The organism is Shewanella sp. T24-MNA-CIBAN-0130 (assembly GCF_040310185.1).
Classification (GTDB): domain Bacteria; phylum Pseudomonadota; class Gammaproteobacteria; order Enterobacterales; family Shewanellaceae; genus Shewanella; species Shewanella psychromarinicola.
This window is the reverse complement of sequence record NZ_JBEOPP010000027.1, coordinates 1-57,671: the sequence shown is the minus strand read 5'-3', so window position 1 is coordinate 57,671 and position 57,671 is coordinate 1. Positions and strand designations below refer to the sequence as shown.

58 protein-coding genes, 1 pseudogene and 1 riboswitch (1 of these 60 running past the window's edge) are annotated in these 57,671 nt (G+C 42.9%); of the genes and pseudogenes, 13 read left to right on the top strand and 46 right to left on the bottom strand.

Annotated elements, in window-relative coordinates:
• On the bottom strand, positions 1-249 hold the 5' end (the start) of the coding sequence (gene nudE / locus AAEZ02_RS12315; protein ID WP_101033658.1) for an ADP compounds hydrolase NudE. The gene continues 339 nt to the left of window position 1, outside the view; the window shows 249 of its 588 coding nt (coding positions 1-249); the start codon lies at positions 247-249; the stop codon falls past the left edge of the window.
• Positions 250-326: 77 nt separating this feature from the next.
• Here nudE and yrfG point away from each other — a divergent pair, with 77 nt between their 5' ends.
• Positions 327-992 (top strand): GMP/IMP nucleotidase, encoded by a 666-nt coding sequence (gene yrfG, locus AAEZ02_RS12310; RefSeq protein WP_124012995.1) that lies wholly within the window; start codon positions 327-329, stop codon positions 990-992.
• Between the two features lie 179 nt (positions 993-1,171).
• On the opposite strand, the gene AAEZ02_RS12305 is transcribed toward yrfG, so the two are convergent.
• From AAEZ02_RS12305 to gspC, 12 genes are all read right to left on the bottom strand, one after another.
• A complete protein-coding gene (locus AAEZ02_RS12305; protein WP_124012994.1) occupies positions 1,172-1,933 on the bottom strand; it encodes a type II secretion system protein N in 762 nt (253 codons plus the stop codon).
• Between the two features lie 9 nt (positions 1,934-1,942).
• Entirely contained in the window at positions 1,943-2,419 is a 477-nt protein-coding gene (locus AAEZ02_RS12300) for a type II secretion system protein M (protein WP_101033652.1), read from the bottom strand.
• Position 2,420: 1 nt separating this feature from the next.
• A complete protein-coding gene (gene gspL / locus AAEZ02_RS12295; RefSeq protein ID WP_101033650.1) occupies positions 2,421-3,626 on the bottom strand; it encodes a type II secretion system protein GspL in 1,206 nt (401 codons plus the stop codon).
• Positions 3,627-3,676: 50 nt separating this feature from the next.
• Positions 3,677-4,663 (bottom strand): type II secretion system minor pseudopilin GspK, encoded by a 987-nt coding sequence (gene gspK, locus AAEZ02_RS12290; RefSeq protein WP_101033648.1) that lies wholly within the window; start codon positions 4,661-4,663, stop codon positions 3,677-3,679.
• Positions 4,663-5,337, bottom strand: coding sequence for a type II secretion system minor pseudopilin GspJ (gene gspJ, locus AAEZ02_RS12285; RefSeq protein ID WP_101033646.1), 675 nt, complete (start codon positions 5,335-5,337; stop codon positions 4,663-4,665). Before gspJ ends, gspK begins: the two co-directional genes overlap by 1 nt.
• A complete protein-coding gene (gspI, locus tag AAEZ02_RS12280) occupies positions 5,318-5,725 on the bottom strand; it encodes a type II secretion system minor pseudopilin GspI (RefSeq protein ID WP_232772114.1) in 408 nt (135 codons plus the stop codon). Before gspI ends, gspJ begins: the two co-directional genes overlap by 20 nt.
• Positions 5,718-6,290: a type II secretion system minor pseudopilin GspH gene (gene gspH, locus AAEZ02_RS12275; protein ID WP_101033644.1), complete on the bottom strand. Its 573-nt coding sequence runs from the start codon at positions 6,288-6,290 to the stop codon at positions 5,718-5,720. Before gspH ends, gspI begins: the two co-directional genes overlap by 8 nt.
• 1 nt (position 6,291) lies before the next feature.
• Positions 6,292-6,726, bottom strand: coding sequence for a type II secretion system major pseudopilin GspG (gspG, locus tag AAEZ02_RS12270; protein WP_101033643.1), 435 nt, complete (start codon positions 6,724-6,726; stop codon positions 6,292-6,294).
• 100 nt (positions 6,727-6,826) lie between these two features.
• Complete coding sequence (gene gspF / locus AAEZ02_RS12265) at positions 6,827-8,059, bottom strand: type II secretion system inner membrane protein GspF (RefSeq protein ID WP_101033641.1); 1,233 nt, start codon at positions 8,057-8,059, stop codon at positions 6,827-6,829.
• 3 nt (positions 8,060-8,062) lie between these two features.
• Positions 8,063-9,607, bottom strand: coding sequence for a type II secretion system ATPase GspE (gene gspE / locus AAEZ02_RS12260; RefSeq protein ID WP_372491462.1), 1,545 nt, complete (start codon positions 9,605-9,607; stop codon positions 8,063-8,065).
• A gap of 7 nt (positions 9,608-9,614) precedes the next feature.
• A complete protein-coding gene (gene gspD, locus AAEZ02_RS12255) occupies positions 9,615-11,747 on the bottom strand; it encodes a type II secretion system secretin GspD (RefSeq protein WP_351077773.1) in 2,133 nt (710 codons plus the stop codon).
• A 24-nt stretch (positions 11,748-11,771) separates the two neighbouring features.
• Positions 11,772-12,686, bottom strand: a complete 915-nt coding sequence (gene gspC / locus AAEZ02_RS12250; RefSeq protein WP_124012991.1) for a type II secretion system protein GspC — start codon at positions 12,684-12,686, stop codon at positions 11,772-11,774.
• A gap of 263 nt (positions 12,687-12,949) precedes the next feature.
• Here gspC and hslR point away from each other — a divergent pair, with 263 nt between their 5' ends.
• From hslR to AAEZ02_RS12230, 4 genes are all read left to right on the top strand, one after another.
• Positions 12,950-13,363 carry a ribosome-associated heat shock protein Hsp15 gene (gene hslR / locus AAEZ02_RS12245; RefSeq protein WP_124012990.1) on the top strand — a complete coding sequence of 138 codons (414 nt, stop codon included), beginning with the start codon at positions 12,950-12,952 and terminating at the stop codon, positions 13,361-13,363.
• 10 nt (positions 13,364-13,373) lie between these two features.
• A complete protein-coding gene (gene hslO / locus AAEZ02_RS12240) occupies positions 13,374-14,234 on the top strand; it encodes an Hsp33 family molecular chaperone HslO (protein ID WP_124012989.1) in 861 nt (286 codons plus the stop codon).
• A 252-nt stretch (positions 14,235-14,486) separates the two neighbouring features.
• The gene (locus tag AAEZ02_RS12235) at positions 14,487-16,043 is read left to right on the top strand and encodes a phosphoenolpyruvate carboxykinase (protein ID WP_351077779.1); all 1,557 of its coding nucleotides are present in this window, start codon (positions 14,487-14,489) and stop codon (positions 16,041-16,043) included.
• A 190-nt stretch (positions 16,044-16,233) separates the two neighbouring features.
• A complete protein-coding gene (locus tag AAEZ02_RS12230; RefSeq protein ID WP_351077834.1) occupies positions 16,234-18,093 on the top strand; it encodes a M14 family metallopeptidase in 1,860 nt (619 codons plus the stop codon).
• Between the two features lie 8 nt (positions 18,094-18,101).
• Here AAEZ02_RS12230 and AAEZ02_RS12225 read toward each other — a convergent pair whose 3' ends face one another.
• Complete coding sequence (locus tag AAEZ02_RS12225) at positions 18,102-18,416, bottom strand: GIY-YIG nuclease family protein (RefSeq protein ID WP_351077782.1); 315 nt, start codon at positions 18,414-18,416, stop codon at positions 18,102-18,104.
• 134 nt (positions 18,417-18,550) lie between these two features.
• Between AAEZ02_RS12225 and moeA the strand changes: the two genes are divergently transcribed.
• Positions 18,551-19,804 carry a molybdopterin molybdotransferase MoeA gene (gene moeA, locus AAEZ02_RS12220; protein ID WP_351077785.1) on the top strand — a complete coding sequence of 418 codons (1,254 nt, stop codon included), beginning with the start codon at positions 18,551-18,553 and terminating at the stop codon, positions 19,802-19,804.
• An 8-nt stretch (positions 19,805-19,812) separates the two neighbouring features.
• Entirely contained in the window at positions 19,813-20,583 is a 771-nt protein-coding gene (moeB, locus tag AAEZ02_RS12215) for a molybdopterin-synthase adenylyltransferase MoeB (protein WP_101033623.1), read from the top strand.
• Positions 20,584-20,674: 91 nt separating this feature from the next.
• Here the strand turns inward: moeB and AAEZ02_RS12210 are convergent, their stop codons facing one another.
• Together AAEZ02_RS12210 and AAEZ02_RS12205 are read right to left on the bottom strand one after the other, a co-directional pair.
• Positions 20,675-20,806, bottom strand: a complete 132-nt coding sequence (locus tag AAEZ02_RS12210) for a DUF2986 domain-containing protein (protein WP_101033621.1) — start codon at positions 20,804-20,806, stop codon at positions 20,675-20,677.
• A gap of 188 nt (positions 20,807-20,994) precedes the next feature.
• Positions 20,995-21,162: a YqaE/Pmp3 family membrane protein gene (locus tag AAEZ02_RS12205; RefSeq protein WP_101033619.1), complete on the bottom strand. Its 168-nt coding sequence runs from the start codon at positions 21,160-21,162 to the stop codon at positions 20,995-20,997.
• Between the two features lie 153 nt (positions 21,163-21,315).
• On the opposite strand from AAEZ02_RS12205, the gene AAEZ02_RS12200 reads away from it, so the two are divergent.
• Complete coding sequence (locus AAEZ02_RS12200) at positions 21,316-22,524, top strand: GGDEF domain-containing protein (RefSeq protein ID WP_351077789.1); 1,209 nt, start codon at positions 21,316-21,318, stop codon at positions 22,522-22,524.
• Between the two features lie 133 nt (positions 22,525-22,657).
• Here the strand turns inward: AAEZ02_RS12200 and AAEZ02_RS12195 are convergent, their stop codons facing one another.
• The 11 genes from AAEZ02_RS12195 to moaA all read right to left on the bottom strand — a co-directional run bounded on the left by AAEZ02_RS12195 (position 22,658) and on the right by moaA (position 31,200).
• Positions 22,658-23,335 (bottom strand): TIGR01621 family pseudouridine synthase, encoded by a 678-nt coding sequence (locus tag AAEZ02_RS12195; RefSeq protein ID WP_101033615.1) that lies wholly within the window; start codon positions 23,333-23,335, stop codon positions 22,658-22,660.
• Between the two features lie 40 nt (positions 23,336-23,375).
• Complete coding sequence (locus AAEZ02_RS12190; protein ID WP_101033613.1) at positions 23,376-24,617, bottom strand: sensor histidine kinase; 1,242 nt, start codon at positions 24,615-24,617, stop codon at positions 23,376-23,378.
• Positions 24,618-24,684: 67 nt separating this feature from the next.
• Positions 24,685-25,362 (bottom strand): response regulator transcription factor, encoded by a 678-nt coding sequence (locus tag AAEZ02_RS12185; protein ID WP_101034784.1) that lies wholly within the window; start codon positions 25,360-25,362, stop codon positions 24,685-24,687.
• A 13-nt stretch (positions 25,363-25,375) separates the two neighbouring features.
• A complete protein-coding gene (locus AAEZ02_RS12180) occupies positions 25,376-25,837 on the bottom strand; it encodes a hypothetical protein (RefSeq protein ID WP_232772112.1) in 462 nt (153 codons plus the stop codon).
• A 375-nt stretch (positions 25,838-26,212) separates the two neighbouring features.
• Entirely contained in the window at positions 26,213-27,325 is a 1,113-nt protein-coding gene (locus tag AAEZ02_RS12175; protein WP_124012984.1) for an ABC transporter ATP-binding protein, read from the bottom strand.
• Positions 27,306-27,986 (bottom strand): molybdate ABC transporter permease subunit, encoded by a 681-nt coding sequence (modB, locus tag AAEZ02_RS12170; RefSeq protein WP_101033608.1) that lies wholly within the window; start codon positions 27,984-27,986, stop codon positions 27,306-27,308. The genes AAEZ02_RS12175 and modB overlap by 20 nt, the downstream gene beginning before the upstream one ends.
• Positions 27,986-28,831, bottom strand: a complete 846-nt coding sequence (modA, locus tag AAEZ02_RS12165) for a molybdate ABC transporter substrate-binding protein (protein ID WP_351077796.1) — start codon at positions 28,829-28,831, stop codon at positions 27,986-27,988. The genes modB and modA overlap by 1 nt, the downstream gene beginning before the upstream one ends.
• A gap of 40 nt (positions 28,832-28,871) precedes the next feature.
• Positions 28,872-29,342: a molybdopterin synthase catalytic subunit MoaE gene (moaE, locus tag AAEZ02_RS12160; protein ID WP_124012982.1), complete on the bottom strand. Its 471-nt coding sequence runs from the start codon at positions 29,340-29,342 to the stop codon at positions 28,872-28,874.
• A 1-nt stretch (position 29,343) separates the two neighbouring features.
• Complete coding sequence (gene moaD / locus AAEZ02_RS12155; RefSeq protein WP_101033602.1) at positions 29,344-29,592, bottom strand: molybdopterin synthase sulfur carrier subunit; 249 nt, start codon at positions 29,590-29,592, stop codon at positions 29,344-29,346.
• 64 nt (positions 29,593-29,656) lie between these two features.
• Positions 29,657-30,133, bottom strand: a complete 477-nt coding sequence (gene moaC, locus AAEZ02_RS12150) for a cyclic pyranopterin monophosphate synthase MoaC (protein ID WP_124012981.1) — start codon at positions 30,131-30,133, stop codon at positions 29,657-29,659.
• An 86-nt stretch (positions 30,134-30,219) separates the two neighbouring features.
• Positions 30,220-31,200 (bottom strand): GTP 3',8-cyclase MoaA, encoded by a 981-nt coding sequence (gene moaA, locus AAEZ02_RS12145; protein ID WP_101033598.1) that lies wholly within the window; start codon positions 31,198-31,200, stop codon positions 30,220-30,222.
• A riboswitch (molybdenum cofactor riboswitch) is annotated at positions 31,188-31,320 on the bottom strand. It overlaps the preceding gene by 13 nt.
• 231 nt (positions 31,321-31,551) lie before the next feature.
• Here moaA and AAEZ02_RS12140 point away from each other — a divergent pair.
• Positions 31,552-33,201 carry an electron transfer flavoprotein-ubiquinone oxidoreductase gene (locus AAEZ02_RS12140; protein ID WP_124012980.1) on the top strand — a complete coding sequence of 550 codons (1,650 nt, stop codon included), beginning with the start codon at positions 31,552-31,554 and terminating at the stop codon, positions 33,199-33,201.
• A gap of 412 nt (positions 33,202-33,613) precedes the next feature.
• Positions 33,614-35,533 (top strand): methyl-accepting chemotaxis protein, encoded by a 1,920-nt coding sequence (locus tag AAEZ02_RS12135; protein WP_124012979.1) that lies wholly within the window; start codon positions 33,614-33,616, stop codon positions 35,531-35,533.
• A gap of 95 nt (positions 35,534-35,628) precedes the next feature.
• Here AAEZ02_RS12135 and AAEZ02_RS12130 read toward each other — a convergent pair whose 3' ends face one another.
• The 6 genes from AAEZ02_RS12130 to AAEZ02_RS12105 all read right to left on the bottom strand — a co-directional run bounded on the left by AAEZ02_RS12130 (position 35,629) and on the right by AAEZ02_RS12105 (position 41,084).
• Positions 35,629-35,988, bottom strand: coding sequence for a DUF4870 domain-containing protein (locus AAEZ02_RS12130; RefSeq protein WP_124012978.1), 360 nt, complete (start codon positions 35,986-35,988; stop codon positions 35,629-35,631).
• Between the two features lie 39 nt (positions 35,989-36,027).
• Entirely contained in the window at positions 36,028-36,720 is a 693-nt protein-coding gene (locus tag AAEZ02_RS12125) for an MOSC domain-containing protein (protein WP_101033590.1), read from the bottom strand.
• 292 nt (positions 36,721-37,012) lie between these two features.
• Positions 37,013-37,858, bottom strand: coding sequence for a PfkB family carbohydrate kinase (locus AAEZ02_RS12120; RefSeq protein WP_124012977.1), 846 nt, complete (start codon positions 37,856-37,858; stop codon positions 37,013-37,015).
• A gap of 291 nt (positions 37,859-38,149) precedes the next feature.
• Positions 38,150-39,487, bottom strand: a complete 1,338-nt coding sequence (locus AAEZ02_RS12115; RefSeq protein ID WP_124012976.1) for a coproporphyrinogen III oxidase family protein — start codon at positions 39,485-39,487, stop codon at positions 38,150-38,152.
• Between the two features lie 333 nt (positions 39,488-39,820).
• A complete protein-coding gene (yqfB, locus tag AAEZ02_RS12110; protein ID WP_124012975.1) occupies positions 39,821-40,144 on the bottom strand; it encodes a N(4)-acetylcytidine aminohydrolase in 324 nt (107 codons plus the stop codon).
• A 70-nt stretch (positions 40,145-40,214) separates the two neighbouring features.
• Positions 40,215-41,084 carry an AraC family transcriptional regulator gene (locus AAEZ02_RS12105; protein WP_124012974.1) on the bottom strand — a complete coding sequence of 290 codons (870 nt, stop codon included), beginning with the start codon at positions 41,082-41,084 and terminating at the stop codon, positions 40,215-40,217.
• A 268-nt stretch (positions 41,085-41,352) separates the two neighbouring features.
• Between AAEZ02_RS12105 and AAEZ02_RS12100 the strand changes: the two genes are divergently transcribed.
• Positions 41,353-42,516: an iron-containing alcohol dehydrogenase gene (locus AAEZ02_RS12100; protein ID WP_124012973.1), complete on the top strand. Its 1,164-nt coding sequence runs from the start codon at positions 41,353-41,355 to the stop codon at positions 42,514-42,516.
• A gap of 255 nt (positions 42,517-42,771) precedes the next feature.
• On the opposite strand, the gene AAEZ02_RS12095 is transcribed toward AAEZ02_RS12100, so the two are convergent.
• The 4 genes from AAEZ02_RS12095 to AAEZ02_RS12080 all read right to left on the bottom strand — a co-directional run bounded on the left by AAEZ02_RS12095 (position 42,772) and on the right by AAEZ02_RS12080 (position 46,894).
• Complete coding sequence (locus tag AAEZ02_RS12095; protein WP_101033577.1) at positions 42,772-43,104, bottom strand: DMT family transporter; 333 nt, start codon at positions 43,102-43,104, stop codon at positions 42,772-42,774.
• A gap of 582 nt (positions 43,105-43,686) precedes the next feature.
• A complete protein-coding gene (locus AAEZ02_RS12090) occupies positions 43,687-44,694 on the bottom strand; it encodes a zinc-dependent alcohol dehydrogenase family protein (RefSeq protein WP_101033575.1) in 1,008 nt (335 codons plus the stop codon).
• A gap of 85 nt (positions 44,695-44,779) precedes the next feature.
• Complete coding sequence (locus tag AAEZ02_RS12085; RefSeq protein WP_124012972.1) at positions 44,780-45,904, bottom strand: alkene reductase; 1,125 nt, start codon at positions 45,902-45,904, stop codon at positions 44,780-44,782.
• 159 nt (positions 45,905-46,063) lie between these two features.
• The gene (locus AAEZ02_RS12080) at positions 46,064-46,894 is read right to left on the bottom strand and encodes a CmcJ/NvfI family oxidoreductase (protein ID WP_124012971.1); all 831 of its coding nucleotides are present in this window, start codon (positions 46,892-46,894) and stop codon (positions 46,064-46,066) included.
• A 49-nt stretch (positions 46,895-46,943) separates the two neighbouring features.
• Between AAEZ02_RS12080 and AAEZ02_RS12075 the strand changes: the two genes are divergently transcribed.
• On the top strand, positions 46,944-47,894 hold the full coding sequence (locus tag AAEZ02_RS12075) for a LysR family transcriptional regulator (RefSeq protein ID WP_332871111.1): 951 nt from the start codon (positions 46,944-46,946) through the stop codon (positions 47,892-47,894).
• A 230-nt stretch (positions 47,895-48,124) separates the two neighbouring features.
• Here AAEZ02_RS12075 and AAEZ02_RS12070 read toward each other — a convergent pair whose 3' ends face one another.
• The 7 genes from AAEZ02_RS12070 to AAEZ02_RS12040 form a co-directional block, all read right to left on the bottom strand.
• Entirely contained in the window at positions 48,125-48,994 is an 870-nt protein-coding gene (locus AAEZ02_RS12070) for an EamA family transporter (RefSeq protein ID WP_351123248.1), read from the bottom strand.
• Between the two features lie 245 nt (positions 48,995-49,239).
• Complete coding sequence (locus AAEZ02_RS12065) at positions 49,240-49,956, bottom strand: ZIP family metal transporter (RefSeq protein WP_124012968.1); 717 nt, start codon at positions 49,954-49,956, stop codon at positions 49,240-49,242.
• 299 nt (positions 49,957-50,255) lie between these two features.
• Positions 50,256-51,245, bottom strand: a complete 990-nt coding sequence (locus AAEZ02_RS12060; protein ID WP_124012967.1) for an alpha/beta hydrolase — start codon at positions 51,243-51,245, stop codon at positions 50,256-50,258.
• A 149-nt stretch (positions 51,246-51,394) separates the two neighbouring features.
• The gene (locus tag AAEZ02_RS12055) at positions 51,395-51,862 is read right to left on the bottom strand and encodes a hypothetical protein (protein ID WP_351088623.1); all 468 of its coding nucleotides are present in this window, start codon (positions 51,860-51,862) and stop codon (positions 51,395-51,397) included.
• Positions 51,863-52,129: 267 nt separating this feature from the next.
• Entirely contained in the window at positions 52,130-52,921 is a 792-nt protein-coding gene (locus AAEZ02_RS12050; protein ID WP_124013017.1) for an EcsC family protein, read from the bottom strand.
• A gap of 389 nt (positions 52,922-53,310) precedes the next feature.
• A complete protein-coding gene (locus AAEZ02_RS12045; protein WP_351123245.1) occupies positions 53,311-53,727 on the bottom strand; it encodes a GFA family protein in 417 nt (138 codons plus the stop codon).
• An 895-nt stretch (positions 53,728-54,622) separates the two neighbouring features.
• Positions 54,623-55,165, bottom strand: a complete 543-nt coding sequence (locus tag AAEZ02_RS12040) for a carboxymuconolactone decarboxylase family protein (RefSeq protein ID WP_101033557.1) — start codon at positions 55,163-55,165, stop codon at positions 54,623-54,625.
• Positions 55,166-55,295: 130 nt separating this feature from the next.
• Here AAEZ02_RS12040 and AAEZ02_RS12035 point away from each other — a divergent pair, with 130 nt between their 5' ends.
• Entirely contained in the window at positions 55,296-55,910 is a 615-nt protein-coding gene (locus tag AAEZ02_RS12035; protein WP_351123242.1) for a TetR/AcrR family transcriptional regulator, read from the top strand.
• Positions 55,911-56,489: 579 nt separating this feature from the next.
• Here the strand turns inward: AAEZ02_RS12035 and AAEZ02_RS12030 are convergent.
• Both AAEZ02_RS12030 and AAEZ02_RS12025 read right to left on the bottom strand, forming a co-directional pair.
• Positions 56,490-57,014 carry an antibiotic biosynthesis monooxygenase gene (locus AAEZ02_RS12030; RefSeq protein WP_351123255.1) on the bottom strand — a complete coding sequence of 175 codons (525 nt, stop codon included), beginning with the start codon at positions 57,012-57,014 and terminating at the stop codon, positions 56,490-56,492.
• Between the two features lie 340 nt (positions 57,015-57,354).
• Positions 57,355-57,456: pseudogene (locus tag AAEZ02_RS12025) on the bottom strand (DUF1643 domain-containing protein); the annotation flags it as partial.
• Between the last annotated feature and the right edge of the window lie 215 nt (positions 57,457-57,671).

Genomic DNA, 57,671 nt, shown 5'->3' with positions numbered 1-57,671 from the left:
ATCAATCAATCCTTTAGGAAAACCCAGTTCGTAATTATCGGTGCCAGCGGCATATTCACTGGCTAATAACAAATTACCTTGATGAATAGGCACCATCATCACAGCCCCCCTGCTACCGCCTTTCATTCTTTCATATTGACGTTCTACGCCATTAGAAAACTTAAGGTGTACCTGCTCGATTTGAAACAGTCGGCTTTTAGCAACAATTTCGGTATGCAGGATCTCCGGCTTTTTATGCCGCTGTGTCATTGAAGCCCCATGTGACGAATTAATATAGACAAGGTACAATCTTACTATTCTAGGTATATTCTACAACCGGAATTTACATGTTTCCTTGGTATAAAATAGATACAGTCCTACTCGACATGGATGGCACCTTGCTTGATCTTCATTTTGATAACCACTTTTGGTTGCATATAGTGCCTGAACAATTAAGCATACAGAGGCAAATAAGCTTGGATGAAGCCAATAAATTAGCTAAACAAGCTTGCTATGATGTGGTCGGCACCTTAGATTGGTATTGTCTTGATTACTGGCAACGCCATTTAAAACTCGATATTTTGGCATTACACCATGCATCGGCGGACAGGATTAAGCTTCGCCAAGACAGCATGCCTTTTTTACAGGCATTAGCTGGGGCAAATAAGCAACGCATCTTGTTTACTAATGCTCACCCACAAAGTTTAGCCCTTAAGTTAACCCATACCAACTTAGCCGATGGTTTAGACGACATGCTATCGAGCCATGAAAGCGGCTATCCCAAAGAGCATCCACAATTTTGGCAATATGCATTTAATAAATTTAACGTAGATCCGTCGAGGTGTTTATTTATTGATGACAGCGAAGTCATTTTAGCGGCATCAAAAAAAGCGGGGGTAGGTTATCAACTCGGAATAAAGAATCCAGATAGCCAAAAACCTCAGCTTGAATTTGCCAATTTCCCAGCGATTACCGATTACCACCTACTATTACAGACACTTCAAGCCATTTAGCAATATTGTCGCCATAGAAACAACGAAGGGATTGAAGTTAAGTTGAATGACCGCCGAGTAGCGATTGATTTTTAAGCGTGGCCATTATAGTTAAGCTAGCATTGCTGAATCAAATGTGAATGATATAAAAACGCCTTGATATTGGTATCAAGGCGTTTTTATTAATCTCTTTATAGGTATTACAAACCAGGCACAACACCTTGATAGTTAATTGGATAATACCCTTGAGTATCTTGTCGACCTAAAAATGGTAACGCCTCACGTAAATCCTTAGGTTGAGCATCTGTCGGTTTAATTTTAGCACTGACCTTAACCAAGTTTGATTCGCCTAAAATAGCTGTCCCCGTTAAGCCCAATACGTTTTGCGTTTCATCAGTGGCCAGTTGTAATTGCCCGTCAAGACAACTCAATCCCAATGTGATATTGCCCAAAGGGTATACCCCAAATTGATTTTTGACATTAGTGTGATTTACAAATAATTTACCGTGTAATTGTTCGCACCATGGTTTACCTTGCTTTAAGACTTCAACCATTATGCTCACATCACCGTCAATTTGGGTTTTAAAAGGTAAGCGAGCACCCGCTAGTATAAAGCTATCTTGTAGATCAAGACGAATATTTTTCGCGCTCATCCCAGATAATGACCAGCTAAGACTGCCTTTACCGCTGACTGGCGTGGCACGATTACCGACATTAAAATCGATATTGGCTTGACCAACAAATAATCCCCACGGGCTTAACGTCCAACTAACCCGTTCTATCTGTCGTTGATCAATCGTGATTAAGGCCGCTTTCCCCTGCCAAAGTGTACCTTCAGCACCACTTATCACCATATTATTTGGCAATGGGGCAATACTGACTAACCAATTTGCAGGTAAATATACCAATAAAAACATCATATAGATAATGACGCCAATGACTATTTTTGAAAATAAACTCACAAAAAACCCTTACTGTGAAAGCTGAATACGTCTTACTTTTACAAAGCCAGCAACGTCTGATTCCGTTAAATCAACACTGTCCAGTGTTAATCCTTTCTGCGTCACTAAGTCATGTAAATAACCCAGGAGTGCGTCGAATGGCACATCATCCATCCAGAGTTGGATCTTATCGCCTTGCGGCTGCATACGGGTGATTTCTAATTGATATTGTCCCGCGGTTTGGTTGACGATAGAGCTTAAACTTCCAGGTACTTTCGCTTGCGCACCAGCTTGTTTTAGACCCGTTATTTTATTCGCGCTTTGTTTAACATAATTTAACGTTTTCTGTGCGGCGATGTTATCGCGCTCGGCGGCTTCTTGAGCATTAGATATAGGTGCCCAAATACCCCAATAAACAATACCAATGACAAGTACCACGGCACAAAAACCAACCAGCTGTTGCTCTCTAATAGCTAAACTTTGCCACCAAATACGCATATTTTCCATGTTATTTAATCCTTAACGTCAGCGTACTGGTGACGCTGTCTTCGCTACTGTTCATGGCACCACCATCTAGTTGGTAGTCTTTGGCGACAAACGCTTTAAACTCTTCAATTTGGCCATAGGTTTTTGCCGTCACTTGCATGCGTAATTCATTACGATTGGCTTCAAAACGCAATGTATTGGGTTTTAACTCTGGCACCTTGCTAAATGCAGGTTTAAGGTTGTCTAACATTTCAAAAAATACTGCACCACCACCTTGACCTTGCATACTGCGTAACTGACTGTCCATTTGTGAGCGCATATTGACAATGCGATTAACCGCGGGCAACGACAGCTTAAAAATGACTTCACTTTGGGCTTGTAATTCTGCAGTGCGGTTGTTGAGTTGATGTATTGCCAAACCTTTATTGACTAACGCTAATACTATGGCAAGCATGATCACTATCGCAGCATTTTTCCAAATGAATAACTGTTTGCTGTATTCACTCTTGGGCTTATATACACCGCTTAATAAATTAATCGGCGCATTTAAAATGCCCTTTGCTAATACCATCATAGGTAAATCTAACGGCTTAGATTCAACTTGTACCCCAGAAAAATCGATATCGTCGCTATAACTGGCCATGCTAATAGGGTCATCATTGGTCTGCACCACTTGAGACAATAGCCGTGGTAATGCAATTGCAGACCATGCTTTAGGTAAACTGACACCGCCCCCTTCCGAGGTTCTGATTAAATATTCGCTGCCGACACTCATTGCTGCCCAGCGACATTGATCTAACGGTAATGCCAAACAATCTGGCACAATTCGTTTCACTTTCAAGCCTGCGTGATGCAGCCATTCAAGCCATAGTTGCATTTGCTCATGCGCTACAGCAGCCACATTAAGTTGCTCACCTTCGCGAGGACCAACCACAAAATGCATATTGTCTACATTCGTCGCTAATGATTCCTCCAGCATGTATGGCAACGCCTTTAATGCTTGGCGTTGGCCTTTTTCGGGTAACATAATTTGTGTCAATGTCATATTGGCCGCAGGCACAAGTACATCAACAGGACGATTACCCGCACGCTCAGCTAAACTGCTGAGGCTAGCGGCATCAGCTAACTCACCAGAAGCGATAATTTCTTGCGCTTGTTCAGACCATACCAGCCATGAACATGGGTGTTCTGATGTTTTTCCTAACCGGATAAATAGCCGTTCAGACACTGTTATTCTCCACCGATCTCAATACGCATTGTTACGCAATGAATTTGTTATTATTGTTGGCCACCATACTGACGGGTGAGCACATCTAAATTGTTACCATTGCGCTTAAGTACGCTTTCCATTCGAAATAATGCGTTATCTACTTTAGCACCAGATTTCAATAAAAAGTACTGACTATCAACGACAAAACTCGACTTTGCATTCGCTTCGGAATTGATGCCACTCAGTGACGAACTTTCCCAAAACTCTTCAATTTTTTCATACCCATCCGCGGGACGATTATTGATAATGTTTTCAGCTTCACTCACTGAAATTTTATTTTCAAGCATCCCAGCAAGTAAAGCGGCCTGCTCAACCTTAATGGTATTCACATTCAATAACTGGCTATCTTCACCGGGTATTGCACACACATAAGGTGAAAGATTCAGATAAACATCTTGGCTAAACCCTAATACTGCGCGTAACTCACTGCGATGCTGCATCAAGGTATTGGCGGCACGATATGGCACATTACGCGACTCATATTCAGCATCTTCAGCCCCATATGGTGCAGATAACGTGTCTTGGTCGATATAATCTTTAAGGGTATAAGTGAGTTTCTCTGCACCAAAATCACCTACCCCTAAACTGATCAGTAGCGCTTGGAACTGTCTTGCTGCTACCGTCATTTTGGGCTGACCATTATCGGTCTGGGTTGAAGCTTGCCCAACGGCATTAACATTAAAGCAAGCCCGCATATCTTGTACTTCACCAACAATTTCACCATATTCGGCCGGAAAAGCGACATTGGCTAAGGCCCAGTACTGCTGTAAATGTACCGTCCCTTCTGAGTCTTCAAAATCTTGCTTGAGTACTTTCATCGCCAATTCTTCCGCAGAAAGAGCATACCAGTAAGCCTGGTCATATTGGGCTAAATTAAGCGTTCGGCGCATTGAAAGCTGATTACGGCTGCTAATGTTGGTAGCAATAATCACTACCATAGCGACAATCAACATCACCACAATTAACGCAACACCTCGTTGCTTTTGGCCGCCCATTATACTGACCCGCCGTTGTTGTTATTGCCTTGCTTATCATCGTCCGCTGTAGACTTGGTCGCTGGAGCACCTTTAGGTAATAAAAATCGACGTTGGATTTTACCCAAACCCTCTAACTCTATTTCCATCGCGATCCCTTTTGGCATCACAGTTCCATCAACATTCTTCTGCCATTTATCATCCATATAAAACGAATATTCAATCGATAAGACATGGTCAATCACGACACTTTTTAATGGTTCGGCTCCTGATATTGGCTCTGGATAAGGATAATACCAGCGTTCTAATCGGCCATTTTGGACCACATAGGCCACCGACTGCAAACTGCCTCTGGGTAACATACCATCAGGGTTTAACCAACCTAAACGGTAAAACATCAATGCTTCGGTCTCTGAGTCGAGAATATTGCCACCCACTTGAAAAAATTGACTGCCGCGGCCGTCAATTAACCTGGGTGTACGCGCGACCATTTGGCCCAAATCGCGTTCTAACGCACCAAAACCCTGTTGTAATGACTTAAGCCGATCAGCGAACTCTTTGGTGACTTCATCATTTTTCATCACCGTCGATAATATTGAGTTAGCCGCAATACCCAACATGGCAAAAATTGCAATCGCGATAAGCATTTCGAGTAAGGTAAAACCGCTTAAATGCTTAACCTTTGTTATGCACATAACTATTTACCTGAGCAGCCACACGGTTAAATTTATCATCGTCACTGACGCTAATACGGATCATCCTAAATTTATCATCTGTCGTCTTAATCACTTCTTGGCGCCAATACCATTCACGGCCTGCGAGTTCTGACTGACCTGTTTTTTGGCCTATATCAGGAAAGGTACCAGGCAATCGCACGTCGACCATTTGGTTACTGGCCACCCATTGCGCTAAAGTTCGTTCTTCTAAAATGGGCATATTAGCCATGATCTCACTCAAGCTTTTTGTCACCGATACCGCAGCAATTGAAAATACCGCTAAAGCAACTATCACCTCAAGTAAGGTCATGCCACGGCTTTTACCGCGCATGTGAATAGGGTGTCGATTGAAGGCTACTTTATTCATCTACACGCCCTAATGTTAAGCGGCCTAACGCGTCACCAACAACCAGTACATTGACCGGCTGACTGTCGTCATTTATCATATTAAAACCCAGCTCAAATGGTGTCATCTCACCGCTGGGAAACAATAATATTTGCGGTTCAGGGTGTTTCTTTTTTTCTTCTTCGCTCTTTTCGTCGATAAAAGGCTCATCAAACCAAGACTCATTTTGCTCGTCTTCTTGAACTAATGGCATACCATCGATCACAATATCTAAGGTAATACCGGCATCCATTTTTTCGGCCGATAATAGCCGATCTTGCTCAACAGGCATCCATTTACCTTCTTGATAAAACACAAACTCATATTGATCTTCGTCAATCACAATACCAATAAACTGGCCGCTTAACACACTTTCATCAAGCACCATCTCAGTCGCGGCGATAAAACGTCGCGCTGGTTTTTTGAGCATCTGTTCCGGCCCAGCAACATTCATAGATAAGGTTACCGCTGAGGCCACCAACCCCATGAGCAATGCCACGATCAACACCTCAAGTAAGGTGAAGCCGGCTTGACGATGTTGAATCATTTTATTGAAAATCTTGTAAATTCCAGCTTCCGATATCATCTTCAGAACCTGGTTGTCCGTCTGGGCCTGCACTGAAAATATCAATCTTTCCATATTCACCAGGGCTTAAGAGTAAATAGTCACTGCGCCATGGGTCTTGAGGTAGACGCTTAACATAACCACCTTCACGGAAATTACGCGGCTCTGGTGACGAGTTAGGCTTTTGCACTAACGCATCAAGACCTTGTTCCGTCGTTGGATAAATACTGTTATCTAACTTATACATGTCCAATGCATTTTCTAGCGCAACAATATCTGATATGGCTTTTTGTTGGTCGGCTTTGTCTTTATTACCCATGAGATTGGGCACAACCATTGACGCTAAAATACCTAAAATAACAATTACTACCATTACTTCGAGTAAGGTGAAACCTCGTTGCATATTATTATGTTGCATTGCTTACTTCCTCTAAAAATTGTCTCTATATTCAAGCGTAAAAATCAGCTCTTACGCTTGGTTACATGTTTAGTCTACCAAGATATACACAGTCTAAAACCTAGCCGGTAACCAAATTATTTAACTCTAAAATAGGCTGTAAAATTGCCATTACAATAAATAATACAACCGATGCCATACTGACGACTAGCATGGGCTCAAAAACCCCCAAAGCTATATTCACGTTCGACTCAAAATCTCGGTCTTGGTTATCTGCGGCGCGTTCAAGCATATTCTCTAATTGACCGCTTTTTTCTCCAGATGCAATCATATACAACATCATTGCAGGGAATAACTTAGTATTAGTCAACGCATTGCCCAAACTAGTTCCTTCTCTGACTCGGGCCGTTGCATCATCGACAGCGGCACGCACTTTGACATTCTGTAACACTTCACTGGCGATACGCATTCCATCAAGTAACGGTACCGAACTCGCTGACAAAATACTTAATGTGCGCGCGAATCTGGCGGTATTTAATCCTTTACTGACTTTACCAATCACTGGCATTTGCAATAGTGCAGTGTCAAATTTCATCCGCATTACTGGATTGGTCAGCATACGCTGAAAAACAATCATGCAACCAAAGATGAGCAGTACAACCAACACCCCCCAATGTTGCACAAAATCAGATGCAAGAATTAAAAACTGGGTCGTTCCAGGTAATTCTTGCCCCATGTGCTCAAACTGCCCAACCACCTTCGGCACCACAGCAGCAAGTAACACGGCGATGACACCAATAGCGACCACGGTTAATACGATAGGATAAATCATTGCCTGAGTTAGCTTTGTTTTGAGTTGTTGACGACGCTCGGTGTAATCAGCTAATCGGTTAAGCACCACTTCTAAATGGCCTGATTTCTCACCCGAGGCCACCATCGCACGGAATAAATCATCAAAAACGTGCGGAAACTCGGCCATTGAGTCCGCTAAACTGTAACCTTCAACCACCCGAGAACGCACAGCCATAATCATGCTGCCTAAACGATCTTTTTCTGATTGTTGTCCCACCGCTTTTAGCGCTTCTTCAATCGGTAAACCCGCTGCCACCAGTGTCGCGATTTGGCGAGTGATCAACGCAAGTTCGGCAACTGAAATCCGTCTCTTAAACAAATTCGCTAGGTTAAAGCCACCACGCTGTGAGCGGGCTTCTTTCTCATTGACCGGCTGGAGTTCCAGTGGCATAAGGTGCTGCTCACGCAGCTGGCCTCTAGCATGGCGTGCGGTATCAGCTTCGATCACACCTTTTTGCTGTTTGCCTTTACTATCGAGGGCTTTGTATTCAAACGCCGCCATTGATTACTCCTCGCGTGTAACGCGTAATACTTCTTCTAGCGTCGTCACACCGGCGAGTACTTTACTCATGCCGTCATGACGAATACTTGGAATCGATTTTCGCACGTGTTTTTCAATGGCTAACTCACCCCTGCCGCCATGAATTAATTCACGGACATTATCATCAACAATGAGCAATTCATGGATACCAGTTCGACCGCGATAACCATTTTGACTACAGGCTTTGCAGCCTTTAGCGCGATAAATGACCCGAGTGTCGTTTGCGGTAATACCCAGTAATTCACGTTCACGCTCATCGGGCTCGTGTGCTTCTTTACAAATGGGGCATAATGTACGGATTAGTCGCTGAGCGAGCACGCCAAGTAAACTTGATGAGACTAAAAAGGGCTCTACCCCCATGTCTTGCAAACGGGTAATCGCCCCTGATGCCGTATTCGTGTGTAAGGTTGAAATAACCAAGTGGCCGGTTAATGAAGCTTGCACTGAAATCTGCGCAGTTTCTAAATCGCGGATCTCACCAATCATCACTACGTCGGGGTCCTGACGTAAAATCGCGCGTAACCCACGAGCAAAGGTCATATCAACCTTAGTGTTAACCTGAGTTTGACCAATGCCTTCTAACTCATATTCAATCGGATCTTCAACCGTTAAAATATTAGTGTCTTTAGAATTGATTTCCGTTAACCCAGCATACAAGGTGGTACTTTTACCTGACCCGGTTGGGCCTGTCACTAGAATGATCCCGTGTGGCTTACGAATTAACTCATCGAATTTTTCGCGAATGCCGAGCGTCATTCCCAGTTGTTCTAAGTCTAAGTTACCGGTATTTTTATCCAGCAAACGCATTACCACGCGTTCACCATGACTTGATGGCATGGTCGATACCCGAACATCAACGGCACGACCGGCAATACGTAACGAAATACGACCATCTTGAGGCAGGCGTTTTTCGGCGATATCTAAACGTGCCATCACTTTAATGCGCGACACCAACAAGGACGATAATTTACGATTCGGCTTTAACACTTCTTTTAATACGCCATCAATACGGAAACGAACAATTAATTGTTTCTCATAAGTTTCGACGTGAATATCTGATGCTTCTTCTTTAATCGCTTCCGACAATAATGCATTAATTAATTTAATAATCGGCGCGTCGTCATCACCTTCGAGCAAGTCTTCAGTTTGTGGCAGTTCTTCAGCCAGGGTAAACAAGTCCATTTCGTTACCAATATCTTCCATTAACTGTTGGGCTTCTGAAGAATTAGATTGATACGCTTGAGTGAGTTTAGCCTCAAAATGAGTCACCTCTAGCTTGACTAAAGGTAACTCGACATCGGCATAGCGCCGCACTTCTAACATGGCACTGAGTGGTGTGTTATCGGTATAGAAAAGACAAAGTTGCTCGTTCTCTTTCGCTAACACCAATTGAAAACGGTGTGAAAAGGCGAACGGCAAACGCTCTTTGCTATTGGAGTGAAAAACCCCGTCGCCTTCGACAACTTCCATGGCGACGTCACTTGATACTTGAGCTAATGGCTCGGTCATCACGCTATCAGTCATTATTTTGAGCCTTGTCCTTTTGCATGCTTTCATCAATTGAACGCAATGCTGGATCGGTTTCACGCATTTTTGTTCCTAAACCTTGGCCGCTTTTATAACGCTCTAGCACTTCATTAACGTCATCAGGTAAGTATGCCTCTTGATCCCATTCTTCCAGTACAGGAACATCAGTATTTGGCATTAGATTAATACCACGAGCTTGTTGTTCAAGCTGTAATGCTCTGAAGTAATTGTATTTACGACCTGCAATACCTTCCATTGTAATGCCGTCACGGATTATGGTGGGTTTAATGAAAATCATTAGATTTTTCTTGATCTTTTTACTCGATGAAGACCTGAATAAATGACCTAGAAAAGGAATATCGCCAAGGAAAGGTACTTTTTGAACACTTTCTTGTACTTCTTCGTTAATTAATCCACCTAAAACCACAATTTGCCCAGAATCAGCCATAACAGTGGTCGTTAAACGACGCGTAGAGAAGCTGATATCCACACCGGTATTACCATTCACACCCGAGACTTCTTGCTCTATGGTTAATTTAACCGATGAGCCTTCGTTAATCTGCGGCACAACCTTTAACTTAACACCGACTTCTTTACGCTCAACGGTTTGGAAAGGATTGTCATTGCTTGAACTTGAGGTTGAGCCAGTAAGGATCGGCACTTCATCACCGACAATAAAAGAGGCTTCTTGGTTGTCTAATGTGGTGATAGATGGGGTTGCTAATACGTTTGAATTGGTATCGCTTGAAACAGCTTGGATAAGTGCTGCAAAGTTACCTGTGGTCAAGCCCCATGCCATACCATTCACTTTCCCCAACGCTTGCGCGATCAAGGTATAGTCACCGTCTGAAGTTGGATTAGTTGTGGTTGTTGGATTACCATTACCGTCAATGGTCGTCACGCTAGTACCATCTTCTTCACGAGCAGCCCAGACTCCGGCACCGACTTCTCCAATGGTTGCACCAATGTTGTTAAACTGAGTTAAGCCACCGGCTTCACTGCCCCATTGCACCCCAAACCCCACGTTATCGCCTTGAGCGATTTCAACAATAATGGCTTCAACGAGTACTTGAGGACGGCGAATGTCGAGCTGATTAATGACGCTTTCAATCGTCCGCAGTTGATCAGGTTCGGCGCTAATAACCAGCGCGTTGGTATCACTGTGAGCCATAATGTTAATATCACTACGACGTTTACTTGAATTGCCTTGTTGGCTGCCAGCCCCGTCTTTATTATCTTGTAAATTTTGTGCAAACCCAGTTAATACTTCAACCAAGTCTTCCGCCTTGGCGTAATGCAAATAACGGACTTTGGTATTGCCGGTAGTCGCTTGATCTGCATCTAGTCGTCTAATTAGCTCGATCACACGTTGACGGCTTTTTTCATCGCCACTGACAATAACGGCATTCATGCGCTCGTCAGCCACCACTTTAGGTGCTTGACCAGGCAGTTGTGATTGGTTAGCTGTCGTGCGATATAGGGTGTCTATAATGCGGACAATCTCCCCCGCAGAGGCATAGTCTAATGCCACCACTTGCACGTCTGTATCACCTTGTTTATCCACTCGACGGACGATTTCTACCAGCTTATTCACTACCGCTGCACGGCCAGAAATCATTAATACATTCGATTGGTCATAATTAACAACATTACCACCACCAGCATTATCATTTAACTGACGCAGTAACGGTGCAAGTTGCTTAGCTTCAGAATTGTATAACGGAACAATACGGGTGACCATTTCATCACCAACGCCAGGCGCATTGTCATCGGCGACACGGATAGAGGCCATTTTGGCATCTTTATCTTTAATCACTTTAATGATGTGGTTATCCATTTCAACCACTGCATAGCCATACACTTGAAGGACGTTAAGGAAGAATTGGTAATATTGATCATCATTCAACAAGTCGTAACTGCGGACATTAATTTTGCCACGTACCGTTGGATCTACAATTATCGTTTTATTGAGGTTTTTACCAACAATATTAATAAACTCTTGAATATCAGTGCCTTTAAAATTGGCGGCATATTGTTCCGACCAAGCACTCGGTGCCGCTATCATCGCAGCGCCCACCAGCATTCCAGCAATAATCTTATGTCGGATCCCTTTTTTATTCATTTTATTCAATCCTCTAACGCCAAATTATTCTGGCAAACTAAACATGATTTCGACCAACTGCCCTTCACGCTCAACCATGACAGCCATTTCGGTGAGCTCAGGCAGTTGTGCCATCACTTCTAATGCCTGACCCATATCGGTCAGATCAAATCCATTTATTGATTTGGCTAAATCATTAGCCTGAAAACCCGCTTGCTTAAACAACGCAACATCTTTACCAGGATTTAAACGGTAACCAGCTAATTCATCACCATTACGTACAGGTGAGATAGCTAAAAAATCAGTTATTTTACTGGGGTCGGCTAATAACTCTTCACGAGAATTAGACAGTTCTTCAGAAAAGCGTTGATTATCGCGACGATCAACTCGGGTCACTTGTTGATCGACTTTCGCTTGTTGTAAATGAGTATTTGCGTCACTTTGCGCGGAATATTTAAGGCCATCAAGCATCAAGGTTTCATAACGACCGCCGTTACTAATAATGATGCGATCAGCATAAACTTCTTTTAAAGCAGCTGAAGTTCCCTTAATTTTATCACCTAAGCTATAGGTTTCTTGTTGCCCGCTTGACTCAATAACGGCTAACCCCTGATCTTCCGCAGTCGACGCAACAACCCCCCTCAACTGAATTGACAAGTTTGTTTTAGGCGCGTCAGTGATTTGTTCTACGACTTCAGCTTTGGGTTTATTACTATTATTATCTAAGCGGCCAAAAAGAAATAGGTTACGTACACCAGCAAGCTCAATACGCTTAGCAGTGCCTGCTGAAATGGGGGATGGTTGCCACATCGCAGATTGCGATGATGCTGGCATCAACTTCCATGTTATCTGTGCGGCTAAAAGCAACAGTGTGATCATTCCAAGCCAAAATACAACAATACTCAATGGCTTATGTGGTATTTTTGCGGCGTTAGCGATCAGTTTATCTAATACATCCATATGCTATTGGACTCTCTATACATGTTGGTACAGGTCTTTGTTCTAGTTGTTAATAATATGCGTTAAATAGATGTTTAGCCGTTATGCTAACTCACACAGGATAAAGCAACAACCCTAGCGCATATCGATTGGCGGATCACCATCAAATATGCTAACTTTGCGCCCATAAAAAGGCCATAATATTGCCCTTATTACGATAATATACACATTGTATGGCAATTAGGTTACTCAGTCTGTGAAATCATCCCAGTTTTGGAGGTCATTTGACTAACGCTCAGCCCGAAAGAAGCTTTATCCGGCTCGATAAATGGCTATGGACAGCACGATTTTATAAAACCCGCGCCATCGCCAAAGACATGATAAATGGCGGTAAAGTACATTACAACGGCCAACGGACTAAATCCAGTAAGAATGCTGAAGTCGGTGCAAAAATCCGCCTTCGTCAAGGTCATGATGATCGAGAGATTATTGTGCTCCAATTATCTGGACATAGACAAAGCGCGAGTGTGGCGCAAACGCTATACGAAGAAACACCTGAAAGCATTAGCAAACGTATTATCAATGCAGAAGCTCGACGGCTCAACATTTTAAATAATCCGGCCCCAGATCATAAGCCGGATAAAAAACAACGACGACAGATTATGCGCTTTAAAGAGTACTCAGCGCCCAAAGAGTAAGAGAATACAGATGAACAATGATATTTTACAGCGCTACATTTTTGATAATGCCGATGTGCGAGGCGAGATAGTCCAATTAGAACGCTGCTACCAAGAAGTGCTTTCTGCACATAGCTATCCGGTCGCATTACAGTGTCTAATCGGTGAGTTAATGGCCGCGACATCGTTACTCACGGCAACCATCAAGTTTACCGGTGACATTAGCGTACAATTACAGGGCGATGGCCCAGTCTCTTTGGCGGTAATTAATGGTAATAATAAGCAAGTCTTACGTGGTGTAGCACGTTGGAACGGCGATATTGCTACAGATACAAGTTTGCAACAAATGTTTGGTAAAGGCTATATGGTCATTACCCTAACTCCTGATGACGGTGAGCGTTATCAAGGGATTGTGTCGCTAGATCATGTCAACCTAGCTGCATGCTTAGAAGAATATTTTAACCAATCAGAACAATTACCCACTCAAATTCAGTTATTTGCTAACGGTAAACAAGCCGCAGGTATGCTTCTGCAAGTGTTGCCAACAAAGTCGGAGCAAAATGATGACTTTGAACATATATCAACATTGACGTCTACCATCAAAGCAGAAGAGTTATTCACTCTTGATGCAGAAGAAGTATTACATCGCTTGTATCATCAAGAAGAAGTGCGCTTATTTGATCCTGTTGATGTGACGTTTAAATGTAGCTGTTCTTATGAACGCAGTGGCGCGGCCATTAAAACCTTGCCGCAAGCTGAAGTTGAAGCGATTTTGGCCGAGGAAGGCAAAATTGATATGGATTGTGAGTACTGCACAGCAAAATACTCTTTTGATGCCATCGATATAGCGGCATTATATTCCGGTAGCCACAGCAGCCAATCAAAACAGTAACCAATGACGTAATAGATACGTAACAAATTACAAAAAAAGCGCGCTTTGCGCTTTTTTTATCCCTAAAACACCGATAAAAATGCCTGCAACCAAAAACCCATCAAAAAAATAACCAAACTGTTCGTTACCAGAGCGTTAACTTGCGTTACAATCTCCTACATTAGTTTATAGCCATTGCGCAAGCAAAATATCAAACTAAGTTTCAACACCTAACCCCAATAGCGATTCATTGCGAAACACGACCTAAAAGACATGGAGATCAACACTATGGCGGATGTATCAAACCGCGTTCACCTCAATCCTACGACAGCACAGCTTGTAGAAATCGCGCTTCTTCGTGGAGAGGGTCAACTCACCGCAAATGGTGCCTTAGTGGCCAAAACAGGGGAAAGAACAGGTCGTTCACCCAATGACCGATTTATCGTCAAAGAGGCAAACACCAAAGCTGATATTGAATGGGGCAAAGTAAACCGTCCATTTGATGCCAGTAAATTTGATGCATTATGGGGTCGTGTAGAAGCTTACCTTGCAGACAAAGAGTTATTTATGTCTGAACTCGAAGTGGGCGCTGATGACGAGCATTATATTCCAGTACATGTAACCACTGAGTATGCGTGGCATCAACTCTTTGCGCGTAATTTATTTATCACTCCAACAACATTTAATCGTGGCAACAAAGATGTCTGGCAAATTATCAATGCGCCTGGATTTGTTTGCGAACCAGAACGCGATGGTACCCATTCTGAAGCGGCCGTTATTCTTAACTTTGCCGAACGAAAAGTACTTCTTGTGGGCTTGAAGTACGCTGGAGAAATGAAAAAGTCGATGTTCTCGGTACAGAACTTCTTATTACCAGCAAAAGGTGTGTTACCAATGCATTGTTCGGCTAACGTCGGCCACGATGGTGATACTACTTTGTTTTTCGGTTTATCTGGTACCGGTAAAACCACTCTTTCTGCCGATCCAAAACGGTTTTTAATTGGTGATGACGAGCACGGCTGGGCACCCGGTGGCGTATTTAATATCGAAGGCGGCTGCTATGCAAAATGTATCGACTTAAGCCAAAAAAATGAACCTGTTATTTGGGACGCTATCCGTTTTGGTACTGTATTAGAAAACGTCGTACTTGATGAACAGCGAGTGCCTGACTATAAAGATACCAGCCTGACTGAAAACAGTCGCGCGGCCTACCCTTTAGAACATATAGCTCAGCGTAAAGAAAGTAATCGCGGCGCAGAACCTCATGCGGTCGTCTTTTTAACCTGTGATGTATCGGGCGTATTACCGCCAGTATCGGTGTTAAGTAAAGAGCAAGCGGCGTATCACTTCTTGTCTGGTTATACCGCGAAAGTAGGCTCAACCGAAATGGGTTCTACTTCTGCAATCCAGTCAACCTTCTCGACGTGTTTTGGTGCACCATTCTTCCCACGCCCTGCAGGCGTATATGCCGAGTTATTAATGGCACGCATTGAGTCGTTTGGCAGCCAAGTTTACCTGGTCAACACTGGCTGGACCGGTGGTCCACATGGTGTAGGTAAGCGTTTTGATATTCCAACAACGCGAGCCATTGTTGATGCCATTGTTAGCGGTGAGCTCAAAGATGTTGAAACGCTTTATATTGATAAGCTCAATCTACATGTACCGGTTAGTGTTTCAGGCGTCACCACCGCATTGTTGAACCCTGTTAACACATGGGCAGACAAAGCTGAGTACAACAAATATGCTCAGCAACTCGCGCAAGAGTTCAGTGATAATTTTGCAAAATATCACGTGTCTGATGCCATTAAAAATGCCGGCCCTAACGTATAAGCAATACATCGACTCTTCGCCGTCCACTTAATGTAATATGACGCCTAAAATCCCGACTCCGGTTGGGATTTTTTATCGCTATAAATTCAGTTCACTTATCACCATAAAAGCCTCTGAAACTGATGATGTGCAATGCTATGATGTCGTTAACGTAATTGTTTCAACACTATCATTACTCACAGGGGTATTCATGCGCCGTATTTTTCTTACCAGTTTACTGGTCAGTTTATTATTCATCAGTTCCACATCCGCTCATGCTAACGATACTGCGCAGTCGACGCCCCTGGTACCGACAGAGAAAATGGCGCATTTAGAAAACGACAGCATACTGCCTCCAATGCGTCCTTGGTCAGGCGCGAGTGAGTCGTTACTGTTAAGCGCAAATCAGCCTTGGGTAACCCCCTTTGAGCAGCAAGGCTATATTTCTAGCCCAAACTATCACGACACCATGGAATGGTTAGATAAACTCGTCGACAGCAGTGACATGTTGCAAAAAGTCAGTATTGGTAAAAGCCCCCAAGGACGAGATATATGGATGATTGTTGCATCGCAAGACGGGGGATCAACGGCAACAGCATTAATCGATAATGGTAAAGCAACCGTCTTAGTGCAAGCGGGGATTCACTCGGGAGAGATTGACGGTAAAGATGCTGGCATGATGCTACTGCGTGATATCAGCCATGGCAATAAACGCGGATTACTTAAAAACGTCAATTTACTGTTTATTCCCATTTTTAGTGTCGATGCTCACGAGCGCAGCAGTCAATTTAGCCGGGTTAATCAGCGTGGACCGGTGAATATGGGGTGGCGCACCACGGCTAAGAATCTTAATTTAAACCGCGACTATGCCAAAGCAGATGCGCTAGAAATGCAGCACCTTATCCGTGCCATTACTATTTGGCAGCCAGATTTATACATTGATATCCATGTGACCGATGGCATTGACTACCAATATGATGTCACCTTTGGCTACAACGTTGAGCAGGGACATAGCCCAAGCATTTTTGCATGGCTGGAGTCCATTTACCGTCCTGCCGTTGAACAAGCCTTAACCGAACAAGGTCATATTCCGGGGTCATTGGTGTTTGCCAACGATAACACCGACATGAGCAAAGGTCTGTCATTGTGGAATCCTAGCCCGCGATTTTCTAATGGCTATGGTGATGCGCGCCATTTACCAACTATTTTAATTGAAAACCATAGCCTTAAACCCTATAAGCAACGAGTCCTTGGCACCTATGTCATGCTTGAACAAACACTTAAAACGGTGGCGCAAAATAGCACTAAACTAAAAACTGCCATTAATAAAGACAAATATCGAAACCCAAGCAAGCTAACGATCAGTTGGCAAAAAGAAACCTTGGCACAAGGTAGAGACTTTAAAGGTATGGATTACCGTATCGAGCAAAGCCCGATCAGTGGCGATAAGGTCGTTCGTTGGACTGAAGAACCTAAGCTATACCGTAACCTACCTGTTATTGCGAACACCCAGCCAGTGATCACTGTCACTCGTCCTGTGGCTTATTACATTCCGCCACAGTGGGCTGAGGTTATTAATCGTTTATCTTTACATGGCATCAGAATGACACGACTGAATAAACCAACATCGATTACTGCGCAGCAATATCAATTCAGCAAGCCCATATTCTCAAGTGCTGATTATGAAGGCCATCAAACCGTGTCGGCGCAAACAAGCATTCACAAAATCACCACCCATCTTCCTGCTGGGAGTGTGCGTATCCCAACCGACCAGCCTTTAGGTGATTTAGCCATGCTATTACTTGAACCTCAAGCTGAGGATTCTTTGTTTTACTGGGGATTTTTTAATACCATTTTTACCCGTACAGAATACATTGAAGACTATGCAGTTGAGCCTTTAGCAGCAAAAATGCTTAGCGACAATCCGGCACTAAAAGCCGAATTTGATCAAGCATTACAGGATCCGGATTTTGCTCAAGATAGCAAAGCGAGATTACGCTGGTTTTATGAACGCAGCCCTTACTACGATAAGGAATACATGAAGTACCCAGTATTACGAGCCTCTAAATAATATCGCTATCACTCTACAAGTGCGTTGGTGCTTGTAGAGTGACGGCTTAGCTTATACTGTTCAATCAATGATAATTTTTGCGAACGCGAATATTTCTTGATGGCAATTTCACGTTTTGAAGCCTCACTTCGGTCAGTCAATTGCTCTTGGTAAGCCAAGGTTAACGGCCCTTTACCTTTTAGGTATTTAGCCGCTTTAGGGCCGCTTGTTTGATGCTCGGCAAGGCGACGCGCAATATCCGTGGTAATGCCAGTGTATAAATGTGAATTGGCACAGCGAATAATGTATAAATACCAAGCCGTATTGGCGTTATTTTGCGACATAAAATATAAAACCTTAAGTGTGATCATAAAATTCTTGTGTCATCATGGCATACTAAACACCATTAAAAAGCCAACACCTATTTCAGCCCATAACGCTGCTCATGGTATTTTAGCTATTCATTAAGGAAATGCTGATGTCCAATAATCAAGACCCTTGCGCTCAACCAGCATTGCTTCATCCCGATCAAGCGATTGAGCAACTTTTAGCTCAAGTTGAAGCAACCCAAGATACCGAGCTCGTTTCATTAACCCAAGCAATCGACAGAGTACTTGGCGAAGATCTCGCCTCAAGTATTGATTTACCTCCATTTGATAACTCAGCAATGGACGGTTACGCATTTCGGTTTGCTGACTTAACCCCATCACAGGATAAAACAACCCTCACCCTAATGGGTAGTTCTTTTGCGGGTCACCCCTTCAACGGCCAAGTACCACCCAATAGCTGTATTCGTATTATGACCGGTGCACCTGTGCCTGTGGGTTTTGATAGCGTGCAAATGCAAGAAAAAGCCCAAGCAGACCAAAACCTAATTACCATTGAGCATCCGCATCGATTAGGCGCAAATGTGCGCTGTCGCGGTGAAGAACTGCTTGCGGGTACCAAAGTCTTACACCGTGGTGTCATTATCCGTGCTGCAGAAATGGGCGTACTCGCCACCATCGGTATTAGCCACGTTAGAGTGACACGTAAATTGAAAGTCGCTTTCTTTTCCACTGGTGATGAATTACGCCCAGTGGGAAGTGAACTGGCACCAGGACAAATTTATGACTCTAACCGCTATTCAATCCAAGGTTTATTAAGTAAAAGCCATGTTGAATGGATTGATTTAGGCGTCATAGCCGACAATAAAGAAGCTATTCGTGGCGCATTTAGAGAAGCAGCAAGCCAAGCTGATATGGTATTAACATCAGGCGGAGTCTCGGTTGGTGAAGCCGATTTTATTAAGCAAATTTTATCAGAAGAAGGTCACATCACCTTTTGGAAACTGGCTATTAAGCCAGGAAAGCCGTTTGCATTTGGTAAAGTAGGTAATGCTGTTTTTTGCGGTTTACCCGGTAATCCAGTCTCATCGATGGTGACGTTTTATAAATTGGTGTTGCCTATTTTACATAAAATGCAGGGACTAAAACCGGTTACGCCTTTATTTTGCCAAGCACGGTTACTGACTGACATACGCAAACATCCTGGCAGAGTCGAATACCAACGCGCCATACTCAGTCGTAATGAGTTGGGTGAGCTTGAGGTAGCCATTACCGGCGGCCAAGGCTCTGGCATGCTCACGTCAATGAGTTTAGCGAATTGCTTTGTGATATTAGATCAAGACCAAGGTGACACCGCCCAAGGAACCCAAGTTACTATAGAACCATTTAATCATGTGTTGTGTTAGGAATAAATATGGACTCACTTGATCAAGAGATACTCACCGACACGGAAATGCTGCGTTATAGCCGTCAGATCTCCATTAAAGCTATCGATATTGATGGCCAAGAAAAGTTGAAACTTGCTAAGGTATTAATTATTGGTGCTGGCGGTTTAGGCTGTGCAGCAAGCCAATATCTTGCCGTGGCTGGGGTGGGTGAAATCACCTTAGTTGATTTTGATACGGTAGAACTTTCTAATTTACAGCGTCAAGTATTACACCATGATACCAATATTGGGCAGCCAAAAGTTGAATCGGCTAAACAGGCGTTAATGCAACTAAATCCGCTAATTAAGATTAATACGATTAATGCCCTGTTAGATGATGATGAGATTAACGCGCAAGTAAGTCAGCATAGCTTAATTCTTGATTGCACCGACAATATGTTAGTACGAGAACAGCTTAATAAAAGCTGTTTTGAGCACCAGGTGCCTTTAGTATCGGCCGCAGCGATTCGGATGGAAGGCACTGTAACGGTATTTGACTATCAACAACACAGTCCTTGTTATCAATGTTTTAGTGCCTTATTTGGCGAGCAACAGTTAACTTGTGTCGAAGCGGGTATTCTTGCACCTGTGGTCGGTATGATTGGTTGTATCCAAGCAACAGAAGCCATTAAAGTCATCACAGGTATCGGACTGCCTTTAACGGGGAAGTTGTTAATGATTGATGCGATGACCATGGAGTTTAGGCAGATGCGCTTGCCTAAACAACCCCACTGTAACGTCTGTGGTGTGAACGTCTAAAGTGATACTAGACTCAGACGTTGGTAATAGCACAGACGTGAGTATTCTCTCAGTCAGCGCTATCAACAAAATCTGTTAATGGCGCTGCAACTCATTCAACCTGCGTAAGCCTTTCGCGGTCAGCTTTAGCAACATAAGAGGGTTTATTGGTTGCATGGAGCTTCGCATTGGCTTTTTTTGCTTTGGCTTTCAGGGTTTGATTGATTTTCTTTTTACGGTTCATATGGGTCTCTTGATAGCATTTGTTGACGGTGTTTTTTTATATCATCTACGGTTTATATCATCTGAGTTTGATACAAAAAAATCATTATACAAAACAACCTGTCTACGAGACAATGATCGCCTCAAACCTGCCCAACCTCTAATGATTGCAGCACATCAAAAACCAAATAGCATCGCTCAGAACCACGATTATTCTTGTAATACCACCCACAGCGCATGGATAAGCCCAGGTACAAAAAAGAAAAGGCATAATAGGATATTAATTAATAAGTCCTTACCCATACCATTTTTGAGCAGTACCGCTACTGGTGGGAGCAAAATCGCAAGGATGACCAGTAATAATTTATTAGAATCCATGTTAGTTACCTTATTTAAGTTGATTAATTTAGCGACAAAAATTATAAAAATAGTATACGATACAACTTGTTAACTAGAATCATTATTCTATTTTTGTGCACTTATTTTGTTATTGCATCATGAGTCATCTTCTTCACGATACTAATGAGTCATATGGAACATAGTCAGAGTATTGTTTTTGTTCAATTTTTTAGTTTAATCGCGCTAAGCTGTGCACTAGCCTGGACATTGCTTGCTCATCTATTACGCATTGCACCTAAAGCCAGCTGGTGTTTCGCGGCGACCAACGTTTTCACTTTTATTGGTCTCTTACTTTATACCCAACGTACTGAAGCAATTAACTATTTATACTGGTTTGTTGCAGACATGACAATACTACTGGGTTTTGCTCTGGTGCGCTGGGGCTGCCAACATTTATTTAAACAACCTTTAACTTATCGATTTGATCTTATATTACTGGCGACCACGGCATTATTAATGCTACTAGTCCCCCCCTCCCTGACCTATGCAGTGTACTTAGTGATCGTCATGAGTATTACTGCAGCGACCTTTATCACTCTAACGGGTATTGATAACTTTCGGGCAGTGAAAAAACACCTACCGCTGTATTATGCGACTTTGTTAAACATACCCTTTTTTACCATAGGTTTGCTATTTATCATCCGCGCCATGGCTCTGTTGTTTTCCCCCGACCAACTTGCCAACATTTCTGCCGCTGACAAGCTTAACTCATCATTGGTGATGTGGAGCTACATCATATTGTTATTACTGACTAATTTAGTATTATTTGGTAATGCTCTAACTCGTTTAGTGTTCAAAGTCGCTCGGTTAGCCAACAAAGATCAACTGACAGGCTTATGGAATCGACATGCATTATTGGACAAACTCGAACAAGTTGATGCCTTGTGGCAACGTAATGGACTCGCTTATACTCTAATGGTGCTCGATTTAGATCACTTCAAGCTTATCAATGACTCATACGGACATTTAGCCGGCGACAAAGTGCTCAAACAAACTGCTGAAGTATTACAGCAGACATTACGTAAAGTCGACTTTATCTGCCGTTATGGTGGTGAAGAGTTTCTGGTTATATTGCCATCCACTAATACAGATGAAGCCCAAATAGTTGCTGAGAAAGTGCAAGATAGAATAAACGACTTATCTATTATTTGGCAAAAAAACACTATTAATATGACCCTAAGCACTGGCTATGCAACCTGTAAAACTCACCTCACTATTGAACAGTTATTACAGCTCGCTGACGATGCCATGTACCTTGCTAAAAGCAAAGGTCGTAATACGATTTGCTCAATGGACTCAATAGATGAATCGATTGCCGCTAGCTCAATAGAGCAATCTTAATCGATACAAGCGTTTCACCTGCCTTTGCACATCATAAACTTTAGCCCATTAACAAGACTTCAGCCTATTAACCCTCTCTGTAACCTCTGCTCGGGATAATAAACCGGCGGTGCCACAGGCTAATAAAAGACAACTAGTCTTTACTCGGCCACGGTAAATCATTAGGTGATTGCCATTGATTAGCCATAAGCTGTTGGCATGCTGACAACAAAAACTGTTGACCTAATGAGGGCGGTTGTTGAAAAACATAAGCCTGATCTCGATAAGTAAAATGCAAACTATAAGCATGTAAATAGCACCTGTCACTAAGCTCATTGCCATAGAGTTGATCGCCTAAAATAGGCACTCCAATACTGGCTAAAGCCACTCTCAATTGATGGGTTTTGCCACTGAGCGGTTTCAGTAAATACAGCCGCATACCATGGGCAATACTCTGACTGAAAAACTGCGTTACGGCGGGGTTGCTGCTGGTCCGCAGTAATTTATACATACTGCGACGCGACTTAGCCATGTCGCCAATAATCCAACCTTGTTTCTTTTTAGGTTTACCGCAAGCGATTGCCAGATAATATTTTTGAACTTTATGCTGAGTAAACATTTGGGTAAACACACTAGCAGCTTGTGGTGATTTAGCCACCACCAGCAAACCGGATGTCGGAGTATCGAGACGATGAACAGGGTAAAGCTTATAACCTAAATCAGCCTCTGCCTGAGCAATCACCCCAGCGCTGCCATCTTGACTATGAAAATGAACATTAACGGACTTACTGATGACAATAAAGTCTGTTTGGTCACTGATCACTTGATACATAGATTATCCAACAAGGATTAAAGGGGGGATACCCGCAGGATTATTTAAAGTGAATACTCACCAATAAACCAGGGTTATTATCATGTAATGAAATCGTCGCTTTATGACGCGACAAAATAGCCTTTACCATCGACAAGCCTAAACCCGTGCCTTTGAAATGACGACTTGGGTCTAAGCGGACTAAACGGTCAAATACCCGCTCTTTATCTTCGTCAATAATACCCGGTCCATTATCACTAATTTGAATATGTTTACCGTGCTGAATAATACTGATTGTAGCACCCTCGGGTGAATACTTTATCGCGTTATCCACTAGATTAAACAAAGCTTGGAACAATAAATACTTATCACCATTAACGTGAATATCACCTTCTAAACTGATTTTCAGCACTTGATCGCGACTCTCTGCAATAACCTCAGCCATCTCAAATAAATCTTGGCAGATTTGCTGTAATCTCACCGGCTGTAAATCAAGCATTTGCTGGCCTTCTTCAATGCGAGTTAACGATAACATGGCATCAAATGTCCCCAGACAATGGTCTAACTCTTCTAGCAACTCAGCAGTGGCATCTGCAAGCTCAGACGTAGGTTTTTGCGACAACTGTTCTATGCCTATGCGCAAATGCGATAGCGGGGTGCGTAAATCATGGGCAATGTTATCGCTGACGCCGCGAACGGCACGTAAGTTTTGCTCTAAAGTGTCGAGCACCAAATTAAATTGCCGCGCAAGCATGTCAAATTCATCTTGGCTTTCACTTACCGGCAAACGCGTTTCATAATGTCCAGCTTCAATTTGTTCACTTAAGCGGTTGTATTCGACCAGTCGCCTAAGAATGGCTTTAGAGAAAATATAACCTAATGCTAGCGTGAGCCCTAACGTAAACGCCACCGCCCAAAACGCCGCATTAATAAATTTCTCAATTAACGCTGCAAGCTGATCGGTTCGCGTAGCAATGAGTACTGGGCCATAACGAGTAATGACTAGACCGCCAGTCAGGATATGCAGCTTATCTGGGCCGCCAGTAAAAATAGGGAAATCTTTGGTTTCGGGCAGTTGTGGCATGTTTTCGGGTAAGAAAGTCAGTGCGCCAACCATATCGACACTGTTGCGCCAGGCAATCAATGCCGTTTTTGGATCGGCAGCACGAATTTGAGCGGCAAAACTACGACGGTTAACCGTTAATGCTAACTGCTGATAGCGCTGCATTTCTGCAGAAAGATGTTTGTCTACCTGATTTTGTTGCTCAATAACTAACTGTCGATAGAGACTGAGCACCAACATAACAATGAGTATGGTGACTAAAGTCGAGAAGATAAGCGTGATCCGCCACGCACTACTTTGGTAAGGCTTAATGCCTTTTGCAAAGGCGATAACCAGCCCCTCTTACGGTTTCAATTAGCTCACCATGCCCAAGTTCTTCAAATTTGCGACGTAATTTGGCGATGTGCACATCAATCACGTTGGTACGAGGATCAAAATGGTAGTCCCATACTGCTTCAAATAATAATGTCCGACTAATCACTTGATTCGGGTGTTCCATTAAATATTTAAGCAATTGAAATTCTTTTGGTTGTAGCATTAACTCGCTATCATCCAGGGTAACTTTACGGGTGAGTAATTCCATCTTCAAACTACCAACCTCAATATCTGTGGCAGCAGGTTCAACCACATTGCGTTGAATAAGCTTTTCAGCACGCACTAATAATTCCGCAAAGGCGAATGGCTTAGTCATGTAATCATCACCACCCGCACGCAAACCTTTTACACGCTCATCAACGTGGCTTAATGCCGATAAAATGAGTACCGGAGTATTATTCCCACTGGTACGCAGAGCAGATAATAATGTTAAGCCGTCTAACTTAGGTAGCATACGATCGAGGATCAACAAATCATATTGGTTATGTTTCGCTAACGTTAGCCCTTCTTGACCATCCGTCGCACTATCGACTTGATATTTCTGAGCAGTAAATCCATCGGCTACATACTTTAATGTAGTAGCATCATCTTCAACCAATAAAATACGCATAGTCATAGAGTCTTTAATCCCATTTGAGCAAAGGTAGTGGACGTAGGGTTTCAATATCGAAAGCAATGGTATTTCTACTATCTTGATTGAGTAATTTTAGTTCGAGATAACTAATTGACAAATCGTGGTCCAATTCCGCCTGTGTTAAATATCCTTGCTGATTTTCAATCGCGAGAGTCACTAATTCTGAAAACTTCATATGCTTGGCTTGGAGCATTTTTGCCGCATTCACTTGGCCAATATCATCAGAGGCATAAGTTGACGATTTTTCAGCTAATAATGTACCGTCTAAGGCTCGGTATTGGTATTTATGTATTCGGTGTGTCTCTACGTTAACCATAGAAATTTTATACACCAGCAAGCCTTCTTCAACATCAACATCAAAGTCACAAATGGTGCCTTCATCTTGTTGCTCTAATTGTTCCATGACCGTTATTGGCTTTAAAAAGTCGCCATTGATCAATAAAGAGTGCATAGACGGTGTCGCCATCACGGCACAAGGAAGAAAGCATATTGCTAGCAGCAACCGAACCATCACGAGCCTCTATATAATTGAAAATGGTATTACATGACCACTCTACCTAAGAGCAGACGAAGTCCCAAGAAATCTAAGATTAATAATTGATCATAAATATCATTTTTCGGCGCGATGGGCCGTCGTCACATAACATTTTCTCGAAATAAGAGGTCAGGTAAATCGATAATAACAGCACAAATGGCAACGTTTTATCGTAACCCCGCCATTGATGTTGCCAACAAGCCACATTGACGCGTCAATGGTCATGTTATTATTCAGAAATAGCGCCAAAACGCGATCAAACTATTGTTTTATTTGCTTTTATTATCACAATCAAGACTGCACACTTAAAATGTGAATTTGATCTGACTTGAGAGCAATAGTCGTTTGCACGCCTGCCGCCAAGGCTAATTTATGCACCAAATGAGTAGGCACATCGGTATTGATGATCGACCCAATACCGACAACAGATGCTATCACCCGTGATGATTCACCCATCACCAGTACAGATTCAATTAATACCTCTAATTTATTTAAGCTTTTACACAAACGACCACTGCTAATGGCGTTAAAGCGAATGCCTTGATTTGGGATCACCCAGCGGATAGATTGGCCGATAGTTAATCGTGGTGAACTGTCGCTGACAATGAGTTCATCACCCAAAGTAAACTTGGTCATGTTGCGTTCAATGTCTTGCTCTACAACTTGACCATCAAAAATATTCCTCAAGCCCATCTGCCTGGCCACCGCTTCGTCATTGGGGTGAGATAACACCTCAAATGGCTTGCCTTGTTGCAACATTTTACCTTGGCTAATCAATATCATCTTATCGGCCAGTAACAACGCCTCATGCATATCATGGGTTACCATGATGACAGGTATAGATAATTGTTGTTTTAAGCGAGCTAACTCAATGTATAAGCGCTCGCGAGTTTCTTTGTCTACGGCAGAAAAGGGTTCATCAAGCAGCAAAATAGTCGGCTCGCGAGCCAGTGCACGAGCCAGCGCGACTCGTTGACGTTGTCCGCCAGACAATTGAGCGGGTAAGCGATCAGGCAAACCTTGCAAGTTGACGCGCTCTAACCAATCTAAAGCACGCGATTTTCGCAATGCTTTGGGGACATGGTCAAGCCCAGAAATGACATTATCTAACGCTGATAAATGCGGAAACAAACCAAAATGCTGCGGCATATAACCAATATGCCGTTGCTGTGGCGTTAACGAAATCGACTGTTGTGCATCAAACCATAGCAGATCACCACAGTGGATTTGTCCCTGTTGAGGTAAGCTCAAACCGGCTATCATTCTTAGCAAGGTGGTTTTACCGCCACCGGAAGGACCAACAACCGCTAATACCTCACCGGCGCGGCAACTAAAATGCGCTTCAAGTGGAATAGGAGAGGTTTGTGAAATATCACATATAAGGTCAGCGCTGCGAGGCACCATAATGCCCTCCTAAACGCTTCGACATACTCGTAGTCAACGCTAAAGCACTCACTGCAAACAAGAGTAATACCAAAGACATCATTCCTGCGGAATCAAAATCAAATGCCTGCACACTGTCATAAATTGCTATCGAGATCGTTTTGGTTTCACCGGCAATATTACCGCCCAGCATTAACACCACACCAAACTCGCCTAGTACATGAGAAAAACACAGCACCACTGCGGTTAATACTCCAGGCCATATCATAGGTAATTCGACTCGAAGAAAAATACGTAATCGACTCATGCCACAGCAGGCCGCAGCATCACGAATATCAATGGGAATGGTTTCAAAAGCACGTTGAATAGGTTGAACCGCAAAAGGGATATTGACGATGATAGAAGCGATCACTAAGCCTGAAAAATGAAACACCAGCTGCTGGCCCGTTAATTGTTCAACCCATTGGCCAATCACGCTCTGATTACCTAACCCTACCAGCAAGTAATAGCCAATAACCGTCGGCGGCAACACTAACGGCACCATGATCAAAGCCTCAAGCCATGACTTACCCTTAAACTGCCGGTACGCCAACCATCGTCCAACCATAATGGCCAACGGAATTAATAATATTACGGTAAAACAACTCAGTTTGACCGACAGCCACAGAGCTTGCCAATCCATTAAGCACCCTTCTTAACAGTAGGTTGCGGTAAATTAAACCCAAATTGAGTTAACACTTCCTGCGCCTCAACTGATTGCATGTATTGATAAAATCGCTCGGTAGTTTCAGATGCATTAGGCATTAATGCCATCTGTTGATTGAGAGGTTGATATAACGAATCAGGGATAACAACATAGTTTCCGCGCTTAGCAAACGCAGGCGTTAGCACCAAGGATAACGGCACTATTCCGCCTTGAGTGGAGCCACTAATGGTAAATTGGGTGGCTTGTGCAGCATTCTCGCCTAAAATCAGGGTGGGCTGCAACATATCCCATAAGCCTTTTGTTTTGAGCACTTCGCGCGCGCGCTCACCATAGGGGGCATGATCGGGATTGGCTATCGCAAAACGAGACAATTTTCCATCATCGATTAATTGCCTTAGCCCAACTAAATTAGCGTCCAAAATTAACGGCGATTTCTTCGGTGCAGCAAGGGCAAGTCGACCAATAGCATAAATAACCCCACTATCTTGGGTATAACCCGCTTGATGTAACTTATCAATATAACTCTCATCAGCACTGAGCATCATTTCAAACGGTGCACCATGCTGAATTTGAGTGACAAAATTACCCGATGACCCATAACTTACCCGCACAGCCAACCCCGTTTTCTGTTGAAAACGTATCGCGATCTCGTCTACAGCAAACTGAATATTGGCCGCGGCGGCAATGGCGGGGGCATCATTGGCCACGCATACTGAACTGAATCCCACCAGTAATATCGCGAGCAACGCCGCGATACCACTGGTATGAAGCCGCTGCAAAAGCCGATAAAAAATCTGAGTAATGGTGTTAATGAAAGACATTGAGGGCTTATCCTTGCTATGTACCAGTAATATGGAAATACTACTTTTGCCACATTTTAGCGGCTTGCTGATCGCTATCATGCGCCTCAACCCACTTACGACCAGTATCACCGGCTTCAAGCTTCCAAAAAGGCGCTTTGGTCTTTAAAAAATCAATTAAAAACTCGCAAGCTGCAAATGCCGCTTTACGATGAGCACTGGTCACACCGATAAACACGATTTGTTCGCCAAGCACCAGAGTACCAACTCGATGAATAATTGTCACTTTGCTTAATGGCCAACGATCGCAAGCTTGTTGGCTAATTTGCATTAATACCGACTCGGTCATCCCAGGATAATGCTCTAGGGTTAAATCGGTTACGGCACTGCCATCATTAAAGTCACGTACTTTACCGACAAAATTGACCACGGCGCCGTCCTGATTATTGCAGGCAAGTAACCCATACTCATCGGCGACACAAAAATCTTCAGTGTGAACACGCACATTAATTTGAGGATTACACTGTTCCATATTATCCCCCTGTAACCGGAGGGAAAAAGGCCACTTCATCGCCGTCTTTAACCGGTGAATCCCACTGACTCATGGTTTGATTAATTGCCACCAGTAATTTGTCTGATGCCAACACTTTGGCCCACTTGTCATCAGTGGCGGCAAGCGCTGCACGTAACGCTTCAGCGGTATCAATATTCTCGGCAGTATGCTCAACTTTAGCGCTGCCTAATAACTCACGAATTTGCGCAAAAAATAACACTTGGATCATAGTGGTTTCTCACTGTCTTTATTCATAACATCTATCGAGGTTTACCCGAGTAATCATTGACCGATTAAGCTTGGAAATGGCCTGATTTACCGCCGCGTTTTTCCAGTAACCTAACTTGAGAAATAATCATGTCTTTTTGTACCGCCTTACACATGTCGTAAATGGTTAATGCGGCGACACATGCCGCCGTTAACGCTTCCATTTCGACACCGGTTTTGCCTGACAATTTACACAAACTGGTAATGCGCACGCGGTTATTCTCAGGCTGAGCTTCAAGCTCAACTTCCACCTTAGTCAGCATCAAGGGATGACATAATGGGATCAAATCAGCCGTTTTTTTAGCCGCTTGAATCCCGGCAATACGTGCGGTCGCAAACACATCACCTTTGTGATGACTGCCATTCATGATCATGGCTAAAGTCTCAGGAGCCATATCAATAAAGGCTTCAGCGCGGGCTTCACGCTCAGTGACCGCTTTTTCAGTCACATCGACCATATGGGCATTGCCATCGGCGTTAATATGGGTAAAACGATTGCTCATACTGTAATTGCCTTAATCAAATTCAATCTCTATCGACTGAGGACCACTATATTGTGTGTCATCCGTTTGTTTAGCTCAATAACCGCTTAACCACCAATAGAAGCAAGGTGCTGAGTCACACCGGTAATACCTTGATGTAAATAATGGGTTTCTTTTTTCTGGGCTAATTGACCGTGTAAACGACTTATTAATTCATCTTGCTGCGAAGGATTTTGCAATAAATCACGCAAATCGACGCCATTTTCAGTAAACAAACATAAATGTAATTTACCTTTTGCAGACACACGTAAGCGGTTACAGCTGGCACAGAAATTCTTAGCGTAAGGCATAATTAGCCCAATACGACCTTGGTAATCTGCATGACTGAAGTTTTGCGCAGGACCATCATCAACACTTGGCAGATCATATAACCAGCCTTGTTGCTCAAGTTGTTTTTTTATGTCCACACCAGCTAGATGATGCGCGTTAAAATAATCGTGACCTAAACCCGTCTCCATTAACTCAATAAAACGTAAATCGATAGGTGTATGTTTAATCCACTGCAAAAAACGTGGTAAATCTCTATCGTTTAAGCCTTTAAGTAACACGGCATTGACTTTAACCCGCTCAAACCCCGCCTCAAGTGCGGCATCAATACCCCGCATCACTTGGTCGAATTTGTTTTCGCCGGTAATTTGATAAAACATTTTAGGATCTAGGCTATCAACAGAGATATTAATACGCCGTAAACCAGCGTCATACCATTCTTTAGCATGTTGCTGTAAACGATAACCATTGGTGGTCATTGCTACGGTATTAATATTAGGATTTGCGGCAACGATCCGCACAATATCTGTGAAGTCTTTGCGCAGAGTGGGCTCACCACCGGTGATTCGAACTTTTTGAGTGCCGACCTCTCCAAAGCCTGCAACGAGATTTTCAATCTCATTAAGCGTTAAAAAGCTAGGCTTGCCATCGGGTTTATACCCATCGGGCAAACAATAAGAACATTTGAAATTACAAACATCAGTAACTGACATCCGCAAATAGTGAAATCTTCGACCAAAGCTGTCTTGTAATTGGGACATGTTAACCTTTCCAAGTGTGGGAGGTGAGTGCATTTCTTTACTCACCCCGGTGGCAAAATTACCACGGCTAACTGCCCATATCATTGACGTAGGGCAAAAAGCTCGGAGAACCGTCAGATCCAATTATAGGCCTAATTGCGGTTTCACAAATACCCCTTTAGGTGAATATCTTAATTTAAAAGACTATAGGGTTATTTTTTTGTGACTCGACTCACGCTGACAAGATTGTGTTTGCTACTGTGACAAAAGCAAATTTTGCGGTAAGGTGAGTAAAGAACAAACGATCGTTTACTTATCATTATATAAAAACAATAAACCCGCGATGAACGGGAAACTTGGAAAGGTGAGAACATGGAACGCGAGTCAATGGAGTTCGACGTAGTAATTGTCGGTGCAGGCCCTGCGGGTTTAGCAACTGCTTGTCGTTTAATGCAAATATCTAAAGATGCCGATAAAGAAATCACCGTTTGCGTGGTAGAAAAAGGCTCTGAGGTTGGCGCACATATTTTATCGGGTGCAGTATTTGAACCCGATGTACTAGACGAATTGTTTAATGATTGGCGTGACTCAGATATCCCGCTAAACACCAAAGTCACACATGACGAAATCTATTTGCTTAATTCAGAAACGCAATCACGCTTAATACCAAATAGCTTAGTGCCTAAAACAATGCACAATGATGGTAATTACATTATTAGTGTTGCTAACTTAGCCCGTTGGTTAGCCAACAGAGCAGAGACCATGGGCGTAGAGATTTTCCCAGGGTTTGCCGCCAGTGAATTGCTATTTAATGCAGATAACAGTGTTAAAGGTATTTTAATCGGTGATATGGGCGTCGGTGAAGACGGTCAACCTAAAGACAGCTATATGCCAGGTATGGAATTACATGCCAAATACACCGTTTTTTCAGAAGGCTGTCGTGGTCATTTGGGTAAACAATTGATCCAAAAATATCATTTAGACAATGGCAAAACGCCGCAGCACTATGGCTTAGGCTTTAAAGAAATTTGGAAGGTCCCTGCCGAGCAACATCAACCGGGTAAAGTGGTTCACACTGGCGGTTGGCCACTGGTGAATGGCTCATCAGGAGGTGGATTTCTCTATCACATGGAAGACAACCAAGTCGCTGTCGGGTTGATAATCGATTTGAATTATAAAAATCCTCATCTCAGTCCATTTGATGAATTTCAACGCTATAAAACTCATCCCGTTATTGCCAAAGCATTAACGGGTGGTGAGCGCTTATCCTATGGTGCAAGGGCCATTGCCAAAGGCGGTTTAAATTCATTGCCTAAAATGAGTTTCCCAGGTGGGTTAATTATTGGCTGTAATGCTGGCACGCTTAACTTTGCCAAAATTAAGGGCACCCATACTGCAATTAAAAGCGGTATTATCGCGGCTAAAACCTTAGGTGAAGGCTTAATTGCAGGTTTAGAAGGTGGTAAAGATCTAGATTGCTTCCAACAACGTTTTGAAGAGAGCTGGCTTCACGAAGAACTATACCAATCGCGTAATTTTGGTCCCGCATTACACAAGTTTGGTACTCTACTGGGTGGCGCTTTTAACTATATCGACCAAAATTGGTTTGGCGGCAAGTTTCCAGTGACCTTTAGAGACACGACGCCAGACTATGCCACAATGGGATTGGCCAGCGATTACACCAAAATTGATTACCCTAAACCTGACGGGAAATTGAGCTTTGATAAGTTATCGTCAGTGTATATGTCGAGCACTTATCACGAAGAAAATCAGCCGTGTCATTTACATCTAAAAGACAAAAGCATCCCTATTTCGGTCAATTTAGCCAAATTTGATGAACCCGCACAACGTTATTGTCCGGCAGGTGTTTATGAAGTCGTTGAAGAAGCCGGTGACAAAAAGTTTGTCATTAACGCTCAAAATTGTATTCATTGTAAAACCTGTGACATTAAAGACCCGAGCCAAAATATTACTTGGGTTACACCAGAAGGCGGCGGCGGGCCAAACTATCCCAATATGTAAGTTAACCAATAGCTAAATTATTGGCACCGTCAAAAAAACGCACACAAAATAGTAGTGCGTTTTTTTTGTTTTATCGACTATCATGCGCCACATAAAATCAGAACAACCTACACAAAAAGACTATTTTGTTTCCGTACTCAAATAGAGAAATAAGTTAACGCAGTGAAATCGACTTGGCGTAAAGCCGGTTATTTCAAACTTAAACGTTATGCTGATATCAAGACTGATTCACGCAGCTAATTGCGAGCCTGTTGCATGTGAACTCAGTACTATTATCGATACATCGACAGTTTAATATGCCTTTATTATTTAACGCTGAAATGACTCAATGCGTTTGCTGACAAAATAACTATCAATTTATTGCCATAATATTCCAATATATCATAAAGATACTCCCAAGAGGCTGTTGTAGATGAATACATTTAATACCCTTACCATTAAGCAAAAAATCTTGCTTACGGTAACGTTCGCTGTACTGCTGTCGACGATGTTAGTCGGACTGCTGAGCCAACGAAGTGCAAAACAAATCGTCGAACAGCGCATGTTAAACTCAGAAATGCCGAGCTTGCTTATGCAAATCCGCAATCAAGTCGACCTCGAAATTAGTGGTTTAATAAATGCTTCGGAACAACTCGCTAATAGCCGAATGTTACTTGGATGGCTTGAAAATGGTCGTCCAGCAGACCAAGAAAGTCTCGTGATTGCACAACTTAATGACGTAAAAGATCAATTCGGCTTGGCTCAAGCGTCTTATGCCGATCGTGAAAGTGCAGCCTATTATACCCAAGACGGGTTTTTACGCGTGTTAACCCCAGAGCAAGACAGCTGGTTTTTTGATTACCGTGATAGCAAACAAGAGCGAATGCTGAGTATCTTTACCGAAGCCAATGGTGAAGTAAAACTATTTATTAGTTACCAACAACCCAATGGTCGTGGGCTTGTTAGTTTAGCCAAATCATTAGATGACATGGTTAATTTACTGGCTTCATTTAAAATAGAAGATAGCGGTTTTGTCTATTTAGTGGATGCCAAGGGTGACGTAAAACTGCATCAAGACACGCGTAAAGTGGGTAAGAGTAAACTTAGCAGCTTGTACCCTAACGCCAATACTAACCAGCTGTTAAACCAAAGAGACTTTAATTTGGTCAAAGCGGAAGTCGATGGCCAGAATATGCTGATCGCCAGCAGCTACATTGAATCAATGGACTGGTACTTAGTTGCTCAAGTGCCTGAAGCGGAAGTCTTTGCCTTGCTACAAGAGTCTGCGTATCAAATTTTACTGTGGACAATACTTATCGCAGCGGTGTTTATTGCGATTTCGATTGTCGTTGCCGGTTCGGTCAGTCGTCCGATTGCCCATATTGCCGAGCTATTTCGTAACATTGGTGAAGGTGAAGGTGATTTACGCCAACGACTCCCTGTTACTGGAGATGACGAAATAGCCCAGCTTGCCCGTGGTTTTAATAGTTTTATCAGCAAAATTCAAGATACGGTAGTCGAAGTGGCCAAAACCAGCGAGCAGCTAGGTTTATCGGCAGTTGATGTATCAAACCAAGCCCATCAAACGTTAGATGATAGCCAATTACAAAAAGACCGCACCATCATGGTTGTCACCGCAATTAACGAAATGGGTGCTACGGTTAATGAAATTGCGACCAATGCAGCTCAAGCAGCGGTTACCGCTCGAGATGCTGATACCGAATCGATTGATGGTCAAAAAGTGGTCACTCGTGCACGTTCAACTATTAATCAATTATCTAAAGATGTTGAACAAGTCGGTGAAGTGATTGAGTCGTTAGCAACGCACACTAAGTCAATTGGCAGCATTTTAGATGTTATTCGTGCCATATCAGAGCAAACTAACTTACTTGCACTTAACGCGGCGATTGAAGCCGCTCGCGCAGGCGAAGCCGGACGAGGCTTTGCTGTTGTTGCAGATGAAGTGCGTAACTTGGCTTCTCGAACGGCTGCATCGACCAACGAAGTGCAAACCATGATTGATAAGCTTCAATCAGAAACCAGTCGTGCCGTTAATGCGATGGAGCAATCTCGTAGCCGCTCACTCGAAGGTGTTACAGCTGTTGATGAGGCAAGTCATTCGTTAAGTGGTATTAGTCAACGTATTGCGCTGATTAGCGATATGAACATTCAAGTTGCTGCCGCGACAGAAGAACAATCAACCGTAGTTGAAGACATCAATCGCAATGTGACTGAAATCAACGATATTACTCAACGTACAGCAGATACTGCTCATGCGGCTGCGCATGCAAGCAAATCATTGAATCAGTTAGCCACTCGTCTTGATACCCTAGTGGCGCGCTTTAAAGTGTAATGCGTTAATCAATAGCCATAAAAAAACGCCACTCATTTGAGTGGCGTTTTTAAAGCTTATGATTATTGGCCATCACTTTATGTTTATAGTACGGGTTACTTCAGAAACCGAATCGTGAGCGGATATTGGTAAGCGATGCCATCGCTAGCTTTCACCATCGCGATAATGGTACAAATAATATCAAGCAATGCCAACGCCGCTAACAGTAATACTCCCACGCCAATCAAAATCAATATTGCTGATACCAGGGCATAAACCATTAAGCTCAATTTAAAATTAAGACAATTCTTTCCGCATTGGTTGGCAAACTCAAATTCATCACGTTTCATTAACCAGACAATTAAAGGTCCTAGAACACTGCCCAAAGGAAAAACATACCCCACAAAACTGGCTGCATGGATCAATAAACCCATATCTCTCGCTTGCTTGCTAACTTCGCTTATCGGTTCGGCCATTTGATATTCCTTATCATTTTTTTATTATATTGTTATTCTCTAACTCGCTTTGCCATATAAGCGCATTGCCCAATCTTCTATGCTTTGCTGATCAAGTCTGCGCTGCAATGAATTAACCCAACTTTGCGCTAAACCGTCACATTCAAGCAGCAGCTGATATTGCGCAGCATCAAATTCAGCTAAAAAATAAATCTGCATGGCTTTAGCCACGCTAATATCCGTTTTCCTCTCCAGCAATACAATACTATCACTAGAACGAATATCGCCTTCAGACAGCACCCGATAAAACCAACCGCACATGCGACTTTCTTGCATGGCTAAGGCAAATTTAGGCTGACCAAACTGTAAATTGAGTTTAAAACAAGGCGAGCGAGGCTGAGTGACTTGTAAGGTAACATCGCCAATTTGGACAATGTCGCCGATATTAACCTGTGCTTCATTAAGGCCAACTGTACTGATGTTTTCGCCCATTGAAGGTGCATCACCAAAGGTTGGCATTAAATCCCAGCGCCGGTATTGGCCATAATGTTCACGCGGAAAATGATGTAGCACTCTGTCGAGACCACCGTGATGTTTAGGGTCGGCCTCACGATTGCCTACTACCCGGTCAAACTGCACGGTCAAAAGCTTAACGGCATGTTTTTGATTAATACAACTGGCAACTCCGTTATGCATTTGCACTTGGTCACCTAAATACAGCCCAGAAATACACTTTACCAATCGCTCACTCATCCAGCATGTCCTTGCTTAAGTATGATTACACAGTGCCAATATACCCAATTTTCAGACAAAAAAAAGCCTTACTGTAGAAGAGTAAGGCCATCAATAAAATGGGAGATAATATAGCAAAAATAATAGCTAAAAATGGTCTGAACCATTGGATGCTATAAAAGTTGTTTAGACGGGCTCATCATAAAGGCCAACAATGACACTAAAATGACAAACCAATACTATTTTAGTTATCCGCATATACTTAGCAATGCGCAGCGTTCGCCTGCAAACCTTAACTTAACCCAAGTTGACCTTAGGCTAGATACTGTTTTAGTGCCTCGCCTGGAATTGAGCTTTTGGTTGCAACAGCAAACGATGCCCACAAAGCTCCTTCATGCATTGCATCGGTAATCGACATCTGCTGACATAAGCCATGGGTCACCCCAGAGGCATAGGCATCGCCAGCACCAGTAGTGTCGACCACATCGGCTGTAACGGCTGGAACATGTTGTTTGCCATCCGCGCTATACACCATCGCCCCTTGGTCGCCATCGGTAACAATAAAATATTCTAATGCATCGCCGCCAATCGCTTGCGCAAACAACCATGGATCTTGGTTGCAACGACCTTGCATATCGGTAATCGATGCGATCAGCACATGACAAGGACGGTTGCGCTCATCTTTTGCCAGTTGAGATATCACTTTGCAGTTAGGATTAGACGCAATAGCATTTGCCGCCCAAGCGCCGGCACCTTTTGCTGAGGAGTTAATATAAAAAGCATCCCAATGTTGCCAGTCGGGTGGCGCGGGAAGTTCAAAAATAGGTCGCTGTGGTCGAATAATGGTCCGTTCACCATCGGGTGTCATCACCAGTAACATTTCACAAGTATTGCCACTAAAGCGGTGCACCAAACGACAATCGAGCCCTAAGGTGCTGGCCTTAGCTAAAATCCAGTCACCTATGTCGTCACTACCGACTTCACTCACCAGTGACACCTTGTGTTGAGCCCACACTAAGCCCAATCCGGTATTCGCACCACCACCGCCTAAACGTAATCCACCATCTTGATAATGAAAACGGCCACCGGTTTTTAGTGGCTTATCAAGCACTAGAATGCGATCACAATTGATATTGGCAAGTAAAAGAATATTGGCCATGCAACTCACCTAAAAAAGCGTCGATAAAAAGAACCTTGAGTATAACAAAAAGGCCGTGATTAACACGGCCTTTGGTTATCTCGATGATCTCAATACGGGTTAAGAGATGGGATTATTAAACTAACATAAAAATATTTAAGTTAATTTTATATCAAACTTGCTATTTTTTTTGCTAACAAGGCGTATTCACGCGTGAATAGCAGCATCAATAGCGGGTCTATTGCAAGTCAATACAACGCAGATAACAAGGCAAATGGTACTTTGATAAGCGTTGATTATCCCGAACTGAGATTACATATCACCAGTGGCAAGTGGTTGACGCAATTGGGCACGCACATTGTCCATGCCGGAGTAAAACTCCTTCATCATCAATAGCCCCAACATTTTGCCATTATCGGTCACAATCAGTTCATCTGGGTTAACTGGGTCATTTTTAAGTGCCCCCATCGCTTTCATTGAGGCCATTTCTTTAAACAAGGCGGTGTCTAAATTAACGTTGAAAGTATCGCGAAAATATTTACGTGATAAACGCCCAGAAAACATACCCAGCAAAAAGCGATATTGCATGACTTCTTTTAGCTGGTATTTTTTCTGTTGCTCAACCGCCATACGGCCTTCGGCAATACGTTGTTGATATTTTTTCAGCGAAAATGTATTCACGTATAGCGTGTCATTTAAAAAACTAAATGAACCAGAACCTACACCGAGATACTCATCATAATCAATAACGTACTCATCAAAGCCTTCGTTATTAGTTTTACCAAATGCCCAAGCCGATAACTGTGTGTATTGCCCCGTCAAGTGGTTTAAAATCTGTCGGTACTGATTGACCATTTCACCTTGGGGTGCAGCCAGCTGATTTTTAACGCTTTTACGGGTTTGGTGAGTGATCATTAGCGGATAAGTAGTAATTTGGCGTGGGTCGAGTTTTGAGGCAATTTCAAGATCTGACTGGATAATTTCATCCGTTTGACCACGAAAACCAAAAATTAAATCCACATTGATAATAGGAAACAGCTCTTTGGCCGCCATAATATTGTCAAAGGTTTGTTGGCCAGAACCAAACTTGTCTAAGCGATCGGTCATTTTTAAAATGCCATCATCAAAGCTTTGTACCCCAATCGACATTCTGTCGACCAGTCCTTTTAATTGCTTAAATTCAGGGTTGGCCAAATGCTGCGGATCAGACTCACAAGACACTTCTTTAATGCCAGGAAATAGGGTTTTTGCATGTTCGATGGTGCGGGCTAATTCATCTTCAAGCACTGTGGTGGTGCCACCGCCAATGTACATAGATTCAAACTCATAGCCTAAATCTTTGGCCATTTGCATTTCTTTACGCAGCGCAACAAAGTATTCGCGCGCTTTATCTTCGCGGAATAAAAACCGGTGAAAGGTACAAAACGAACACAAAGTATGGCAAAACGGAATGTGCGCATACAACATGTATTTTTTGCCTTCGATGGGCTTAGGCATGCGGTCAGTAGAAATGGTGTCGAGGCGCAGGTTTTTATCAACATAAAACTGCATGACCCGCTCCATAGAGCTGATCATCCAATTGGGTACGGTAATATTAGATTGATAAGGTTTAATCAACTCCTGGCTGGCTGATTGAATAATTGGAGACATAAAAAATCCTAACTGAATGAGCCCTGAGAGCAAAACCATTGATAAAAAGCGCTAAATAAAATACGCATACCCTAAGCAGGAAACCAAAATATCACTTTAGAGATAGCTAAAATGTGAACTAGCTAATAGATATGCAAACTAACACGGTTATTGGTGCACATTTGTTAAGCAGGTCATGTTTTAGGTATTGCTTATTGAGTTACTGATGAGGGGCTAATGCTGCGGCTAAAACCAGAAAATAGAACAAAGCAAGCTGAACCTACAACCAAAGTCGGACACGCATATCAACAGCAGAAGAAATCTTAGTTGATAACTTTTTGATAATAATGAGTATTAATCAGCAAGCAATTTAAATGAAATCATAAACAAGGTTTGCTGATTAGGATACACAGTTTGGATCAGTTGCTTTAACTCAACTAATGGCAGGCTTTCTTGACTAGCATGAAACTCATTAATGTCATCAAATGCTAATGGCTCAACGGCCAAAATAATGATGTCACACACCTTGGTATGGCTTTCAAGGGTAAACACCTGCACGTGACTGCCCGGCTGGTAATGGTTTTCGCTGGCATCGCGGATAGTAATCGTCTTCCGCCCTGATGCAACTAACGGCGTTAAAAACTCAAAAAAGGTCATTTCCGTGGGTACTGTCATCATTAGGTGGCCTTAACTAAAAACATAACGTACCCACTCGGGGCACATGACTGACTCGGAATAGGAATAGCCATTATAACCTCCCGCACTCGCCTGGGCTTTGATCAAAGTAGCGTTTAAACTCGCGGCTAAATTGGGCCGTGCTTTCGTACCCCACCTGAGTTGATACCTCTTTAACCTTCAAATTCTGCACTTGTAATAACGCTTTGGCTTTATTCAGGCGGATCTTCTTTAAGTATTGTATCGGTGATGAGGCGGTGACCTCTTTAAAGCAACGATGAAACGCCGACGGGCTCATATTGACCAAACGAGCTAAAGTGTCTACTTCAACCGACTCACCATAATGTTTATGAATGTAGCTAAGGGCTTTTTCGACCCTCGATAAACGAGTGTGGCTAAGCGACAACGCATAAAGCGGTGCGGCATTGGGCGAGTCTAATAAACGATACAATAACTCAAGCACTAACGCCTCACCCATTACTTTGGCTTCTAATGGCGACTGTAACGCCTGTAATAGCCGAATAACGCTGCAATCCATGTCTTCAGTGTTATCAGCAACAAAAAAGCCACTCTGGCGCGATTCGTTTAAATCTTTAGGGATCTGATGATGCTCATCCATCAGTCGGATAATGTAATTAAGCTGCACTAAATCGATATCAACCATCAATACTAATACAGGCTCTTCAATACTGGCAAACGTTTCACACTCTACCGGCAGTGGCACCGTCATCACTAATGAGTGCTGGCGGTCGTAATCGAAGCTTTGGTTGTCTAAGTAAACCCGCTTTTTACCTTGGCCGACAATAAGCACACCTTGTGAATAGCACATGGGTCCGCGCGCGCCATACCGTGAGCTACGAAACACATGCACACCGGATAAATGGGTATTATTAACCCCTTCAGTTGGGGCAAGTTGTGCCATTAATTTTGCTGCTTCACTCATACCTTCCCCTTAGAAAAAACCTCATACCAATACTATCAAAAAAGCAGTAAAAGGTATCAAATTAACCAAAAAACCACCTTATTTAAACAATATAGATAGGAATAGGCATGAACTCGATAGCTCTGTGTCTGTTTATTTTGACTCAACCAGCTATCATAATCACATAATTTAACCTTGTTGTTGTGTATATAAAATTTGTCCATAAACGACTTATGCATCAACAATCAGTCAACTCTTTGTTTCACCGCTCAACCAAAAGGCGTCCATTATGCTCAATTTTGATTATCGTAACCCTACTCATGTTGTTTTCGGCAAAGACCGTATCGCAGAGTTAGACCAACTTGTTCCAGCCAATGCACGAGTATTAATCACTTACGGTGGCGGCAGCGTGCAACGTTTCGGCACACTCGATAAAGTCAAAGCCGCATTAGGTGACCGCATTGTATTTGAGTTTGGCGGCATTGAGGCAAACCCGACATACGAGACCCTAATAAAAGCCGTTGATGTTGCCCGTAAAGAAAACATCGACTTCTTACTGGCTGTCGGTGGTGGTTCGGTTATGGACGGCACCAAATTTATCGCCCTAGCGACTCAATTTGACGGTGACACAGCAAGTTTATTACATCACGGCTTTACACCGGTTCCAGTGGCTAATGACAACGTCATCCCACTTGGCGTTATTGCTACCCTGCCGGCTACCGGTTCTGAGATGAACGCCTTTGCAGTAGTGAGCTATCAAGGCGGTAAGTTCCCAGTAAATCACCCATGTGCTTACCCAACATTTGCCATGCTTGACCCTGAATTGACTTTTAGCTTACCCAAAATTCAAGTGGCAAACGGTGTTGTCGATGCGTTTGTGCATGTGCTTGAGCAATATGCGACTTACCCCGTTGATGCCCGCGTACAAGACCGCATGGCAGAAGGCATTATGCGCACCCTTATTGAAATTGGTCCTATCACTGTTGAAGAGCCAACAAACTACGATGCCCGCGCTAACTTAATGTGGAGTGCTACATCTGCTCTAAACGGTATGATAGGCACAGGCGTGCCATTAGATTGGTCTACTCACATGATTGGACATGAGTTAACCGCACTATTCCATATCGACCATGCACAAACGTTAGCCGTTGTATTGCCATCACTATGGCGTGTATTGAAAGAACAAAAACACGCTAAATTAGTGCAATACGCAGCACGCGTTTGGGATATCACTGAAGGTGATGAAGCTAGCCGAGTGGATCAAGCCATTGACAAAACAGAAGCTTTCTTCCAGCAAGTAGGTTTACCAACCCGTTTACGCGATCACGGTGTAACCCAAGATCAAATCAGCCTAGTGATTAATGCATTAGAAGCTCATGGCATGACCGCATTATCTGAAAGCGGCCAAGTCGATTTAGCCACCAGCCGTAAGATTTTAGACATGGCGTGGTAATAACGCTTACAGCCTAGGCGATCAACCCATTCATCGCTTAGGCTTGAGCGGCTATATCCAAGACTATGACTAACACTAAACAAAAAGGGCTTAACAATGACTATCATTGTTAAGCCCTTTTTGTTGTGCCTAAAAACGCTGCGCATTAGTTAGAAATGGGCACCGTCGGCTCGAAATTTGGAGAGAAAAGTGAATAAAAACACAAAAATTCGGCTACGCAATGTCTATGTTATTGGTTGCGTACTAACGCTAATACTAATGCGGAGTAACGCTTGAGAATAAGTTCATTACCACAACACCCGCTAAAATTAACGTCATTCCCACTAGCGCACCTAAATCTAATTTTTGCCCATACATCACCCAAGCGATCACCGTAATGAGCACAATACCCAATCCAGCCCAAGTCGCATAAGCAATACCAACAGGAATAGTTTTTAGCGCCAAGGATAGAAAATAAAAAGATAATACGTACCCCACAATAACCACGATTGAAGGCATTATTCTTGAAAATCCATCGCTTGCTTTAAGTGCAGAAGTTGCCACAACTTCAGTTAAAATAGCCACACTTAAAAATATCCAACTTTTCATTTTTACTTTCTACGCAGACAAAACAGCCGCGCAGTATAAAGACTAAATAATAAAAAAAACAGCCTAGCATGTTATCTCTATGTCTGATCATCTGTACATTCAGTCATCATATAATACCTTACGAAACCGCTCTACTCTCTAATCAATACCATAGCTTTTTTGACTCTTGACACAAAAAATATTGAATTCGTTTCTCGATGAATTAAGCTTTCATCTATTCAATGTAAACAATATGACTCATTCAAAACAGTAACATAGACTTGATAGCTATTAATCGAGAATGACGCTATCTAGTTAAAGAGTTAAGCACATGGCCTGTGCTGGCAATGTGCATAGTCTTGCCGCTTATATCTGCATAAATGTTAGCGGCATTCGGTAAAAAATTATCGATGCTGTTGTTTAAGCGCCACACCCGGCAAAAATAGTTGCTTTGTGGCGCAGACTCAATCCAACTTTATAAGGCCGCAGTGGCCCATAAGCCGCTGCGGATTGGATTGACTAAGCCCACCATAACCAACTTGCGCATTCCCCATTAGATGCAAAAAAATGGTTTCACAAGTGGCTGGCCATATATTGCTCGGATTAAAACGCTAGGCAGATCTTACCGAAGTGCTTGCCAGACTCTTGGTAGCGGAACGCGTCAGCGATCTCTTCCAGCGCAAATGACCGGTCAAGGATCGGGTGCATGTCGTTTGCTTCAATCGCGCGGATCATTTCTTGCTGATGGTTTCGGCTGCCCACAATCAGTCCTTGCAGGCGGACCTGTTTCGCCATCAGTTTTGCGGTTGGAATATCCCCAGCCCAGCCAGTCAACACCCCAATGAGCGCGATATGGCCACCAATGCGCACGGCATCAATAGATTCTGGCAGAGTGCTAGGGCCACCCACTTCTATAACGTGGTCAACGCCCTTGCCGCCAGTTATTTCCTGAACCTTAGTGCCCCAGGCCGGTGTGGTTTTGTAATTGATGGTGTGGTCGGCACCCAGTGCGGTGAGCCGTTCCAGCTTTTCGTCTGAAGACGACGTAGAAATAACCCGAGCGCCCATCATCTTGGCAAACTGCAGTGCAAAGATAGACACACCACCGGTGCCCATCGTGAGCACGGTATCACCTGCTTTTAAGCCGCCATCAACAACAAGCGCTCTCCATGCGGTTAAGCCTGCGGTGGTCAATGTGGCGGCTTCGGCATGGGTGTAGCCTTTAGGGGCGTGGGTGAACCAGTTCGTTGGGCGGACAACCTGCTCGCGTGCGTAACCATCCTGGCCATCACCGGGTGTGGTACTGAAGTTTCCAATAAGAGCGGGGCCAGTTAGCCAATCAGGGAAGAATGTCGACACGACAGGGTCACCAATCTTAAATTCGCTGACACCTTCACCGATGGCTTCTACAACGCCGGCGCCATCCGCCATGGGGATGCGGTTGTCTTCGGTCGAGATGGCTCCGACAACCACTGCATAATCGTGAAAGTTGAGAGAACAGGCTCGAATACGTACTCGTATTTCGCCAGGCCCCGGTTCGCCAGGTTCCGCGCTATGGTTAAGCTTGAGCTGGTCAAGACCGCCCGGTGTAGAAAGGGTCATGCTTTTCATATTAAGTCCTCTAATTATTTCATGTATAGGAAATGTATAGCAGAATTAGTGCTACAACTTTTCTCAGCATTGAGCAACAAGCTGTCTACTTTATGTATACGGGGTAATCTGTGTAGCCTTTGTTGGTTCCGCCGTACATAGTCGATGGATCGGCTTCATTTAATGGCCATTCGTATTTAATGCGTTCAGGTAAGTCTGGATTAGCAATAAATGGCCGGCCAAAACCAAAAATATCACCATGACCTTCAGTCAATATTCGAAGCGCTTTTTCTGGGGTATATTTACCTGCATACATAATTAAGCCATCAAAGGTTGATCTGACTTCTTGATAAAATTTTTCAGGTAAATCTGGAGCATTATCCCAATCAGCTTCAGCAAGCGATAAATAAGCAATGCCAATATTATTTAAAATTTTAATCGCTTCGATATAGGTTAGGTGAGGGTCACTTTCAACTAACCCTAAATACACTCTGACTTCGTCGGTACTTTCAAATAATGGCGCAAACCTTACTCCGACTTTATCTGGCCCCATAACACTGGCAACCGCTTCGGTTATTTCTTTTAGAAAACGTAAACGATTCGCTAAAGTACCACCGTACTTATCGGTTCTATTATTGGTATGCTCAGAGATAAACTGATTAACAAGGTAGCCATTAGCGCAGTGTAATTCAACGCCATCAAATCCAGCTTCTTTGGCGTTAATTGCCGCCTGTTTATACATCTGTACAAGCTCTTCAACCTCGGCGGTAGACAGTGATCTTGGCTCACTTGGGTCGGCCAAGGCGCCTTGATCTGGAGCCGTTTCAATAAACACCTTAACGGTGTCTGCTATAAGGTCAGATGGGCCAACAGGTGCTTGCTGATCTGGCTGTAATGAGGTGTGAGAGACGCGTCCAACATGCCACAATTGGCAAAAGATAATACTACCTGCATCATGTACCGCTTTGGTGACTTGTTTCCAGCCCGCAATTTGCTCGGCACTATGAATGCCCGGTGTCCACGCATATCCTTGCCCTCTAGGTTCAATTTGTGTTCCTTCCGTCACCATGAAACCAGCGCCCGAGCGTTGAGCATAGTACTGCGCCATCAGTTGATTAGGAATATTCCCAGGCTGATCACTTCGTGAACGTGTCAGTGGTGGTAAAACAATACGATTTCTTAAGGTATATGGACCTAATTGGGTTTGTTTAAATAAGTGAGAGAACTTCATTTTATGTGACTCCGAGAATGTGATTAAAATAGACCTATCGGTGATCTATGTAAGTTGATCAAGCTATTTTTCTGTTGGCTATATGCGTCAAGCATGGGTTGAGGCGTTTCTCGACCAATACCTAATTTGTCATACCAAACAACGGCAAAAGGGTCGAGCTTAGTCGAATAACACTATGCATCTGACTTCAATGCTTATCCGCACAGCTGATTTTTGATCACTCATTGGCAATGAAAACGCGCTATGAGGAGTCCTTGAAATAGCGCTATCTAGGTCGCTATCAAAGACTTTAAAATTGAGTTGTTCTTGCGATGTCATTTGAGGATAAAAATACCAACGATTATTATCGTCATAACTAAAAGCTTCTATTTCCCCGATACGATCAGGATAAGCCACCGGTAACTTTTGAGATTGTTCGGGGTGAAATGTTCTTGCATCTCCAAGTGCCAAAGGACTATCGAGTACTACATCAACTAAAGGGATCCAAGTATTTATAAACTGAAACTTTTTATAATCACTTGCATTTAGGCCGCTTTTTTTCAGTTCTATGTTAAGACGGTTTTCTGCTGAACTCGCCACGTAATCGTTATGTACGGTATGAATAGGAGCGCGCTTTTCTGTGCGCGTTAAATGATCTTCAACCGAGCGAATGGTATGGTCAAAAACAAGACATTGGCTGGCATTGGTTAGATCCAAGAGGTGCTTTATTATTTGTGGATAAAGCTCTGTTTGAACAAGGTTATCGTCAAAATAGTTCGCAATAACATAATCATTTTTAGCTAAACCAAAGCCATCATTATTGAGTGATGGAGGGGTATTCAATAAGCGCGCATTAGCTATTTCAACGAGTCGAGTATCAACATGTTCCGTTAGCTTATTCGCACTTTTTGCTGTGGTTGATAAATCAAAAATGGCACTAGAATCTGATTTTATATAATTAATTTCTGCTTTAATTGATGACTGTTTTTGACTTACCCCATCCAACAACATAATGGATCCTCCGTGCGAAATACTGCCGCTAATGAATTAGATGGGATGTATGCTAAACTCTCTTCAATACAAAAAAAAACAATATAAACTTGTTGGGGATACAAATATTAGTGGTATCAATAGGCTTGATATAAAACAACTGCGTATTCTCCAGTTGTTACTTCAGGAAAGAAATTTATCTAAAGTGGCAAATTTATTGGGCTTAACTCAGCAAGCCATTAGTGAGCAACTGAAAAAGCTAAGAAATACCTTTGATGATGAACTGTTTATTAGAACCAGCAATGGCGTGACGCCCACCCATGTTGCGGAAGAAATGGAGCATAAGGTCAATAATATACTGGCTGATATTGACAATTTAATCTCTGGTGATCACTTTACCCCGGCTGAACTATCAGGGGTTTTACAGATAAGTGCCTCGGATTATGCCTTAGTGACTATTTTGCCGATGTTACTTAAACAGGTGAATAAACAAGCTCCGAACCTGAAAGTTATCATTAGGGATTTTGAATCGGACAATTTACATCAGCTAATGGTCACTGGTGAGCTTGATCTCGTATTCACCTTCCCAGAATTTATTCCGCAAGATTACCCAAATATGCGCTTATTTGAAGATCGCCATGTTTGTGTGACAGGAAAAAACTCAATCTATCGTGATAAGAAATACAGTCTGAAAGAAATCGCGCAGCTACCGCAAATCGTTATTTCACCTTCTCGACCCAATCTGAAAGGCTCTCATGATTCCTGGTTTGCAAAAAAAGACCTGAAAAGGAATATTTTAATGTCAGTACCCAGCTTTTCGTCAGCATCTACCATAATAGAGGCCACAAATACGATTGCTTTCCTGCCGGCTAGATTATTACCTGACCCCAGGTTGGTTGCCATTGAAATTGAACAGAGCCCTCCCAGCTTTGATGTTATTGTCGCTTGGCACAAACGTTCAGAAAAAAATCCGTTGCATCGATGGTTATTGAATATCCTTGATGATATTTTTCATTCATAGCACAAAGTAGCATGTTAATTAAGCGTGCGGATCAGTTGAAAAGTTAACCCTATAGCCAGCGTTGGCCATTTACAGCGCCTTGCTGCTTATTTCTGTATAAATGTTTGCGGCATTTGCTTAAAAATTATCGGCGCCGTTTTTAAAACACTGTTCATATAATTATAATTACAATTAAAACAATTACTTATAAAATAACATGAACATTAATACACAAGAATTACCAACCAAGATCACACCCCCATCTCTATCGCTTTTTTAGGGGTGAAACTACTCCCTACCGAAGCGATAATCACCAAGCCGATGGCGGACCACTGCAACAAGGTCAATTGCTCACTTAGTATCATAAGACCTGCCAATGCGGCAATGGCAGGCTCTAAACTCATTAGCACGCTAAAGGCCTGTGTAGGCATATTTCTTAAGGCCACCATTTCCAACGAATAAGGCAAGGCACTGGATAACACCCCCACCAATAACCCAAGCGGTAGTACTTCCCAGCTCAATAACGCTAAGCCTTGGCTCACGGCGCCAACGGGTACTAGCACTATGGCTGCTACCGTCATGCCTAATGCCACTGTAATACCACCGGAGGCTTGCTTGCCGGTGCGCGTACCAAACAAGATATAACCGGCCCAGCACGCCCCGGCCCCAAGTGCCATCAATGCGCCCGTAATATCAAGCCCTTGTGCACTGGATAAGTCAGGCAGCAGCAGTAAAATCCCCGCAATGGCACAACCGACCCAAAATAGATCGCTTTTGCGCTTTGAGCCAAACAAGGCTACTGCCAAGGGGCCGGTAAACTCAAGCGCAACCGCAATCCCTAACGGAATACGTTCAATGGCTAAATAAAACAAGAGATTCATTCCGCCTAAACACAGACCATAAATAATAATGCTCTGCCAATCTCTGCCTTGAGGTAATGCCCGCCATGGACGAAATACTAGCCAAAGTACCGCAGCGGCAAAGCCTAAACGCAGTGCTGTGGTGCCTTCTGGCCCAACCAAGGGAAAAAGTTGTTTTGCTAACGAAGCGCCAGACTGAATGGTCACCATCGCCAGCAAAACACTACCGACAGCGGTCAGAAGTACACGATTGATTTGCATATAGAATACGCCAAAAAATGAAAAAACTATGTGTCGGCATTCTACCTGAGGCAAGTCAAACACGGCAGCAATTATTATTGTTAGGCACAGAAGTCATACCATTAAGGTCACGATATGATAGGCATCAGCCAAATTTTACATACTAAACAATCTTAGCCACATCCAATATAGGGTTTATTCGACACTTAGGGTAATGACGCAGCTTAGTGCGGCCTTATGGTTATTTGTTATGCCCGCACCCATTATCATGATGTGGTTAACATTAACCCCAACATACCCAGACCAAACCCAAATACCGCCCCCATTGGCGGGGCCCAACGATTTTCTAGTTTTGCTTGAGGCGCTAAATCTTGAAATATTGAATAGAGGATACCACCCGATGCGAAAAGCATGACTGCGGCAATCACTTTTGGCGACTCTGATAACCATAAATAGCCAGACATTGCTGCTATAGGCCCAAGCACAGCCATTAAACAAAACATGATGATAATTTTTTGGGGCCTATAAGCAGAAGAGGCATTTAATTCACGATAGGCACTAAACCCTTCAGGCACGTTTTGTAACGCGATTAACGCTGCCAGTAAGAACGCATTGTTACTTCCCGTGGCGAACGCCGCACCTAGTGCGATTGATTCAGGAATAAAATCCGCTAGCATGGCTGCTAGTTGAGTGGCTGGGGTATCTATTTTGTTAAGGTAAATATCAAGGGCCATAAAGCTAAGTCCGCCCACCATAAGCCACATACAAGCCGATAATGGATCAAGATGCGCTATGCCCTCTGGCACTAAAACCAAAGCAACGGCTGACAATAATGCCCCGCCCCCAAAAGCCATGACACTGTGCCTAAATTCCTGTTCAAGCCACTCACTGCTCACATTCTCAAAATGGGCAATTAAAGCACCTAACGGCATAGCCAAACCAGCAAGCAGTGTGGTTGCTAAAACAGTTAGCAGCAAAGACATGATTTGATCCTTTTAGGGGTATGACACCACATTAAGTGTCTAGATATAGAGGGTTAACATATTGGACTGAGTGAAAACAGCCAACGGTATTTTTCCGTTTGAATGGCTTATTGAGCTAAGTCGCCGTGGGGCACAAAAGACATCGACAAACCTTACTGCAAGTCGGTTACATTCTCGAACGGTTATTAACCACTGGATAAAAACAGTCTTGGTCACAGCCAATATCGGACTTGTTCAACACTTGGGATAAGCCCGCGGCGTCGCGCGGCCTATCCTTATTGGTTAGACATACAATAGGACTACTTAATCGCTCTTTTAAGCCACGGCCCAATAAGATTGTGTGCATTCAAAATGATAGAAAAATGATTTTCTTTATCGACGATTTTAATTTCCTTGCGCACTTTGTTGTCACTATTATTTTGCGCAAACAGGGTCACTTTTATGGGGTCAAACGCTTCATCTTGCTTTCCAATCCATAATCCAAATTGCTGTAAATCAGATAACTGAAGATCAGGAGAGTGTGGGGTAAGCGCATTTGACATATTTACGGTGTTAAATGGAACGATTTCAGGGTTTTTGCTTAACACAGCATCGGGGAAATTGAATCTAACCGCCTTGGAATGACCTAAAAATAAACCGCCACTTATAGTATTAATAATAAAGTTTGACGTTTTCACAGTAGAAAACTCAATACCTATATTTTCACCCTTGTCGTAGTTGGTTTCTGAACGAAAGCCAAAATACGGAGCAAGAAACACATACCCTTCAACCTCCGCTCTTTGATCCCAACTCGAATAATTAAGCGCTAGGCCTGCACCACTGGAATGCCCGCCAATAAAAATAGGCATATCTGGATATTTATCACGCGCAACTCTGACGATGGTATTAATATCAGCCCACACTTGTTCAACATCTGGGGCATCACCTCGATCACCTTGTGAACTACCATGTCCTCGAATATCTGGCATATATACCGCTATATCAAAATCATCACGTAATCCAACACCAATGTGGTTATAGATCAGCCCACTATGAGCACCCGCTCCATGATAAAAAATCAAAACTGCTTGCGGTTTTAGTGGCAGATACGCGCGATATGCTAAAGACACATTATCAGTTGCTGATATGTATTCAACAGGCTGTAGCGGCTTTTTATCACCCTCTTTTATCTCAGCAAGTGAGAAAAACGTTTCGCTAGATTGCTCTAATGGACTGGCGAGTAAATTATGAGCCAAAAAAATTGATGGCAATATTACCGCAATATTCATAAGCATCGATTTTAACTTCATAAAATTTCCTTTATTTAAGTCGTTCTGGAGCATTAGAATAATAAAACTACCAAAGTGGCATACACAGTCATTTTATGCGACTAATGCCGCAATATGCCCCAAGTAAAGACTTATCTAAATCATATGGCCATATAATTCTCAATGATGTGTTATGCATCTTCTTTCTCTGTCTTTTCTATAGTCGCACTTAATTTTTGATATATACCGAGCGCCACAATTAAAATTGCGGATACCATGATGAGCAAAGCCGGATACAGTAAAAGGCTAATGTCTTTCGTACCTGCTTTAAATATAAAAACCAACCCTTCAATGCTGACGGCAATAGTAATGATTACAATTATTTTTGTAATGGTTCTTCTTGCTTCTTTAGGGTCTCGCAGCTCTTTGTCCTTAAAGACTTCTTCTTCCATCATATACTGTGCAACATCAATAATGGCTGCCGCGATTATTATAGCGGCTACAGCCTGAAGCATTAATGGAATAAATCCAGAGTCATCCTTTATAGCGGAAATGACATCATAAACAGACCACAGCATAATTATCAGGGATAGGATGATAAGGACCACAGCCGCGAACAGATGAACGCCAGCGAATATAGTATTAAACAATTTTTTCATATTTTTTTGACCTTTAAAAATTTATCAACAAATGAGGCCCTGTCTGACATCGAGTAGCGCCCTAACGAGACTATAGAATGTCAAAAATGAAAATGATGCTTAATAGGTTTCACTCTTCAAGCTCACTCTTTTTAACGTCGCGCACAAGGTAAAATAGGTTTTAGAGAAATGTGACAGCCTTAATGCCTCGTTAAACGGCGGGAAAAGTTAGCTATGATTTGTGAGCAGCGAGCACAATAAACCATTTAGTATCGGTTCAACAATGTGTTAACCATTTTTAGGTAAAACATTATAAGCATTCTTTACTGTATCATATCCATATACACGCTCTAATTTTCGAATAATAAAATGCCCTCTCGCCATGTCTTGAAAGTGGTCAATAAATAAAGTATTGATGATTGCACCACCCGCAGCGCCTATAGCAGGTACAGCTTGAGCCGCGGCTTTTTGAGTAACTTGAACACCAAACTTTTCAGCAATTTTAGAAATTAGCTTAATTAACACAGGAGCGGCTTCATCGGTAATACCTTTTTTAACCATAAATTCAGCCGCTTCAGAGACTGATTTTGCAAGAGCGGCTCTGATGGCAAAATAGCCAGATTCACTACTATCATCTAAATCACTTTCGCCACCCAATGCGAACACTTCTAAACAAGCCATTTTTGTTTCCGGTGTGGTAATCAACTCTCCTTCACTACGGGCAATATCAGCTATAGAACGCAGCATTATTGATGTTGAAATAGGCAGTTCAACAGCTATCGCTGCCAAGCCAAAGAATCCCCCCACACCCCCACTCACTGCTGCGCCAAATTTATGCCAATGATTAGACGATTCTTCTCCGGGAATATCTTTCATGGTAAAGATTGCCGCTTCAGACGCTTTGAGCAGCGATTTCTCTGTCACTTTAGCGATATTTTTATGCCAATTATCAGGTAATAAGGCTAAACCTTTTTCAATAGGGGTACCTATAAAATGAGTTATTTTTACCGCGAGCCCAGGGTTTTCTAATAATGATTTGGCCACTAAAAGCTCTTTTTTATGTGATTCTGAAATATTCAAATAAACTCCTTTATGGTGAAGCAATACAAGCAAGCGGTTCTGCATTGCGTATTCAACTGATGCTGGCTATCGCGGGCATGATTTTTCCATCATGACCAGAGAGAAAATCAGCCTTAGCAACCCGCAAAGGGAGCGCCGCCACACGCAAATCGTATCCAAAAATGTCACGTCAAATCGGTCGGAATTTCGATCGGTCAGTGACATAATAAAGCCTCTTAGTCACGCCCCACTTCGGGCATGTTCAGCTCTCGGGATAGGACGCGGCTTCGCGCGGCCTATCCTTATCGTTAGAAGTACATTGACGCATCAATTATTGATAAGCAATACTCAATTATGCTTCCTATACGCTTGCCTTACTTTCGAAACAACCTCTCGAGACGACCGGTCTATTAACTCAGTCCCATTTTTTCTGCAGTTTCGGCACCAGTCAGGTTTACCGTTTCATTTTCGAACCGATAAAACGAAGGCTTATCGTCTATAAAATATTGATTCTCAACAATAAAATCTTCATTATTATTGAAAGCACCCGCTAGGATCATATGCTGATTACCCTGCAATCGATAAAATAAATGGCTACCGCAATTTTTGCAAAACCCACGTTCCGCCCATTCAGACGACTTATAGACTGAAATACTCTGTTCATTTTCGAACGAGACACTATCACCACAGTAAACAGCCATCTGTGGTCCTCCATTCCATTTGTGGCACATGCTGCAATGGCAAACACCCACGCTATTACCACTTTGAGCGGCAAATTTAACGGTGCCACAAAGGCAACTTCCACTGCTGTTTTTTACATCTGACATCGTCATTCTCCTAGGTAATTAATCATTGTCAATGTCCAAGTAATAAGCATCCATATCACTGACAAGTGCTGCATAACGAGTTATTGGATATCGAATCATAGTCTACATCAATCGATATTCTGGATTTCTTCAACAATTTAGAGATGGCTTCAAGAATGTAGAGATTTTTAACCTTGGACTTGAAAGTTCTATCTGTAAATGCTCGCCTCTTCATCGCCTTCTCGCACTTCAAACACCAACTTGCTGATGCTGGCCGGCTTTTGGGGAATAAAAAATGCGTGCTTTGACTGATGTACGCCCAGCATGGGCATCAACTGATGAGTTAAAAGTCCTTTGCAGCAAGATCACCGTTAAGCTAACTTATCGTTATTAAGCGTTAACGATTAGCCAATGGGAAGGGCTTGACCGCGATAACGGATTGAGGCCGCTAGTACGATAAATGTTTAAAGAGTGCGAGCTGATGAACATCATATGAGGCGTAGCCTAGAAGTGAGTTGGCAAAGGCTGATCTGCGTAGCAAGGGTGTTGCACATTTTTAGGCGTAGTGGATCGGATTTCATTAGGGGGCAGCTAGACTGTTAAGCCCGTATCGATTATAAACATCAGCACAGTACAAGCGTTTTTAGCAGGACATGAGTCGTATCAAAAGCAATGACAAGACGGAACTGTTGAATAAAAGATTAAGGCCAAAAACTGTCGCTAGACTCACCGAGAGCGTCCATATATGGCTCATTTTATTGGTCGCGTAAATACGCTCTTGCCTTGTTGTACCCCATTGCAATTCGGTAACTCACTAGGCGCCTTGTCACGGCAATAAGCTATCTTCGACATCCTGGGGAATAGTGCTAATACTAAAAAGGCAGCCTAGGCTGCCTTTTGTTATTTAAAAATGTCCTTATTTTACGTATTTTTTAAAGGCTTCATCAACCGGCGTATCTGCCAAGTGATTAGTGTAGTTGCTCATTACTTTTTGAGATAAGCCAACAATAATTTCTAAAAGTTGTTGTTTACCATAACCTGCCGCAAAGAATGTTTCTATTTGCTCATCGCTTATCACACCGCGCTCGCGCGTCATTGCCAGTGTTGTTTCACGTAAAACCTCAAGCTTAGGGTTAGCAAGTGGGGTTTTGTTAACTAATGCATCAACAATGTCTTGATCTACTTTCATTGCCGCTGCAATACCACTATGAGCGGGGACGCAGTAGTGGCAGTTATGCTCAACATTAATTGATTGCCATACCACGGTTAGCTCTTGTGCATTGAATGATGTTTTTTGAAACAGCTCATGCAGTACTTGGTAACCTTTAAGTAAGGTCGGTGCTTCAGCCATTATTGCATGTAGGTTAGGTAACATACCAAATGCGGCTACCGAATCGGCGAGTAAAGGTTTTGCTTCTTCTGGTGCGGTCTCGGCTGTGTATAACGTAAATTCTGCCATGTTTGGCTCCAATAAAAATATAAATATAAGTAACGTCGACAACGATACTATTTGATTTTGATCGGCTGCTCAAGTTAAAATTGAGCAATTGTTCAAATTGTTCAAATTGTTCAAATTGATTGGAATTAACATGGTAAACAAGGTTAAATTTGAGCGCGAGAATGTCATTCGCCTAGCTAGCCAACTATTTTGGGAAAAAGGGTTTCATGCTACTTCTACGCGCGATTTACAAGACGCCATTAACATGCGTCCTGGCAGTATTTATTCGGCATTTGGCTCTAAAGAAGGGCTATATTGTGAGTCGCTTAAAGATTACACCCTAGATATGAAAAACCAAATAGAAGGCTTTTTATCGACTTCCGATTCTATAGTCGGTGGGTTGCGCGCATTTGTAGAAAATGTGCTGATTAAAACCAAAGCTTGCAGCCCAAGTGCCATTTGCATGCTAGTAAAAGCAAACAGTGAATTTGCCGATAAAGACAGCCATTTATATGAACTGAGTGTAGATTTAGCTGCTAAATTTGAAGACTATCTTACGGCTATTTTTGAGCAAGCCATTGAGCATAATGAGCTAAGCGATAAGTTGTCGGCAATAGAGTACGCGCGCTTTTTTCAGGTTCATTTTACCGGATTACGCGGCTACGTTAACCGCCCTGGCGTTGAGCCATTAGCTCAACCGATGATCAATCAAATGTTTACCGTAATGAAAAACCTATCAATTTTCCCGGCTCAATTTTTTGAATAAAAATGGCAGATAAATGCTATCGTTTTAATGTCTGATGTTAAGTAATAAATTTTAACTTGAGTATGGCAGGGCTAAACGCTATCTCATCTAAGCAATAAGCAACAGGCGGTAATTGGGCTGCCATCATGAAGCAAGTCTGGCAATTCGAAAACCTGTGGCTGACAAAAAAACCATGGGTGGCTTAACTGAATGAAGCGGACAGCGGTTGTTAACCTTACCTCAAAGCCTTTGCATTGATCCTTAAAACGACGCTTTAGAAAAATGTTACCGATAAAGAGAGCTTTGTGCAACAGAGTCAAAATCATATTTAAATTCAAGGTCCCGACCAATATTGCGCGCTTTTGTCTCCCACAACACGACTGTTCGCACCAGCAAACTAATGCTGAAGATTTGGGTAAGGCGCTAACCCATCATCGCCAAGTACCGCCTTTGCTTTATCAATCCCCCTAGGCAGAGAGATCTGCGATGCTCACTTCATTACCGACAATGTATTTTCGATTTTCAAGGTGCATATCTAACACTTAATAGTGCCCGCTCCGCTTCAGACTATATGAGCCCGCGATTGGGTCATAGAGTGTCTCAACGGAATAACCATCGCTGGATAAGTCGTGTGTAACGAGGCATGACCCAATAGACCATAAGAAAAACCACGGTCCCTGTTACGGCAAGCGTCGTTATAAAATGATTATCGGCAACGTGCAAGAGTCGCAACACTGGTGCAATAACTATCGGAACACCCAGCACTAAAGGGTAGATAGCGGACCATGTCACTATGTACTGCTTCCAGCGCACGGGTACTTTAGCTTTGGCCCTTTCTGGGGTAAACCAGAAATCCAGTCCACTACTTATAAAGAAGTCGTCGCCAGTAGCTAATAGCGGCTTAACCTTTTCGATCAGACGAGAGCGAGTCGGCGACTCCATCCATTGCTGCAAATGTGATCGTGTGTCGAATCGGATAATGATCGTGTATGTTCCGGTTAGTCCAGAAATCGGACGGACGATGTGCCAGTCCAGATGGCCTGGCGAGGCTTTGCAAAGCGGCGCAATTTCATTAAACCAATTTTCGTATTCGGCGTGCTTGCACTCACGCACTCTATGGGTAATGACAACTGTCGCCCCTTCTAGATCGCTGGCGCTCTCAGAAGCTGTATCTGTGACCTAATATTGCTCAACACCTAATAACTGGCGAAAAATTGTGGGCTAAAATGAAGTGGAGCACAATAGTCCGCGGTTTTGACTCCAATTAATTAACTTGTTGAACGTCCATTAGTGCAGTTTTTAAATCAACGTTTAAATCTGCTTTTAAATAAAATGCCTGTGCAGACCCGCTAGATTAATTCATCTTCAGAAGATGAAGTTTGCCGGCATACCTTTAACGGCATAAGCACAATTTAAGTGACCGTCTTCATTGCCCCATAAGACGACAACAACACCGCCATCTTAGCTAATTGAGACAGCTATCGTTGCCTTCACCAATGGGATCACCTTGTATGTTGATCTCACTTGGCTCTGTAGCACGATATGCAAATAAATTTGTCATCCAAACACCACTATAGCCCTATAGCTTCGCAAAATGGATACCACATGCAATGGTAGGATGATGTTCAACTTTATTTACTGTTGATGGATTTAAGCCAATTATCATTGCAAAGTAAGCGCTCAATTAACCGCACATACCAATAACCTTCAAATGTGACATGATTATTTCCTAACTAAATCTAGGAAAACAATCATGTCAAAAAACGATAAAATACAATACTG

Coding starts and splice junctions, on each gene's coding strand:
- gspI (WP_232772114.1), bottom strand. CDS start 5,725: ATGAATAAAGTAGCCTTCAATCGACACCCTATTCACATGCGCGGTAAA.
- AAEZ02_RS12205 (WP_101033619.1), bottom strand. CDS start 21,162: ATGGATTCTAATAAATTATTACTGGTCATCCTTGCGATTTTGCTCCCA.
- AAEZ02_RS12140 (WP_124012980.1), top strand. CDS start 31,552: ATGGAACGCGAGTCAATGGAGTTCGACGTAGTAATTGTCGGTGCAGGC.
- AAEZ02_RS12105 (WP_124012974.1), bottom strand. CDS start 41,084: ATGAGTGAAGCAGCAAAATTAATGGCACAACTTGCCCCAACTGAAGGG.
- gspD (WP_351077773.1), bottom strand. CDS start 11,747: ATGAATAAAAAAGGGATCCGACATAAGATTATTGCTGGAATGCTGGTG.
- AAEZ02_RS12040 (WP_101033557.1), bottom strand. CDS start 55,165: ATGGCAGAATTTACGTTATACACAGCCGAGACCGCACCAGAAGAAGCA.
- AAEZ02_RS12235 (WP_351077779.1), top strand. CDS start 14,487: ATGGAGATCAACACTATGGCGGATGTATCAAACCGCGTTCACCTCAAT.
- AAEZ02_RS12300 (WP_101033652.1), bottom strand. CDS start 2,419: ATGGAAAATATGCGTATTTGGTGGCAAAGTTTAGCTATTAGAGAGCAA.
- gspF (WP_101033641.1), bottom strand. CDS start 8,059: ATGGCGGCGTTTGAATACAAAGCCCTCGATAGTAAAGGCAAACAGCAA.
- AAEZ02_RS12210 (WP_101033621.1), bottom strand. CDS start 20,806: ATGAACCGTAAAAAGAAAATCAATCAAACCCTGAAAGCCAAAGCAAAA.
- AAEZ02_RS12060 (WP_124012967.1), bottom strand. CDS start 51,245: ATGAAGTTAAAATCGATGCTTATGAATATTGCGGTAATATTGCCATCA.
- AAEZ02_RS12190 (WP_101033613.1), bottom strand. CDS start 24,617: ATGTTGGTGCTCAGTCTCTATCGACAGTTAGTTATTGAGCAACAAAAT.
- gspG (WP_101033643.1), bottom strand. CDS start 6,726: ATGCAACATAATAATATGCAACGAGGTTTCACCTTACTCGAAGTAATG.
- AAEZ02_RS12045 (WP_351123245.1), bottom strand. CDS start 53,727: ATGTCAGATGTAAAAAACAGCAGTGGAAGTTGCCTTTGTGGCACCGTT.
- AAEZ02_RS12080 (WP_124012971.1), bottom strand. CDS start 46,894: ATGTTGTTGGATGGGGTAAGTCAAAAACAGTCATCAATTAAAGCAGAA.
- AAEZ02_RS12120 (WP_124012977.1), bottom strand. CDS start 37,858: ATGGCCAATATTCTTTTACTTGCCAATATCAATTGTGATCGCATTCTA.
- gspE (WP_372491462.1), bottom strand. CDS start 9,607: ATGACCGAGCCATTAGCTCAAGTATCAAGTGACGTCGCCATGGAAGTT.
- moaE (WP_124012982.1), bottom strand. CDS start 29,342: ATGGAACAGTGTAATCCTCAAATTAATGTGCGTGTTCACACTGAAGAT.
- AAEZ02_RS12195 (WP_101033615.1), bottom strand. CDS start 23,335: ATGTATCAAGTGATCAGTGACCAAACAGACTTTATTGTCATCAGTAAG.
- AAEZ02_RS12115 (WP_124012976.1), bottom strand. CDS start 39,487: ATGTCTCCAATTATTCAATCAGCCAGCCAGGAGTTGATTAAACCTTAT.
- hslO (WP_124012989.1), top strand. CDS start 13,374: ATGAACAATGATATTTTACAGCGCTACATTTTTGATAATGCCGATGTG.
- gspK (WP_101033648.1), bottom strand. CDS start 4,663: ATGGGCGGCCAAAAGCAACGAGGTGTTGCGTTAATTGTGGTGATGTTG.
- AAEZ02_RS12200 (WP_351077789.1), top strand. CDS start 21,316: ATGGAACATAGTCAGAGTATTGTTTTTGTTCAATTTTTTAGTTTAATC.
- AAEZ02_RS12175 (WP_124012984.1), bottom strand. CDS start 27,325: ATGGTGCCTCGCAGCGCTGACCTTATATGTGATATTTCACAAACCTCT.
- AAEZ02_RS12180 (WP_232772112.1), bottom strand. CDS start 25,837: ATGCACTCTTTATTGATCAATGGCGACTTTTTAAAGCCAATAACGGTC.
- AAEZ02_RS12085 (WP_124012972.1), bottom strand. CDS start 45,904: ATGAAGTTCTCTCACTTATTTAAACAAACCCAATTAGGTCCATATACC.
- AAEZ02_RS12130 (WP_124012978.1), bottom strand. CDS start 35,988: ATGGCCGAACCGATAAGCGAAGTTAGCAAGCAAGCGAGAGATATGGGT.
- gspC (WP_124012991.1), bottom strand. CDS start 12,686: ATGGATGTATTAGATAAACTGATCGCTAACGCCGCAAAAATACCACAT.
- AAEZ02_RS12090 (WP_101033575.1), bottom strand. CDS start 44,694: ATGAAAAGCATGACCCTTTCTACACCGGGCGGTCTTGACCAGCTCAAG.
- moaC (WP_124012981.1), bottom strand. CDS start 30,133: ATGAGCAATCGTTTTACCCATATTAACGCCGATGGCAATGCCCATATG.
- yqfB (WP_124012975.1), bottom strand. CDS start 40,144: ATGATGACAGTACCCACGGAAATGACCTTTTTTGAGTTTTTAACGCCG.
- yrfG (WP_124012995.1), top strand. CDS start 327: ATGTTTCCTTGGTATAAAATAGATACAGTCCTACTCGACATGGATGGC.
- AAEZ02_RS12185 (WP_101034784.1), bottom strand. CDS start 25,362: ATGCGTATTTTATTGGTTGAAGATGATGCTACTACATTAAAGTATGTA.
- AAEZ02_RS12230 (WP_351077834.1), top strand. CDS start 16,234: ATGCGCCGTATTTTTCTTACCAGTTTACTGGTCAGTTTATTATTCATC.
- moaD (WP_101033602.1), bottom strand. CDS start 29,592: ATGATCCAAGTGTTATTTTTTGCGCAAATTCGTGAGTTATTAGGCAGC.
- AAEZ02_RS12070 (WP_351123248.1), bottom strand. CDS start 48,994: ATGCAAATCAATCGTGTACTTCTGACCGCTGTCGGTAGTGTTTTGCTG.
- AAEZ02_RS12055 (WP_351088623.1), bottom strand. CDS start 51,862: ATGAAAAAATTGTTTAATACTATATTCGCTGGCGTTCATCTGTTCGCG.
- AAEZ02_RS12075 (WP_332871111.1), top strand. CDS start 46,944: ATGCTAAACTCTCTTCAATACAAAAAAAAACAATATAAACTTGTTGGG.
- AAEZ02_RS12035 (WP_351123242.1), top strand. CDS start 55,296: ATGGTAAACAAGGTTAAATTTGAGCGCGAGAATGTCATTCGCCTAGCT.
- moeA (WP_351077785.1), top strand. CDS start 18,551: ATGTCCAATAATCAAGACCCTTGCGCTCAACCAGCATTGCTTCATCCC.
- AAEZ02_RS12125 (WP_101033590.1), bottom strand. CDS start 36,720: ATGAGTGAGCGATTGGTAAAGTGTATTTCTGGGCTGTATTTAGGTGAC.
- gspH (WP_101033644.1), bottom strand. CDS start 6,290: ATGATTCAACATCGTCAAGCCGGCTTCACCTTACTTGAGGTGTTGATC.
- moaA (WP_101033598.1), bottom strand. CDS start 31,200: ATGTCCCAATTACAAGACAGCTTTGGTCGAAGATTTCACTATTTGCGG.
- gspJ (WP_101033646.1), bottom strand. CDS start 5,337: ATGTGCATAACAAAGGTTAAGCATTTAAGCGGTTTTACCTTACTCGAA.
- AAEZ02_RS12100 (WP_124012973.1), top strand. CDS start 41,353: ATGCTCAATTTTGATTATCGTAACCCTACTCATGTTGTTTTCGGCAAA.
- modB (WP_101033608.1), bottom strand. CDS start 27,986: ATGGATTGGCAAGCTCTGTGGCTGTCGGTCAAACTGAGTTGTTTTACC.
- moeB (WP_101033623.1), top strand. CDS start 19,813: ATGGACTCACTTGATCAAGAGATACTCACCGACACGGAAATGCTGCGT.
- AAEZ02_RS12135 (WP_124012979.1), top strand. CDS start 33,614: ATGAATACATTTAATACCCTTACCATTAAGCAAAAAATCTTGCTTACG.
- AAEZ02_RS12065 (WP_124012968.1), bottom strand. CDS start 49,956: ATGTCTTTGCTGCTAACTGTTTTAGCAACCACACTGCTTGCTGGTTTG.
- AAEZ02_RS12095 (WP_101033577.1), bottom strand. CDS start 43,104: ATGAAAAGTTGGATATTTTTAAGTGTGGCTATTTTAACTGAAGTTGTG.
- AAEZ02_RS12225 (WP_351077782.1), bottom strand. CDS start 18,416: ATGTCGCAAAATAACGCCAATACGGCTTGGTATTTATACATTATTCGC.
- modA (WP_351077796.1), bottom strand. CDS start 28,831: ATGTCTTTCATTAACACCATTACTCAGATTTTTTATCGGCTTTTGCAG.